Genomic DNA, 57,080 nt, shown 5'->3' with positions numbered 1-57,080 from the left:
TCTCGGTACAAATTTTAGTATTTGTGAAAAGATCGTATTATAATGTGACATGACCTGGTTTCCTATGCTGGTTCAACAAGTTATGAGAAAACTTATTATACCAATTCAGGGCAAATCAGGCCGCCTCTCAATTAGATGTTAACGGGACAGTAGTGAAAACATTTAGAAATTTGTTTTCTCAATTATTCAGTATCAAGTAAAGATCAGGATGAGAAGAAATGGTCTTCTTATTCTTCTAGATGTGTTTGATGTAAAAAAGGACTGGGTTCACTAACAAAACCTCTAAGCTCAAAAAATGTTAAGTTTTGGGTTTGTGGTATTGGTCACGATTTAAATGATCTTATATTGGAGTTAAATCTTGTAATTTACATAAAATACGCCAAACGTCCTTATAAAATGGATTGAATATAGAAGCATAGAGATCAATCCAGAAATTCAACACACAGGCAAAACTCACTTCGCGGCAAAAAACTTAAATACCACAATAACGCCAGTAATAGATAACCAGAAAACAAGCGCGTGGCGCCAACAACTCGCTTATAACCACAAATAGAAAAATAAACCTTTTTCACGTATAATTCGATCTTCAATGACCAAGGCATTGAATAGAGTAAGCCTCGGTTCTATTTTCTAGATTTTGTCAGCTTCCAAGGAGTTTTTTGTGTCACAACGACCGCATGCCATCCTCGCACTCGCTGATGGAACAATTTTTCGGGGCGTGTCTATTGGCGTTGACGGCATAAAAACAGGAGAAGTTGCTTTCAATACCGCAATGACCGGTTATCAGGAAATATTGACTGATCCGTCTTATTGTCAACAAATCATCACATTAACGTATCCGCATATCGGTAACACTGGAATCAATCCGGAAGATTTCGAATCCGGTAATATCAACAAAGTACATGTGGCGGGTTTGGTAATCCGCGATCTTCCGTTGATGGCAAGTAATTTCCGCAAAACCCACACCTTACCTGAGTTTCTCCAGGAACAAAAAGTCGTCGCCATCGCTGAAATCGATACTCGAAAGTTGACGCGCATTTTGCGTGAAAAGGGTGCGCAATCCGGCTGCATCATGGCGGGGGATGTCGATGAGGAAAAAGCATTACAAACCGCCCGAGGGTTTCCCGGATTGACCGGAATGGATCTCGCCAAAGTTGTCAGTTGTCGGCAATCGTATACCTGGACGGAGGGAGAGTGGTCATTGGAGTCCGGTTATCAGGCTCCAGAAAGTTTCAAGTTTAACGTCGCGGCTTATGATTTTGGCATTAAACGTACAATTTTGCGCAAACTGGCGCAACGTGGCTGCAGAGTGACAGTTTTTCCGGCACAAACATCGGCCGATGAGATTTTGGCAAGGCGGCCGGATGGAGTATTTCTTTCTAACGGCCCTGGGGATCCTGAATCCTGTGATTACGCCATTTCTGCAACCCAATCACTGCTGAACAGCAATATACCGCTATTCGGTATCTGCTTGGGCCACCAATTATTGGGATTGGCTAGCGGCGCGCACACCATCAAAATGAAATTTGGCCATCATGGCGCCAATCATCCGGTGCAGGATGTGGCCAGCGGAAAAGTTTTCATTACCAGTCAGAACCATGGGTTTGCAGTCGACGCCGATACATTGCCAGCCACAGCTCGTATCACGCATGTATCACTGTTCGATGGGAGTCTGCAGGGTTTCGAATTAACTGACAAGCCGGCGTTTTGTTTTCAAGGACACCCGGAAGCCAGCCCAGGTCCACACGAAGCTGATTATCTGTTTGATAAATTCATCAACATGATACAACGTTATAAAAATAATTCTCAATAACCACCGCATGATGCCACATTAAAAATGTATGCCTAAACGTTCCGACATTCAATCCATACTTATCATCGGTGCCGGCCCCATCGTTATCGGTCAAGCCTGCGAGTTTGATTATTCTGGCGTGCAAGCATGCAAGGCTCTGCGAGAAGAAGGTTATCGCATCATTCTGGTAAATTCCAATCCTGCCACCATCATGACTGATCCGGAAATGGCGGACGCAACCTATATCGAGCCGATTACCTGGACCATGATCGAAAAAATCATTGCGATTGAGCGGCCAGAAGCTTTGCTACCTACCATGGGTGGTCAAACTGCGTTGAATTGTGCACTGGATTTGGTCAAGCACGGCGTATTGGAAAAATATGGTGTCGAACTCATTGGCGCTTCGCGTGAAGCAATTGATATGGCGGAAGATCGCGAAAAATTCAAGCAAGCCATGACGCGCATCGGCTTAGACTCCGCCCGGTCTGCAGTAGCACACAGTATGGAAGAAGCGTTGCAAGTTCAAGCCATGCTGGGCTATCCAGTGATTATCCGTCCATCTTTTACCATGGGAGGCAGCGGCGGCGGCATTGCTTACAATCGCGAAGAATTTCTCGATATTTGCGAACGTGGATTGAAAACTTCTCCCACCAAAGAATTGTTGATCGAAGAGTCCGTAATCGGTTGGAAAGAATTCGAAATGGAAGTCGTACGGGATAAAAACGACAATTGCATTATTGTCTGCTCGATCGAAAACATCGATCCGATGGGCGTGCATACCGGTGATTCCATCACGGTTGCGCCCGCACAAACGTTGACGGACAAAGAGTATCAACTGATGCGCAATGCTTCGATTGCCGTGCTCCGTGAAATCGGCGTCGAAACAGGCGGCTCCAATGTACAATTTGCAATCAATCCTGACAACGGCCGCATGTTTGTGATTGAAATGAATCCGCGTGTTTCACGTTCTTCTGCCTTAGCTTCTAAAGCAACCGGGTTCCCGATTGCCAAAATTGCAGCTAAGCTTGCGGTTGGTTATACCCTGAACGAGCTGGGCAATGACATTACCGGCGGAATTACACCAGCCTCGTTTGAACCGACGATTGATTATGTTGTTACCAAAGTACCGCGCTTTGCTTTTGAAAAATTTCCACAAACCAATGATCGTCTAACGACACAAATGAAATCCGTCGGCGAAGTCATGGCAATCGGTCGCACGTTCCAGGAATCTCTGCAAAAAGCCTTACGTGGACTGGAAACCGGTGTAGATGGACTGGATGAAAAAACCGATAACCTGGAAACCATCCAAACTGAACTTGCCAACCCTGGTCCAGAGCGGATCTGGTATGTCGCCGATGCTTTCCGCTGCAATCTTTCGCTTGAAGAAATCCATCAGCTAACGCATATTGATACTTGGTTTCTGGCGCAAATCGAAGATCTGATTAGACAAGAACAAGCATTAACGAGGCTCAAGCTAGAAGGGCTGGATAAACAAGCATTGCGCAAGTTAAAGCGCAGCGGTTTTTCCGATCGGCGCTTGGCCAAACTACTCCGTACTGGTCAAACTGAAGTTCGTAAATACCGACATCAATTTGACTTGCGTCCAGTCTACAAACGCGTTGACACCTGCGCGGCCGAGTTCGCTACCAGCACAGCCTATATGTATTCGACCTACGAGGATGAATGTGAATCTTCTCCCACGAACAAAAAGAAAATTATGGTCTTGGGTGGTGGCCCAAATCGTATCGGCCAGGGAATCGAATTTGATTATTGTTGCGTTCACGCCGCCCTGGCGTTACGAGAAGACGGTTTTGAAACTATCATGGTTAACTGCAATCCTGAAACTGTCTCAACCGATTATGACACATCCGATCGATTATATTTTGAGCCATTGACATTAGAAGATGTGCTAGAAATCGTCGCCGTGGAGAAACCTGATGGCGTGATTGTGCAATATGGCGGACAAACACCCCTTAAACTCGCGCGCGACCTGGAAGCCAATGGTGTACCGATTATTGGCACCAGCCCAGATATGATCGATTGCGCTGAAGATCGTGAACGCTTTCAGAAAATGCTGCAACAGTTAGGTTTAATTCAACCGCCCAACCGCACTGTGCGCAATCCTGAGGCCGCCTTGATTGCTGCAGAAGAAATTGGTTACCCGCTGGTGGTACGACCCAGTTATGTATTGGGCGGACGCGCTATGGAAATAGTACATGAAAGAGCTGATCTGGAACGATACATGCGTGAAGCTGTCAAGGTATCCAATGATTCCCCGGTATTGTTGGATCATTTTCTCACCCATGCTACCGAAGTTGATGTCGATGCCATCTACGATGGAGAAACTGTTCTGATTGGCGGCATCATGGAACATATTGAGCAAGCGGGCGTACATTCCGGTGATTCTGCATGCTCGCTGCCAACCTTTAACTTGCAGCCTGAGATACTGGATGAGTTACGTCGGCAAACTGCCGAAATGGCGCGTGCTCTGAATGTCATCGGACTGATGAATGTACAGTTTGCTATTCAAGACGATACAGTTTATGTTCTTGAAGTCAATCCGAGGGCCTCTCGCACTGTACCTTTTATCTCCAAGGCTACCGGCCTTCAACTAGCCAAAATTTCGGCACGCTGCATGACAGGAAGATCCTTGATTGAGCAGGACGTTACCGAAGAAGTGATTCCAGAATATTATTCTGTCAAAGAAGCTGTTTTCCCCTTTATAAAACTCCCTGGTGTTGATACGATATTAGGTCCGGAAATGAAATCTACCGGAGAAGTTATGGGAATGGGTTCTACTTTTGCGGAAGCTTTTGTTAAATCTCAATTGGCAACCGATGTTCGCTTGCCGACTTCTGGTAAAATCTTTATTAGTGTGCGGCGATCAGATAAATTGCATGCAGTCGAAATCGCACGCAGTCTTGCAGAACTGGGCTTCACCCTTTATGCTACACGGGGAACTGCAGCTGCTATCACAGAAGCTGGGATAGAGGTTATTATCATCAATAAGGTAGCTGAGGGTCGGCCACATATTGTTGACATGATTAAAAATGGTGAAATCAGCTTAATCATTAACACCGTAAAAAATCAACGTAGTGCAATACGAGACTCCTATTCAATTCGCCATGCTGCGCTTCAAGCGAAAGTTACTTACTATACAACTTTAGCCGGTGCGCGCGCTGCCTGTGTGGGTATCACCAATAAACGTGAATTGCAGGTTTATAAATTGCAGAAATTACATAGAGAACTAAAAACATAGATAGAATTGAACTCTATCTGATTTTTGATACAGAATAAAAATGAAAGGCAAAAAATTATCATGAGTACTATCCCGTTAACCGTGACTGGAGCAGAAGCATTGCGTAAAGAATTGCATGAGATGAAAACAGTACATCGTCCTGCCGTCATTGCAGCTATTGCTGAGGCACGTGCTCACGGCGATCTTTCAGAAAATGCCGAATATGATGCCGCCAAGGAAAAACAAGGATTTATTGAAGGACGTATCGCCGAACTTGAAAGTAAGCTCTCGAGTGCACAAATCATCAACCCAACTCTCATTAATGCAGACGGTGCTTGTGTTTTTGGAGCTACCGTTGAATTGGAAGATTTACAAAGCAGCGAAGTTGTCACTTATCAAATTGTAGGGGATGATGAAGCCGACATTAAAGATGGAAAAATTTCCATCAGCTCTCCCATTTCACGTGCACTGATTGGTAAGTATGCAGGAGATATTGCAGAAGTCCATGCACCTAGCGGCATACGCGAGTACGAAATATTGAATGTCAAGTATATCTAAATATTGGTTTGGATTCAGTTCTGAAAACTCCGCTTGGTGCGGAAAGGGCCACTTGTCTTCTTTTTCGATGCCTGCACAACCTTTTTGTCAGCCTCTTCTGGTTTGGGTCGATAAATAACAAAAATCTTGCCTATATGCTGCACAGGCGCAGCGTTTAACTGCTGGCATATCTGCTCAAACAGCTCATTTCTGGCGATCCGATCATCTATCTGCACTTTAATCTTGATCAATTCATGGCTTGAAAGTCCACGATTCAATTCTTCAATAACGCTAGAAGATAATCCGGACTTTCCAATCATCACAACCGGATTTAACGCATGCGCTTGTGCCTTTAATTCACGCCGATGAGCTATAGTTAGTGTTAACATAAATTCTCTTCAAACGCATTATTCTACTTGATGAAACGGGCTAAAACCAGCAAAGCTTGGATGAAAGAGCATGTCAATGATTTTTTTGTCAAACAAGCAAGAAAAGAAGGTTATCGTTCACGTGCTGCGTATAAATTGCTTGAAATTGCCGAAAGAGAGCACATACTAAAATCAGGACTGATTGTCGTTGATTTAGGCGCAGCACCCGGCAGCTGGTCTCAAGTAGCCAGTCACAAAGTAGGCCACAATGGCAAAGTTATAGCGTTAGATATTCTTGAAATGGCACCATTGCCAAATGTAGAATTTATTCAAGGTGATTTTAGAGAAGAATATGCTGTAGCTGAATTAAAAAGATATTTGAGAGATCATCAACCTGATCTTGTCATTTCAGATATGGCGCCAAACATGAGTGGAATCGTTATCAGCGACCAAGCCAGAAGTATGAATTTAGCAGAACTAGCGCTGGCTTTCTCAATGGAGCAACTGAACTATGGTGGAAATTTTCTAGTCAAAGCTTTTCAAGGCAGGGATTTTGATCAATTTCTTTTCGATATGCGTGCTGGATTTAAAAAAGTGATAATACGAAAACCCAAGGCATCGCGCGATCGAAGCAATGAATTATATTTATTAGGATTAGGAAAAAAGTAATTATTGCAGTTGTTCATGAGTGAATGGATCTGTTCAGTGATTACAGTATAAATTAATAGCAGAATGAGAGTTTTATAGTACATTTATTAAAAACGAACTATTCTGTTATATTAAACAGAATAGAGTTAAAATGATTTATCAATGATTTTTAGGTGCAAATCGAGGAGCTATTTTGAATAACTTAATTAAAAACATGGCCATTTGGCTGGTAATTGCACTAGTGTTGATGACTGTATTTAATCAATTCAGCGTTCGTCAACCAGCGCAAGTACCTATGGAATACTCTCAATTCATCACTGAATTGAATCAGGGCAGAATCGCCAAAGTTGTTATTGAAGGACGAACACTTAAAGGCACGAAGTCTGATGGCCGGCGCTTCACAACATATGCACCATCTGATCCTTGGATGGTTAGCGATTTATTGAAAGCTGGTGTTATCGTTGAAGCAAAACCTGAAGAAGAACCGTCCATGCTGATGAGTATTTTCATTTCATGGTTCCCTATGCTTCTGCTGATTGGCGTATGGATTTTTTTCATGCGTCAAATGCAGGGTGGCGGACGCAATGGTGGCGCGTTCTCATTTGGTAAAAGTAAAGCACGCATGCTCGACAAATCAGCCAACACGGTAACCTTTAATGATGTTGCCGGTTGCGAGGAAGCCAAAGAGGAAGTTGCTGAACTGGTTGAATTTCTGCGAGACCCTACAAAATTCCAGAAATTAGGTGGACGCATCCCGCGCGGGGTTTTGATGGTAGGTAGTCCGGGAACAGGGAAAACGTTGCTTGCTCGGGCGATTGCTGGCGAAGCTCAAGTACCCTTCTTTAGTATTTCCGGCTCAGATTTCGTCGAAATGTTTGTTGGTGTAGGTGCATCCAGGGTTCGAGATATGTTTGAACAAGCAAAAAAACATGCGCCCTGCATCATTTTTATCGATGAAATTGATGCAGTAGGCCGTCAACGTGGCGCCGGCCTTGGCGGTGGCAACGATGAACGAGAACAAACACTTAATCAGTTACTGGTAGAAATGGATGGTTTTGAAGGTGCCATGGGTGTAATTGTGATCGCCGCAACCAATCGCCCTGATGTTTTGGATCCAGCGTTGTTACGCCCCGGTCGCTTTGATCGTCAAGTAACGGTACCATTACCTGACATACGTGGGCGCGAACAAATTCTTCATGTACATATGCGCAAAGTACCTTTATCGCCTGATGTAAAAGCGGATATTCTTGCGCGCGGCACACCTGGTATGTCAGGTGCCGATCTGGCCAACTTGGTTAACGAGGCGGCATTATTTGCGGCTCGTAGCAACAAACGCTTGGTGGACATGGATGATTTTGAACGTGCTAAAGACAAAATTTTCATGGGTGCAGAGAGGCGATCAATGGTTATGCCTGAGCATGAGCGTAGAAATACTGCTTATCATGAATCAGGGCACGCCGTAGTCGCTCAGTTGCTCCCAAAAACTGATCCAGTCCATAAAGTAACAATCATTCCTCGAGGTCGTGCCCTAGGCGTGACTATGCAATTGCCCACAGAAGATCGTTTCAGTATGGAACGTGAAGAAATACTACAAAGAATTGCGGTAATGTTCGGGGGGCGTATAGCTGAAGAAGTTTTTATGAAACAAATGACTACTGGCGCATCTAATGATTTTGAACGCGCCACGGATTTAGCACGACAAATGGTAACCCAGTGGGGGATGTCTGACAAACTTGGCCCAATGGTTTATGGTGAAAACGAAGGCGAGGTATTTCTTGGTCGCTCAGTAACCACTCATAAAAATATGAGTGAGGCAACCATGCAAAAAGTTGATGCAGAAGTTCGCCGCATAGTCGACGAGCAATATGCAATTGCACGCAAACTCATTGAAGCAAATAAAGACAAAATCGAAGCCATGACTAAGGCTTTGCTGGAATGGGAAACGATTGATAGCGACCAGATTAAGGATATTATGGATGGTCGTCCGCCACGCCCACCCAAACCCCCACAAATCATATCTTCAAGCGCAAGCGATGAGTCTTCAACAACAGAAACTGAAGAAGAACAAAGCGACTCTTCAGCACCACAAGAGGTTGCCAAATAAGCTGATTAATCATTGATAACTTAAAAACGGGATACGATTCTTTAAAATTGTATCCCGTTTTTGCTTGCTTAAATTTTTTGTACTGTGCATTCATTTCCATACGACTTTATCGCTTCATCCAACCAGCCATTGATAATGGGTATTATTAACGTAACCCCTGATTCCTTTTCAGATGGCGGACTTTATTTGTCAACACAACGAGCTATTGCACATGCAAGAGATCTCATTGACGAAGGCGCCGACATTCTTGATATTGGCGGAGAATCAACGCGCCCCGGAAGTCAATATGTTAATGTAGATGAAGAATTGAATCGCGTATTACCTGTGCTGGAAGCACTCGTTGATACCGGCATTCCAATTTCCATAGACACCTCCAAGCCTGAGGTGATGAAACATGCAATTGAAGCAGGTGCCTTCATGATTAACGATGTCAATGCATTGCGTAATCCCGGAACGCTGGAAGCTGTAGCACCGCATAAACATGTACAAATTTGTCTAATGCATATGCAAGGCACGCCACAAAGCATGCAAGCCAATCCCCAATACATAGATATCGTTTCCGAGGTAAAAGATTTTTTGCGACAGCGAATCCATGCAGTGAATACAGCAGGAATTGCATCAAACCGATTGGTTATCGATCCTGGTTTTGGATTTGGCAAGACACTGCAGCATAACCTTGCATTACTTAATCAGCTTAATGAATTCACTACCTTAGGCATTCCAATATTAGCAGGCTTATCCCGCAAATCCATGCTCGGTGCGATAACTGGCAACAATGTGAGCCAGCGGCTGCATGAGAGTGTTGCCGCAGCCTTGCTTGCTGCAGTTAAAGGTGCCAGAATTGTGCGTGTGCATGATGTCAAAGCAAGTAAAGCAGCACTTGCCATATACAATGCCACGCAAGAACTCGATAAATAATATATTACATGATCAATATATGGTGTTTTGATTATCAACAAATAATAAGGCTATGTAACAATTAGTTTTTGAATTTGACCATTAATATTTAATAAACACCTATTAATCATGTAGTTGAATGAATTCATAAGCGCTACAAACCATTCATATTGTAGAGATTTGCAAATTTCAACAGTTATTTGTTACATAGCTAATAATAACTTCACAAATTGACTAAAGAATATTTTGGAACAGATGGCATACAGGGCGAAGTCGGTAAATTTCCTATCACGCCTGATTTCATTAAGCACTTGGGTTACTCCGCCGGAAAAGCTCTGGCTGCAGCCGACTGGCATTTTATGGAAGGGAAACGCCCGACAGGTTTGATTGGTAAAGACACTCGGGTATCTGGCTTAATGCTGGATCCGCACTTGAAACCGGATTGTGTGCAGCGGGTGTGGATGTCCTCCTGTCCGGCCCAATGCCGGCCCAGCTGTTGCTTATCTGATTCGCGCATTGCGGCTGCAGAAAAAAACACTCACTGTAGGTGTCGTAGGCACCCTCATGACAAGTCTAGCCATGGAAGAGCAATTTAAGAAATTGCGCATTCCTTTTCTCCGAGCCAATATCGGTGACCGTTATGTACTAAAATTGCTACAAAAGAAAGGGTGGCAGCTTGGTGGTGAAAATACCGGACATATTATTTGCATGGATAAACATACAACGGGTGACGGAATAATATCTGCTTTGCAAGTTTTATATGCACTTCGCGATAGCCAAAAAACTTTGGCAGAATCTATGCGTGGTGTCCCTTAATATCCGCAGCGCCTGATGAATGTAAGAATACCCAAGCTATTTAATTTCAACACCAATAAATCGATCATTGCTGTGCGAAAGGAAACCAAGGCTGACTTGGACGGTAACGGACGTATATTAATCCGAGCTTCCGAACGGAGCCTCTTATCCGTATAATGGATGAGAGCAAACCCAAACAAAAAGCTAAATACTGGATCGAACGTATCGTTGAGGTTGTTCAAATTGCCAGCGCAGAATGAACGACTATTTTCTCGCGAACCCTCCCTATAGTATCTGGAAGCTATGCACGATCTGTATTCCATATTCCAAAGTCAGGAAAAATCAAACTTGGTAACAAAACATAAAAATTGTCATAATCCTGTAATAATTCTGCAATAAGATATCGTGTGATTATGACAAGAAGCTCATTCCTCTTATTTTATTTTTTTGGAGCACGTATAAACATGTTGAATTCGTTGGATTACAGGGCGATCATTGCAGTAGCCTCGCTAAGTGCATTCGTCTATACAAGCATGGCGAGTGCCACGCCAATCGTGAAAATTGATGGCTCAAGTACTGTTTTCCCTATCACTGAAGCCGTTGCAGAAGATTTCCAAATAGCCAAACGTGGCGCAATTCGGGTCACTGTCGGCATCTCTGGAACAGGTGGCGGATTCAAGAAATTCTGCCGTAATGAAATCGATATCGTGAATGCATCCCGTCCCATTACCGACCTGGAAATCGAGGCCTGTAAAAAAGAAGGAGTGCAGTTTATTGAAATGCCCATAGCTTTTGATGCCTTAACTGTGGTTGTTAATCCCAAGAATACGTGGAGCAATACCATCACTGTTGAAGAATTGCAGAAAATCTGGGAACCTGCAGCACAAGGCAAAATCACGCACTGGAATCAAATAAACTCAGCATGGCCAGACAAACGAATCAAACTGTATGGCCCGGGCGCCGATTCCGGTACCTTTGAATACTTTACTGAGGCTATTATTGGTAAAGCCAAATCAAGCCGCGGTGATTTTACCGCATCAGAGGATGACAACGTTCTGGTGCAAGGGGTTGCAAGTGATCTCTATGCATTAGGGTTCTTCGGCTTTGCCTATTACATAGAAAATAGTAAAAAAATCAATGCAGTAGCGATTGATAATGGTAATGGGGGAGTGCTTCCTTCCGCTACAACCGTAGAAAATAATAGTTATAGGCCATTATCGCGTCCGATATTTATTTACATTAATGCTAAGTCAGCAGATAAACCAGAAATAAATGAGTTTATTAATTTTTATATGCAGAATGCAACAGAACTGGTAACAGAGGTCAAATATTTCCCACTCTCAAAAAAAGTATATGATCTCAATCTCGAGCACCTGAGCAAGAAAAAAATCGGAACTGTGTTCAAAGGAACCGGAACCAACATAAAACTGGAAGATGTGCTCAAACTGGAATCCAGTTTATAAACCTCGCAACTAAACAGAAAATCCATTATACCTAGAAATACTTGTTATAAATAACAACACACAAGCAAGTGCTGGTTAACTCAGATGGTTCTGTTTTGGCTTAGAATTGATCAGCATTTCCTTTATCTTTACAGATAGATTAGGGTCGCGAAAGCAATGGATTTCCTGCCAATTTTTTTAAATATCAGAAATAAAGTCTGCTTGGTCGTAGGCGGCGGCGAAGTAGCTGCGCGCAAGGCTATGCTGCTGCTCCAAGCCGGTGCGCAAGTATCGGTAGTTGCACCGGAACTGGATAGCGCATTCAATGCGTACGTTGCTCGCGGCAAGATCAACTATTGTGCCGAATGTTTCCAGCTAGAGCATCTGCATAATATTATGCTAGTTATCGCCGCAACCAATGATCGTACTATAAATCAGCAAGTTTCAGAAGCAGCTCAACAACGACAAATTCCCGTTAATGTCGTGGATGATCCCAAACTATGCACTTTTATAATGCCATCCATTATCGATCGCTCACCGCTCTTAATTGCTGTATCGAGCGGCGGGCAATCCCCTGTTCTCGCAAGAATACTGCGCGCTCAACTGGAAGCCCTGATACCGGTTGCATACGCACGCGTCGCAAGCATTGCAGGTAAATTTCGTCAGCAGGTCAAACAACATTTCATTCACCCTGAAAAACGACGTCTTTTCTGGGAAAAAGTCTTGCAGGGCCCATTTACTGAAATGGTACTGGCCGGAAAAGATAAAACTGCTCAGGATTATTTGCTGCAATCCCTGCAACATGAAAAAGACGAGTCGCCGCAAGGTGAAGTCTATCTGGTTGGCGCAGGACCGGGAAATCCAGATTTACTCACTTTCCGTGCCATGCGCCTGATGCAGCAAGCCGATGTAGTCGTTTATGATCGCCTGGTTTCAGCTGCAATTCTTGACATGGTACGTCGTGATGCCACGCGCATTTATGCTGGAAAAGAACGTAATAAACACACGCTGGAACAGGAATCGATTAATCAACTGTTGGTGCGCCTGGCCCAGGAAGGTAAACGGGTATTGCGACTTAAAGGAGGCGATCCTTTTATATTTGGCCGCGGCGGTGAAGAAATTGAGACTTTGGCTTCACATCATATTCCCTTTCAAGTTGTGCCAGGCATTACTGCTGCTTCGGGAGTTGCAGCATATGCCGGTATCCCGCTGACACATCGTGATTACGCACAATCGTGCATTTTTGTCACCGGTCATCTCAAAAATAAAATGATTGATCTGGACTGGGCGCACCTCGCGCGACCTAACCAGACCATCGTGATCTATATGGGATTGCTGGGTCTCCCCGTGCTATGCCAGCAATTGATCGTTCACGGCTTGCCGAGCTCCACACCCGCGGCAATCATTCAGCAAGGCACAACGCAAAAACAAAAAATCGTGACCGGAACCCTGCAAACATTACCTAATTTGACCGCAGCGGTTAATCTGACGCCTCCTACACTAATCATTGTAGGAGAAGTTGTCAAACTGCACCAAAATCTCACATGGTTTGAACCCACATCTTAAAATTCTTGAAACAAGATCTTCAATATGCAATTAAATGCCTCAATGGCCAAAGATCGCCTAATTTATTATTATTTTACCTCGATTCTTTAAATCGCATCGACAAGTCAATCGCTTGAATATTTTTGGTTAAACCACCAATCGAGATTCTGTCAATTCCGGTTTCGGCCACCTGACGCACGTTATCCAGCGTTATGTTGCCAGAAGCCTCCAGTATTACCCGCTCTCCCGGTTGCTGATGAGTTAGAATGACTGCCTTCGACAACTGATTCAGCGCAAAATTATCCAACAGCACCATAGTAGCTCCTGCCGTAATGGCTTCCTGCAATTCCTGCAACGATTCTACTTCAATTTGGATAATCGTACCGGGAGGTGCGGTTGCCCGAACTTTGTTTAATGCGGCCTGAATGCCGCCAGCCGCAATGATATGATTTTCCTTGATCAGAATCCCGTCATACAGGCCCATGCGATGATTGATCCCACCGCCGCATGTCACAGCATATTTCTGTGCCAATCGCAATCCAGGAAGTGTTTTACGTGTATCCACAATAATAGCTCTAGTGCTCACAATTGCGTCGACAAAATGCTTTGTTTGCGTCGCTACGGCGGATAACATTTGCAAAAAATTCAGCGCAGAACGCTCTGCGGTTAGCAAATCACGGCAGCTTCCTTGAATCTCACAGAGCTTTTGCTCTGCGTGAACAAACTCCCCATCATTGGCAAACCATGTGATAATTGTTTCCGGCGCCAGTGTCAGAAAACAAGCTTCAAACCATTGAACTCCACACAAAACCGCATCTTCCTTACTGGTTACCACTGCGCTCAATTCTTTTCCCTCGGGAATCAATGATGCGGTCAAATCACCGGCACCAATATCTTCAAGCAGGGCGCGCGCGACATTGTCGCGAATTTCATCGTGTAGATTTCTCAATTCTTTTTTACCTTAAGCTTTATTTAACATAGAAAAAAGAGGCCGACATTGTCATTTTACGGTGTCGTGGCTGTTCACTTACGACGATTGAACAGATAGTATATAGGTTACCCAGCGATATAAGGAAACAGTATGTCCGGTGCGATTGATTTGATCATTTATAGTATTGCCACAATGCTGGGTGTTGCAGCTGTTGGCATGGTCATATTTTGGTTTATCGAAGATGTCACGCAGAAAAAACATTCTGTACTGCGCAATTATCCGGTTATTGGTCGATTGCGATACATTTTCGAACGACAGGGTAAATACTTCCGGCAATATTTCTTCGCTAATGATCGCGATGAGCTGCCGTTTAATCGTGCCACACGTGGTTGGATTTACAAAAATGCCAAGAATAAAGGCAGCCTGGTCGGTTTCGGCTCCACCAATGACTTGCGTCAACCGGGCTCGGTTATTTTTGTCAATGCCGCTTTCCCAATTCAAGAAGAAGATCAACTACCAACGCCCTCACTGCATATTGGAAAAGGTTATTGCGAGCATCCGTTCGAAGCTAAATCGATCATCAATATTAGTGGAATGAGCTACGGTGCCATTTCCAAACCAGCAGTACGCGCTTTATCACTAGGTGCCGCACAGGCAGGTTGCTGGTTAAATACCGGTGAAGGCGGGCTATCTCCATATCACCTCGAAGGTGGGTGTGATTTGATCATGCAAATCGGCACCGCCAAATATGGCATAAGAGACGGGCATGGTAATTTTTCACCGCTACGTGCAAAAGAATTAAGCAATGTCGTGAAAGCATTTGAAATTAAGCTATCACAAGGCGCCAAGCCCGGCAAAGGAGGATTACTGCCCGCCAATAAAGTGCATAGTGAGATTGCTGCAATCCGTGGCATTCCCGAATATCAGAATTCGATCAGTCCGAACCGCCACAAAGATATCAACAACATTGACGAGCTGCTTGATAAGATCCATTTTATCCGCGAACTGACTGGACGACCAGTGGGCATTAAAACCGCAATCGGCGGATGGAATTTCATCAATGAATTATGCGACAGTATTAACCGGCGCGGTTTGGAATACGCCCCGGATTTTCTCACTATTGACGGTGGCGAGGGAGGAAGCGGCGCAGCCCCACAAACACTGATGGATCACGTGAGCCTACCAATTTCGGAAGCATTACCGCGCGTAATAGATGCCTTGCTGCAATCCGGTCTGAAGAATCGTATTTATGTCGTAGCTGCCGGAAAACTTGTAACCTCTGCAGAGGGTGCATGGGCACTCTGTGCTGGTGCAGATTTTGTCAATACTGCACGTGGCTTTATGTTTTCGCTGGGTTGCATCCAAGCAATGCGCTGCCATCTCAATACTTGCCCTACCGGCATCACAACACATGATGAACGTTTGCAGAATGGATTGGTAGTGGAAGAAAAATATCTGCGTGTGGCGAATTATGCCAGGAACGTCAATAAGGAAATCAATATGATCGCCCATTCATGTGGTTTACATCACGCACGTCAGTTCAAACGCGAGCATGCACGCATCGTTGAAACTGCAGGCAAAAGCATTGCTCTAAACATTCTGTACCCCTATCCTGAGTTACTAAAGACACAAAATCAGGATTAATCCATTAGAATATTGCTCCACAGCAATCTATCAATTCTAACTTTTTTAGCTCAATAAGTGATCGGCAATAATCGACAATATTCTTATTATTCAATTCACTATTCTGAGAATTAAGTGATAAAAACCTCTTAGATATAGATATCAGCAAGGTACCCTATTGCCGATAATACAAAGACTACTGCACCCCCCGTTGGCGCGACAACCGACTAAAACAGTGACAAGTAAAAGACAGTTGGAGCAAGCACTGTATGTTCGGATTGACTTACTACGATTTTGTGGTTTGTCCTTGTCGGATGCGATACCGGACGAAACCACCCTGTGTCGGTTTCGCAACCCTTGGTGACCGGCGATCGGTTAGATGATCTGCTGGCCTTTATCAATGAACAGCTTCAATCACACGGATTGATGATCAAGGGCATTACGGGAGCGGTAATTGATGCCACGCTGATTGAGTCAGCGGCACGAATCTAAAAAAGCTGCCAACAAAATTTTTGTGGACAAGTCACAAGGGAGAGTACTCCGTCCAAATGCTGCATAAGGGGGGAAAACTCTCTTTAGAAAGAGGAAAAACTTCACTTTTTGCCAAAATGACACGCATAACAAATGTCATTTGGACAGGCAATCCCATTATCACGGCAAATTTATGCAGTTGTGCAGAGTTATTTAGAAGAACAACTAGATTTTCTGATCGCACAAAGGTGCGACCACTATCAAGACTATTATTTCCACAAATCAATTACTAGCTCTGAAATTGAACGTATGCAGATAAACACAGAAACTCATTCGAACAAAGTTCACGCTATCGCGTTCAGCATGGTAATCAGCTCTTGAAATTTCACACCTCTCCCCCACGTAGCCATCAATAATCTATGATGGGAGAATTTCATGCGCTTTGACAAACTGACCACTAAATTCCAACAAGCTCTTGCTGATGCACAAAGTGTCGCCGTCGGCCAGGATAACCCAACCATAGAGCCACAGCATCTGTTGCTGGCATTAATGCAACAAGAAGATGGCAGTACACTCTCACTATTGCAACGCTCCGGTGTCAACACTATCCCGTTTCTGGAAAGTATCAAGCAAAGTATTCACCGCTTACCGAAAGTTGAAAACTCGAGTGGTGAGATCACTATTTCCCGTAACTTAAATAATTTGCTTAATCTAGCTGATAAAGAAGCGCAAAAACGTAATGATCAGTTTATTGCCTCTGAGATGTTTCTTTTGGCAGTTTTGCAGGATAAAGGTGAAATGGGCGCATTGTTAAAACAGTATGGCGCCAACACTGCAGCCTTGGAAAAAGCGATTAATGCAGTACGAGGTGGCGAACAGATCAGTAGCTCTGAAGCCGAAGGTAGTCGTGAAGCATTGAAAAAATATACCTTGGATCTTACCGAACGTGCACGTCAGGGCAAGCTGGATCCAGTCATAGGGCGAGATGATGAGATTCGCCGAGCAATCCAGGTCTTGCAGCGTCGCACCAAAAATAATCCCGTGCTGATTGGCGAGCCAGGAGTGGGTAAAACGGCGATTGTTGAAGGCTTGGCTCAACGCATCGTCAATGGAGAAGTGCCTGAAAGTCTGAAAGACAAGCGTGTTCTCGTTCTTGATATGGCTGCATTACTGGCAGGTGCAAAATATCGTGGTGAATTTGAAGAGCGTCTCAAATCAGTACTGAAAGAACTCGCACAAGACGAAGGAAAAACTATCGTATTCATCGATGAGATGCATACCATGGTGGGCGCTGGCAAAGCAGAGGGTGCAATGGATGCAGGCAACATGTTGAAGCCGGCTTTGGCGCGTGGAGAATTACATTGCGTTGGAGCAACAACGCTTGATGAATACCGCAAGTTCATTGAAAAAGATGCCGCGCTAGAACGACGTTTTCAGAAAGTTTTGGTAGAGGAACCCACTGTCGAGGCCACTATAGCCATATTGCGCGGCTTACAGGAAAAATACGAAGTTCACCACGGTGTAGATATTACTGACCCCGCTATTGTTGCTGCAGCTGAATTATCCAATCGCTATATTACAGACCGTTTCCTACCTGACAAAGCCATTGATCTGATTGATGAAGCTGCGGCAAGAATTCGTATGGAAATTGATTCCAAACCTGAGGTATTGGATAAACTTGATCGACGTTTGATACAACTTAAAATTGAACGTGAAGCGATTAAAAGAGAAAAAGATGAAGCTTCACAAAAGCGTCTTCATTTGTTAGAAGAGGAAATCAAACAAAAGGAGCGCGAGTATACTGATTTAGCTGAAATCTGGAAAACTGAGAAATCCCAAGTACAAGGTTCGCAGCATATCAAGGAAACAATGGAAAAACTTAAACTGGAAATGGAAGCCGCTACCCGTAAAGGAGATTGGCAGAAAGTTTCAGAATTGCAATATGGCCGCCTTCCACAATTAGAAGCACAATTACAACAAGCAGCAGGAAATGAATCAAGTTCCGCGTCCACCCCTAAGTTGCTACGTACTCAGGTGGGCTCTGAAGAAATTGCAGAAGTGGTATCACGCGCAACCGGCATTCCTGTATCAAAAATGATGCAAGGTGAACGAGAAAAATTGCTCTTGATGGAACAAAAACTACATGACCGTGTAGTTGGTCAGGATGAAGCCGTACGGCTTGTTTCAGATGCGATCCGGCGTTCTCGAGCCGGACTGGCCGACCCCAATCGTCCTTATGGATCGTTCTTGTTCCTAGGGCCAACCGGTGTAGGAAAAACAGAACTATGCAAAGCACTGGCTGGTTTTCTTTTTGATTCCGAAGAACATTTAATCCGCGTCGATATGTCCGAATTTATGGAAAAACATTCGGTCGCACGACTGATTGGTGCTCCACCCGGTTATATCGGCTATGAAGAAGGTGGCTACTTAACCGAACTCGTACGCAGAAAGCCTTATGCGGTTATTTTGCTGGATGAAGTGGAAAAAGCACACCCGGATGTATTTAATGTGCTGCTGCAAGTTCTGGACGATGGGCGCATGACAGATGGTCAGGGACGCACTGTCGATTTCAAAAACACAGTAATTGTTATGACATCCAATTTGGGATCCCAGATGATTCAGGAAATGTCAGGAAGTGAGTACCAGACAATCAAACAGGCCGTCATGAATGAAGTAAAAATCCATTTCCGGCCTGAATTTATTAATCGCATTGATGAAGTGGTGGTGTTTCATGCTTTGGATGAGGAACACATTCAATCGATTGCTCGGATACAGTTGCATTATCTTGAAGCTAGATTGGCCAAACTGGAAATGAAACTTGAAATCAGTGAATCAGCGCTTATCGCTCTTTCGCAAGCGGGGTTCGATCCGGTATTTGGCGCACGTCCTTTAAAGCGAGCTATTCAAGCACAAATTGAGAACCCTCTCGCCAAAGAAATTCTGGAAGGTAAATTTGTTGCAAAAGATACGATTCATGTTGACTATAACGATGGCATTATCAGCTTTACCAAATACCAGGAATAAACTTTCATATGCCAAAATATTCAAACACAATTATGCATTGAAGCAAAGTTAAAATGTGCTGGAGCACATAGTGAAACTACTTAAACAATATCAGTTTAGGGTAAAATGGGTTTTTTTAATTGGATAGATTGTCATGTTTAAAGGTAGCATGGTTGCTATTGTCACTCCCATGGATGAGGAGGGCGGATTAGATTTGGATCGTTTTCGTGCGCTTCTCGATTTCCATATAAATCAGGGTACTGATGGAGTTGTGATAGTTGGCACTACAGGCGAGTCACCTACAGTGGATTTTGATGAGCACCATCTGTTAATGCGCACGGCAGTTGATCATATTGCAGGACGCATACCGGTAATTGCGGGTACTGGTGCAAACTCAACGCGCGAAGCTATAGATTTATCTATTTTTGCCAAGAATTCAGGTGTGGATGCATGCCTATCGGTAGCTCCATACTACAATAAACCCACCCAAGAAGGGTTATATCAGCACTTTAGAACAATTGCCGAAGCAGTCGATATTCCACATATTCTATATAATGTTCCTGGCAGGACTGTCGCTGACATTCATAACGATACTGCACTTCGATTAGCCCAGATTCCTAATATTATTGGCATTAAAGACGCGACTGGCAACATTGGACGAGGCTGTGATCTATTGTTGCGCGCGCCTTCAGAGTTTTTTGTCTATAGCGGAGATGATGTTACCGCAATAGCATTGTTGCTATTAGGAGGACACGGCGTTATTTCAGTTACCGCAAATGTAGCTCCTAAGATGATGCATGAAATGTGTATAGCTGCGCTTGCAGGTGATATAAACACGGCGAGGTTGTTAAATAATAAGCTTTTGCGTTTACATACGGATTTATTTATCGAAGCCAATCCCATTCCTGTGAAATGGGCTGTTGCACAAATGGGTTTGATAACCCCTGGAATCCGCTTACCACTTACACCACTATCCGCTCAACACCATCAACTCATTCGCGAAGCAATGCAACTGGCCGATATACACGACTTAAAGTAAAGAGATAAAATGTCAACCATGAAGTGGCGAAAAATAACCTTGCCGTGCCTGATGCTGATGCTTTCAATGACAAGCACTGGTTGCAAAATGATCGATTTGTTTCCTGACACTAAGAGTATTGAATACAAATCGGCCGGTAAAGCACCTGCACTGGATGTACCACCTGACCTGGTTCAGCCTGCAATTGATGAACGCTATTCCATTCCGGAACTCAGTTCACCCGGAAGCACAACGTTTTCCAGCTATAGTAATGAGCGGGGTGTGCAACAAAATACCAGTTCATCCTCTTTATTGCCATCATCTTTTCAGAATGTTCATATTGAACGCTCTGGAACGCAGCGCTGGTTAGTTATCCCTCAATCGCCTGAAGTTGTGTGGCCAGTAATTAAAGAATTCTGGCAGGAGCTTGGTTTCCTGATCAAAACAGAAGTTCCCGAGGCTGGAATCATGGAAACTGACTGGGCTGAGAATCGAGCCAAGATTCCACAAGATATTATACGCTCGGTACTTTCCACTGTTCTCGATAGCATTTATTCCACTGCTGAGCGCGATAAATTCCGTACCCGCCTGGAGCGTGATGAGTCTGGCAATACCGAAGTCTATATCAGCCATCGCGGTATGATTGAAGTACTGGAAGGGGGACCTCTCAATCGCACCATCTGGCAACCGCGCCCAGCAGATCCTGATCTGGAAGTTGAAATGCTCTCACGCTTAATGATGCGCTTTGGTGTTGAAGAGCAAAAGGCTAAACTGGAATTAACTACCAGTAAAAACAACACTTCTATTGAACGCGCTTACATCGACCAAGAAGGAACAGCTCTCGTTCTCAATGAAGCATTCGATCGATCCTGGCGACGTGTTGGCTTGGCCTTAGATCGAATCGGCTTTACTGTTGAAGATCGCAATCGCGAAGAAGGCATTTATTTTGTGCGTTATGTCGATCCCGATGTAGACAGCAAGAAGAAAGGTGACGATAAAGGCATTTTATCAAATATCATGTTCTGGCGTAGTGATGACAAGGATGATGCCAAAGCGGCAAAATTCCGTATACAGGTTCATAGCTCTGGCGCCAACACATGCAAAGTAACTTTCTTAAATGATGACAAATCAACAGTTAACCCAGCCACATCTAGCCGCATTTTAAAACTATTGTATGAGCAGTTAAAATAAAGACTCCTCTCACAAACGAGATGCACTTGTTGAGTGCATCTTACCAGTGTCTAGCGTTAACAGGCCGTTGAAAAACGTTTTCGAGGCAGCTGATACAAAGAAAAAAACAGGCGAAAAGCGCAGTTTATGTTTAATAAATGAGCATCTTTAGCCTGTTTTTAACACCGTAGCAGTAACGCAGATAGTTCTTCAACGGCCTGTTGAATAGTTACTCCAAATCGTATAATGAAAAATGCGTTGAAAGTCAAAAATATCTACCGCGCTCCACCTTGAAAATCTAAACACAATTTTATACGTTCCATTCGAAAACGAATAAAGCACCCCGCCGCAAGCAGCGGAGTATTAACTACGCTCTTCAATCTGCTGGTTTTCAACCAGCTTTCGCCCCAAGGGGCGGGGAATTAAACCCGGAAGAGATTAAACCGATGTCACCGTATCCAGTTTTGCTTCATCCAAGTCCGATCTCCGTACCTCGCATATTGAGCAATTCACAATATACAAGCCTCTCAGACTGATTTCATATCGGCAGAGACACTTGACAGCAACTCACATACAGTTAATTTATGCTGAAGCCTATGGAAAAAAACAAAATTAACTGCTATCTTACGAACATAAAAACAAATTTCCCTCATTTTTTACAGTTATAGAGGAAAGGGAGTGTCTCATGTCAAAAGTAAATTCAATTCCATATGCCAGAAATCAGAATCGTCGCCAGGATATGCCTTTCTTTTGTTCCTATCACTTAGGGATTAAAACAGGAAGAAGGATTGGCGAACGTAGAATCACTGAAAAAGGAAAGCCGGAGTATGTAGATCGCTATTCTGGACATTTGATGATTTGCACGGTAGCTATTTTACTATTAGGTGTACTAGACGCCTTTTTCACCCTGAATATTCTGGCTGAAGGCGGTGAAGAGCTTAATTGGGTCATGGCGCAATTGATTGAAGACAACACACAAAAATTTGTTATCTTTAAGTTGGCGCTTACATCAATGGCGCTGATGCTGCTAGTTATTCATCATAATGTACGCTTGACTGAGAAAATACGCGTTTGGCACATCAAGTATATGATTCTTTCTGGTTACGCGATCTTGATTGGTTATGAATTGTATTTATTGAATCTTGCAGGATTTTATTGATTAACATCAATTCTCATTGAGAAAATTGACAAAATATAAATTAAAAGATAAGAATCAGTAGCGGAACTTCATATTCGTTTTCACTGCCGAGCAATATGCAGGCAAAAACTCTTAAATCCCCTAAGCGAAAATTGCCAAATATATAAAAATTGGCGACTACAAATACAAAAACTTAACAGTCAATTAAGTCGATGATTAATTAGAGTACGATGTGAAGTAGCTGGCTACCTTTCTCAAATCATCAAATGCTAATGTGCCGGCTGCTAGCTGGAGTCGAAGATAAGAGAGCAAGTAGTTATATCTTGCTTGAGCGAGATCACGTCGGGCTGTATGTAATTGCTCCTGTGCGTCTAAAAGATTCAAATTTATGCGAATACCGCCGCGAATACTTTTTTGTGTGGCTTCCACAAGCAGTTCTGCTGATTTTACAGCCAGCTCTAAAGATTCAATCCTTTTGACGCTGCTGCTTAACAAATTGTATTGCTTGCGTAGCTCGATTAGCACTTTGTCGGTTGCCGCATCCAACTCAGCTTCAGCGCGAGCATGGTTTGCAACTGCTTGTGTTGTGAGAGCGTTTACTCGCCCTCCTGAATATATAGGCATATTAACTTCAATACCAACCGTTCCAAATTCTGCATCCAAACCTTGTGTAACAAAAGAGCCTCTCTTATTCTTTTGCAAACTGGCAACCAAATCAACACGTGGTAAGTGACCAGCCTGGTTTTTTTTAACTTCTTCTTTACCTGAAACAACATTATGACGTTGCGTAACCAATTCAGCATTTTGTTCAAGCGCCATAGCTTGCCACGTATCATAGCCATCTGGAAGCTGGATTGCATGAGAATTAAAAGTATCATCTAATCGGACCAGCCTTGTTATTTTCTGCCCTATGAGCGCTTCCAACTTTAGTTGTGAAATTTCTAACTCATCTTTTGCTTCGATTATTTTTGCTTGAGCCAAAGCGTATTTAGATTGTGTTTCTAGAACATCAGTAGTAGTCCCTTCCCCTTTTTGCAACATGCGTTCATTGACACGCTTGAGTTCTTCTATGGAATCAAGCTGTGTCTCAGCAATACTTACAAGATCTTGTGCTAATAAAGTTTCAACATAAGCTTCCACGACTCGAACTAGAAGCTGCTGACCATGCCCAAAAAATTTTGCTCGACTAGAATCGGCTCTGGCTTTCCCTTGCTGATAACCTGCTATTGCTTCCAGATTGAATAAAGGTTGGCGTAGTGTTAACGAACTGACTTGTCCATCAAAATTTAGCGGTCGTGTACCAGCTCCTGTGTCTAATGTACCTGAATTCTTATTTTGGGCGTGCGTTACAGTTAAGCTTGGCAATAGGCTGGCACGACCTATAATTTCTGCTTGCTGTCCTGCTTCATTTTCGTGCAAGGCGGAGCGATAGATTGGATCATGCTGCAATGCCGCTTCATAAGCATCCATGAGGTTCAGAGCATGAGCAAAATTAAATGCACCGCTGAATAACACAGAAGCAACTATTAAAATCTTACGATAACAAGCAATCATCGCGACTACTCTTCACTTAGGGATGAATGAACGCGATCAAAAATCGGTTTAAACAGATAATTCATAAGTGAACGCTCACCCGTTTTAATAAATATTTCAACTGGCATACCTGCGCGTATTTGTTCAGCGGCCAATTGTTTCATACCTTCTGGTGTTACTTTAGCTTTAATATTATAAAATGGAAATCCGCTACGCTCCTCAACCAGGCGATCTGCTGATACCTGGGTAACGGTACCAGGAATATTGGGTGTTTTCTTTTGGTTGAGAGCCGAAAAAATTAGATCTACTGGAAGGCCAACATGAACCTTGTCAATTAAATGAACTGGCACCTGGCCTGTAATAATCAGCAAATCCTCGCTTGGAACGATATCCATCAACTTAAATCCAGGACTGATTACACCACTCTCAGTAAAGACATTCATGCCGACAACAATGCCGTCAACGGGAGCCTTAACTTCTACATTTGCCAATTCAAAGTCCTGTCCAATCAAGCGACTGCTTAAACCCTCAACCTCACGCCGTACATCAGAAAGCTGTTGACGTACTTCTTTCTGATATTCCTGCAATCGATGGATACGGCGCTGTTCAAGCTCTGTAATCTGGCGTTGTGTACGTCCGATATCTCCAGTATCGGAAGACATTTCTCCTGTGAGTTGTGTATAGCTTCGCTCAAGCTCCAAAACACGATTACGAGGAACAAAGCCATCCAATGCCAGGTCGCGTAAATTAAAGAGTTGTTCTTCAAGAAATTTGAGTTGCTGATTTTTACTGACTCTTGATGATTCCAATCCTCGCAGCTGTAATTTTAAACCTGCAATGCTCTCATCAATTGCAGCAATTTCATGTTGTAGAGCAAGTTTACGTGATGAGAATAATTGGGTTTGAATGAAGATGTTGCTAGCAATACGTGAATCATCTTGTGACGAAAAAAATTCATTCGGGAATGTGATTTCATTGGCACCATCGCGTTCCGCCAATAGCCTTGCTTCAATTGCACGTGCAGCATAGAGTTGGCTGCGGGTTATTTCGGCTTGTGCTTTGATCTGAACGTCATTCATGCGTACCAGGATCTGCCCCTGTTTTACGTGATCACCTTCGCTAACCAGAATCTTATCAATAATACCGCCAGTTTGATGCTGTACTGCCTGAAGATTGCTCGCTACCGTGACTGTACCCATTACAGGAACACCTTTATCCAGAGGAGCGATAGATGACCATAGCACAAATCCACAAAATCCTGCCAAAACAATCCACCACCCCAGTTTGGTATAAGCTGTTTCATCGGTTTTAACCTGGGCAGACAGATCAATCACTGGAGTATTCTCAACAATTGATTCTTTTTCTTCAGCTACAAGCTTCATCATTATTCCTATTCGTCGATCGAAATACTCTCATGTGATAAAACGGAGCGACATCAGTCAGTTTAGCTAGATTTCCCTGTCAGCGACATCAGCAGTCTGAGATGCTTGACTCGCGACCTGATTTTCTGCTTTCTTTTGTGCAAGTAATACTTGCTGAGTTTGCTGCTGTTTTGTCAAGGCCTCGATCACATCTTTTGTAGGTCCAAACATTTTTACCATACCATCATGCAATAGTAATAATTTACTGGTTGCACCAAGAATACTGGTTCGGTGTGTAATCAAAACAATAGTTTTCCCCCGTTTACGTAGATCTATAATGGCAGCCAAAAGCGCTTGCTCACCTACATCATCCAGATTTGAATTTGGCTCATCCAGAACGATCAATGATGGATCATCATACATTGCGCGCGCTAAACCAATACGTTGTTTTTGTCCGCCGGAGAGTCCCGAGCCACCACCGCCGAGTACTGTATCGTAGCCTTCTGGCATATTTAAAATCATTTCATGAACACCTGCTCGTTTAGCTGCAAGAATAACCTTCTCCGCGTTAATATCTCCAAAGCGCGCAATATTTTCTGAAACCGTACCTGCAAATAGTTCAATGTCTTGAGGTAAATATCCAATATGCGGACCCAGTTCATCTTTGTTCCAAAGATAAACATCCGCACCATCCAATCTTACCTTCCCTGAAGCAGCCGGCCACACACCTACCAATAAGCGTGCCAGTGTGGATTTTCCTGATCCACTGGGGCCAATAATACCCAGAACTTCGCCGGCGCTAAGCGAGAATGCAAGCCCCTTAATAACAGGAATCTTGCCACCAGGCGGGGCTGCTGTAACATTTTCGACGTTAATCACACCTGTTGGCTTCGGCAATGCCATCCCAGCTTCACGTGCCGGATTATGTTCCAGTAACTGGGTTAAACGCTCATATGCACTGCGCGTACTTCCAATTTGTTTCCACACACTGATTAATAATTGAACTGGTGCAATGGCTCGACCTAGTAGTATCGAACCAGCAATCATCATTCCTGGAGTAATGCTATTTTCTAAAACTAATAACGCACCCAAACCCAGCATGAGCGACTGCAATGCTACCGTAAAGGATTTTGATAATGCGGTCATGACACCAGCTTTTTCACTGGCTTCAGCTTGCAGGTTAAGAAAACGACTATGTAATTTATACCAGCGAGATTGTATATTAGGCAACATACCCATAGCTTCAATTACTTCAGCATTACGCAAGTTATTTGATGCTACATTGGTAGAAGCGACAGCCATCGAATTGGCTTCGGCCAAAGGCTTGTGCGATATCTTTTCATTGATGTATGCCAGTGTGATTAAAATGGCAGTACCACATAATGCAAAAACACCCAAACCGGGATGAAACATAAATATTACAAGTAAATAAATCGGAAACCACGGCGCATCAAAAAAAGCAAATAAGGCATTGCCAGTTAAAAATTGCCGTAAATTTGTCAGATCTTTTAAGGCTTGCCCAGCGTTGCCATCACCTTGCTTCAGGCTTTCTTCAAAGGCGGCAGTATAGACACGCTTATTTAATTTCATGTCAAGTTGTGCGCCTACGCGGATTAATACAAAGCTACGTATGTATTCTAATGCACCCATAAAAATATAAGCGCCCAACATAATCAACGTTAACATTAACAAAGTTGTTTCGTTGCGACTGGTAAGAACGCTGTCATAAAGCTGCAACATGTAAATTGCTGGCATAAGCATAAGCATATTAATGACTGCACTGAAAACCCCAATATTTCTAAAGGCTTTTTTAAAACTAACCAATACCTGTGCAACCTCATTCTGAGGAGCCCGAAATTTGAATTTCATTTATATAACGCCGTGATTAAGTATTGCTCGATTACAAATATGTAATTTATTGAATCAATTATAGTTGCTGATTGTCATTTTTGGCCAGGTAAATCTATTGCACTCAACTCGAATGCCCTAGGAAAAAAATTGAGATCCTGCTGCAAATCTGAGCCATCAAAATTTAAATCCTGATTCATTCTTTCTGCCATCGCTGTTGTCCAATATCGATAACGAGGTAGCCATCGAATTCCCCATATGACGATCTGAAAAAACCAACGTGGTATGGTCAATATGCGCGGCGACTGATGCAATGCAGCAAACACGCGATAAACCATTGCACGGTACGTTAAAGTTTCTCCTCCCACTAAATTATAGGAACGATTAACCAAATTTAAAGCGTGAAGTACCTTATAACATGCGACCGCAACATCTTCAGCATGAATGGGTTGCCGCAAACCCAGAGCTGGCCCAAAGACCGGAAAGAATCCAAACCGACGAATAAAACGCATCATTTCAGCAATATTTTTATCTCGCCCAAGCCCGTAGATCATTGTGGGTCGCAAGATTATCCATTCTATTTTATGCGCAGTCATCCAAACTTGTACCCTCTCTTCGCTTTTGATCAATTGCATCGCAATTTCTCGCTCTTTAGGATCAGTGGATGAGTTTTTAGTGAATCGACTGGTGGAAGATAATACAACAATTCGACGAGCGCCATAAGCCGATAAAAGATCAAAATGCTCTGGTAATATCCAGATAGGAATTGTACATAGCCAGAGAGGAATAGTTTTGTTTTCTTTGGGACTGCTGAAATAACCGCGCTTATCAACCTGCTGCCAAATAATTTGCGGATTATTTTCTTTGAACAAACGGCGCGAAAAAGCAGTAACGTGATATCGGTTTTGTAATAATTGATTTAATAAGTATTGGCCAACCAGACTGGTTGCACCCAGTAATCCGACATGCTGTTCATTCATATTCTTATTTTCAATAATCTATAACAGTATTGTACGGAAAGATACATTACGGTAAGGCCAAAACGGCCCCATACCGCCAAAGCAACTAATCCCATCAGCACCTTTGGATATTGCCGCTGAAAAAATTTCCTATAAAAACGAAACATCCCCTTATGTTTATGCCATGTAACGAAAAACGGACGGGAATGGCTGCAAGTTCCTTGAAAATGGACAACCGGAGCGTCTGGTATAAAAATAATTTTCCATTTTTTCTGCTTGAATCGGACGCAAAGATCTAAATCCTCGCAGTGTAAAAAATAATTTTCGTCCCACAGACCCACTTCATCAATCGCTTCGCGCTTTACTAACATCAATGCGCCGGAAATTGCTTCGACTTCAATGGGTGCAGGTGGTAATGGCTTGGAATTAAGGTGAAAATCAAAAAATAACTGAGGCCAGAGTTTCTCTAGGCGATGCAAACCGAAAGCACGTACAAAAGCACGCCATGGAGTAGGTATAGATCTTCGTCCTCCTCCTTGCTCGGAACCATCAGGATTAACCAGAAAGCCCCCGACCATGCCGATCTGAGTATCAGACTCTATTATTTTAACCATGCGCTGCAATGAATTTTCCTGCAAGATACAATCAGGATTCAGGAAAAGGATAAGTGGCTGAGTGGACAAATTAAGACCTGTATTGCAACCTGCGGCAAACCCCACATTGTTATGGAGACGGACAATTTGTAGTAGCTTTGATGGAAGCTCATTTTCCAGCTCTGTCAGACTTGTATCAGAAGACGCATTATCAACCACTATAACTTGCCGAGCCTGTTGTAATGCAGCATGGACACAACTGGCCAGCAGTGAGCCACTATTATAATTGACAATGACCACTGTTACTGGTTTGCTATGGATAAAATTCAATTTGCTTTAACTCTAGTCTTATCCAAGGTTTTTGACAAAAAAATCCAGTGAGCTTGTGACTGAGTAGTCTTTTCTGAAGTCATTTTTTATATATGGATGCTGCTGAAGGCCTGATATCATTTTACCGCCTACAGCTACAACTTGGCAGCATAATATTTTTGCTTCATGAGAAAAATGAATGGACGAACCCTGAGCTCTTGATCAAAATACCCGCTTTCGTTCACATGCACTCCAACCATTCGTCCAGCCTTGACACTTTGCTTAACATTCCGGTAGTACCGGAAATCTGGATGTAACCATTTCATTTCTTTGACATAGGTATGCCGCTGTTGGAATACCATGGCCTTTAGCAAAAAAGGCCATGCGCCGTTAAACTCATCTCAGGTCATCGCTGATGCAAATTTCAGAAATTATTTATTTACTATCAGACTCCTGCACGCACTTCAATGCCGACTAGATAGGCTTAATAAGCTGTCTTCCAAACATAATGACAATTACACCAATCATACAAACACCTACGCCAATCCAATCAGTAATGGTTGGACGAATTGCATCTATCACCCACAACCACATCAATGCCATACAAATATAGACGCCGCCATACGCAGCATAAACACGTCCTGCAGCCTGAGGATGGAGTGTAAGTAACCACACAAATAATGCTAAGCTAATAACCGCGGGAAAGAGCAGCCAAAGCGACTTACCTTCTTTCAGGCAGAGATAAGGCAAATAACAACCAATTATCTCTGCCAATGCAGTAACTACAAATAAACTCAAAGTTTTTAGGATTTCCATACACTGCACAGACTCAAAGAAGATGCAGAATCAATTCCGTGATGCGATGAACAGAAAGAATTGTAATTAGATAACAAAGATCTCGTCACGAATCAAATGGAACACCGTAATGCCACAGATAGTAACGTTTTTATCTGTAAAATAAATCAGAATTTAGTATTTATGCTGGAAGTGTTCCGGAAAATCACTTGTATTGCCTTTACATTAGCATGGCAGTGAAGTCTCGTGAATTAATTAGCCATCATGCACAACTCAATAACTAATTACAAGCCAATCTGACAAATGTCCACATCACCTGGGTAACTGTGAATCAATCAGCATACTTTAGTATGTATAAGTTTAATTATGGTATGACTTATCTTTAGCGGAACCTAATTGCTGAAAATGTCGTTTGGCATACATGAAAAGGCTAAATCTATTATTTATGCTTAATTTTCTAAAAATTGCAGATAAGTGATTCCTTAATGTATATTCGCTCATTTGTAATTGAATTGCTATCTGTTTATTTTGCTCGCTACCACTACCTTTAGAAAACGCTTCAAGAATTACGCATTCCTTACGTGTGAGTAAATTGATCTTTCTAGAATTTACAGTTGAAGAAACCACCTTTCTCATACGAAAATTTTGCAGAAAAACGCGGCTAGTTGTTTCTCGATCAAACCACAATTCTCCGTCAGAAACTTTCTCAATCACTTTCAATATCGTTGGTATGGACTCTTTCTGATATACGACGCCTCGAGCCCCTAAAATAACTGCTTGATCAATAACTTCCTGATCTCGTATTCTACAAAATATTACGACTCGTGTATCCCCATTATTGGCAAATTCAGAAATATAATTCACACAATTGATATCGCCTAAAAAAACGTTGAGTATCAAGATATCCGGCCGTTTTTCCATAACCAACCGTTTAGCAGTAAAAATATCCGATGCGGTTCCAACCACCTCCATTTGCGGTTTCTGATCATTGATCAATTTCTCCAACCCCCAGAGTACTATTTGCTGATCATCAACTATTAATACTCGAATAGGATTTGGACAAAATTGTTTTGCCGGACTTATTGCTTTGTCAACACTATTATCAGGTTGATTAATGTCCAATTCAATATCATGGTGAACCTTCTCACTGTCACATTCGTTAGTTCTGCTGCTCAAAGCAGAAACCAATTTTGCGGTGTGTTGTACGATTGATTCAGTGGCATAGGATGTAAAATATATACGAAGATTGGAATTTTCAATTGACAGACTCAACTGATGAGTTAAATAAATATTGTTACAATGATCTAGCTTCATATCGGTCAATATAAGATCTGGTTTATCTATTTTTACCCTAAATGAAGCTACTTTATTCGAATTGTAAATGCCAGTGATATCGTATTCCCAGCTATTGATTATATTTTCCAAATCCCCACCGGGGATATATTTTTGAACCAGAATTAATACCCGTGCAACTGCTATTCTGCCAAGAGAAATTTTCTCCAGTGCCAGTTCTGTTTTTTTAGTCATTGATCTTTACCTTTAAAGAATTCCACGACACTTCAATTTTTGTTTTGTAATGACGGCATATGTGCATGTATGCGTAAATGAAGATGAAATGCCTATATCATTCTATCGGTCAAAATATTATGCGCATCAGATACAACCATGTTAATTCCATTTGCTAGTACAAAAGTTTACGTGGCGAACAAATAAATTGATTTCGATCTATTACTATCCCTTCTTATATGTCTTAGCGCACATCGACAGCCCTGAAGACACTCAGAGGGGATAATAATGCCTTAGGACTGTCTTTCTTACTCATTATGCCTGAACGCGAATTCCTGCTACTCAGGACAGACTTATATGCGAACAATTCTCACATGCATTTGCACTATACGTGGGAAAATATCCCATGTCAATGGTTTTGTAAGAATTCTCTGATGAATTTATTTAAATAACCATGATGGCAAGTTACATTACTATTCTTCCAAAGTATGTGCGATGAGACACAAAGTAATACAGAAAATTGGGCAATGCGTGTTTCTCCAGGAAATGCTGCAGGGAACCCTGAATCCGTTATTTGCTACTTTTATTATAAAAAACATGTATCTTGAAAGCTGATAGCAATGCATATCGTTTAGTCTCTGTTTTTTTAGCCCAAGTCACAAAAAGCTTCTACTTATCGAAACTGGGACGATCATCCGAATAATTGATTAAAATACTCCCCTGCAAGATCTCAGGGAGAATCCCAAACTGAGTATTTAACATTCATATTTCAACAGACCTGTTGAATGTAATTTTGCAACAAAATTAGCTAAAACGTAATTATTTCCCCGACCTCTTATTCTATAAGCTAATATTAAGAAAATCTGATTATGTTCCGTCACGAGCATTGCAAGGTAATTCATTATTCATTGGTTACGTTTACGCCCAGGGTGTGCAATCATGAAAATAATCTGCTCAAGGCTCACTTAAACACCTAAACGACTAAATCCTAAGACACGACAACATCTATGAACAGTAACTCAGCTTCGCAAACGCCTTATTATCTTGCGATTATGTCGAGTATTTTGTGCTTTTTTAACACCGCCAGAAGGATTGATAACAATGACTGAAGATACAATTTCGTGTGAACTTCATGATTTCGTGGAAGTTGCTTGTATGTATCACTATCAACTCAAACTGATTTTAAAAAATGAACAGATGATCGAAGGTACAGCAATTGATATTGTCAACACCCCAGAAATGCAGGAATGCTTGATTATCGATAATGACTCACGAATACAAATCGAGTTAACGCAGCTCGTCAGAATGGAGGTGCTGACACCTAATGCCAAGTTTCGTGAAGTTATCTTCGAATAGAAATTTGCGAAGTAAATCTGCATTCTATTATTCCTAACACTAGGATTTATAAAAATAATTATCTATCATCATGCCAATCTTCGCAAAACGATTAATTATCTGGCATAAACTACATGGTCGTCACCATTTGCCGTGGCAAAAGAATCGTGATCCTTATGCCATCTGGTTAGCAGAAATCATGCTACAGCAAACTCAAGTTAATACAGTCATCCCTTACTATTCACGATTCATGCGGGAATTCCCCACGATTAGCAGTCTCGCACAAGCCCCGCTTGATGCCGTGCTAAGTCTCTGGAGTGGTCTTGGTTATTACTCACGCGCACGCAATTTACACGCAACAGCCCATAGAGTAGTACATCACAATCAGGGACAATTTCCCTATTCTCGGGAAGCCATTCAACATTTACCGGGCATTGGACGCTCCACAGCCGCCGCCATCGCAGTGTTTGCCTTTGGTCAACGCGAAGCAATTCTGGATGGCAATGTTAAACGCATCTTTACACGTTATTTTGGAATTTCAGGTTACCCTGGAGATAGCAAAACTCAGCATTTGTTATGGGAGAAAGCCGACGAATCGCTACCAGTCCATTATCGCAACGGCAACATTGAAACTTATACTCAAGCGTTGATGGACTTGGGCGCTACTGTTTGTACTCGCCATGCTCCGCTGTGCAAAATTTGCCCACTGCAACCAGAGTGTATTGCGCTGAAAGAAAATCGTATAAATCAACTTCCCGCCACAAGACCTCGCAAGCCATTACCACAAAGGGAAACTGTCTTTTTGTTCTTGATGCAACAGCAAAAATTATTGTTGGGACAAAAGCCTGCTCCAGGCATCTGGGGAGAATTATGGTGCCCACCTGAGATTGAAGTCGGAATGGATGCCATAACTTATTGTAAACGCAATTTAGGCATTGAGGTGCAAAAACCAATGGAGCTGCCAACACTAGACCATCAATTCACACATTTCAAATTACGCATACACCCACAGCTACTGCATGTCGCTCCGGACTTTCAGATTACACTACCCAAGTTTATTTGGATCAAGCCGGTCGATGCACTTGCAAGAGGCATTCCAGCACCAGTTCGAAAATTGCTAAAGCAATTATTGCTGCTCGATCAAACTCTGCTTAAGATTTAAATGGGTGGTCATGAACAATTTATCTGAATGGAAAAAAAGTCAGCGCAAACAATTGATCTCGGCTCGCGAAAACATTCCAGAGAAAACACATTGGGAATGGAGTCAAGCGATTTCAGGTTTTCTAAGACAAGAATTGCTTAAACCGCAGAAAATGATTATTGGGATATATTGTCCAATTCGTGGAGAATATGATCCACGACCCATAGCTCAACATCTTATCCAACACGGTGCCACGCTTGCACTACCGGAGATTATTGATAAGGATACACCATTATGCTTCCGCGAATGGTTACCGGGCACAGCGATGAGAAATGCTGCTTACGGTATCCCGATCCCTGTAGGTACCAGAATTGTCAGGCTTGATGCAGTGATTATTCCAATGGTGGGATTTGATCATCAGGGTTATCGGTTAGGTTATGGAAGCGGTTATTTTGATCGCACGCTGGCCAGTTACCAGCGGCAACCTCTCAGCCTTGGCGTGGCTTTTGAAATACAACGATTAAAAAATGTTTATCCTCAACCGCATGATATTGCCATGCATCATGTCATTACAGAAGCAGGCATCTTTCAAACTAAGAGTTATTAACAATAATTAGCTGCAGCTTTTCAAAAACACAAACAGATACATGCATAAAGTTGTTAAAATTTTAATTTTCAACTCCCCAGCGAGTAATAAGGGTATGTTTGACCCCCAGGTGGTCGAGAATTCGCGCAACAACAAAATCCACCATATCCTGTATCGTTTGCGGGTGATGATAAAAACCTGGATTGGCCGGAAGAATTACTGCGCCGCTACGCGCCAATTTGAGCATATTTTCTAGATGAATGACTGAAAACGGCATTTCCCTGGGGACGATAATGAGCTGCCGGTTCTCCTTTAACGTAACATCGGCTGCGCGTTCAATCAAGCTTTGACTCGTGCCTGCAGCTATTGCTGCCAAGGTTCCCATGGTGCATGGGCAGACCACCATTGCATCAGCCGGATTTGATCCCGATGCAACCGGCGCAAACCATTCTTCACGCCCAAAAACACGCAACTGCCCCTCTTGAGTATGGAATTGTCTGCAAAAGAAAGCTTCCGCTTCTTTGGCACTACCCGGCAGCGTAAAGCTCATTTCCTGCTGCGCCACAATCTGCGCCACTTTTGAATACAGCAGATAAACTTGTTTACCATTTTGCAACAACATCTCGAGCAGCCGAATACCATAAGGCATTCCAGATGCACCGGTCAATGCCAAAGTAATCGTACGAGGATTTTCCATCGAAATTACCTTAATTTAAGAAATTGCACTCAAGATCAATTACAACAAATCAAAGAAATAACTATCCTAGCCTAATGCATCCTTATCCACTACTTGATGATTCATTTCACGTTCATGGCGCTCGATAAATTCTTTCGTACCATCTATACCACGCAACTGCAAGACATAATTTCTCACCGCCGCCTCTACCAGAACAGCCAAATTACGGCCAGCAGCGACAGGAATAATCACTTTACGAATATCGACGCTCATAATACTTTCAGTAAGGTCACTAATTGGCAATCGCTCCAATAAACCAGCACCAGCTCCTCCGCTATTTTGCAAGTGCACAATCAGTTTCATATTTTTGCGGCGACGAACTGCAGTTTCGCCAAAAATTGTACGAATATTCAGCATACCTAGGCCACGCACTTCCAAATAATCTCTCAACATTGGAGGACAAAGGCCTTCTAGTGTTTCTGGGGCAATGCGTCGTAATTCGACGACATCATCTGCTACCAGACCATGTCCCCGGCTAATCAATTCCAGAGCCAACTCGCTTTTACCGACACCGCTTTCACCCGTTATCAGCACTCCCACTCCCAATACATCCAATAGCACACCATGCAAACTACAAGAAGGTGCTAATACGCTACTCAAATAAGTGCGTATTAACCATATCACTTCCAGACCGGGATAAGGAGAATGAAGCAGAGGAATATTGAATGTGCTGGCCATGTTGAAAATAGGTGCTGGCACTTCAGCATTATCCGCGACAATAATACAAGCCAAGTTACTTTGCTGAGTAAGCTGATTGATCTTTTTCTCCAGTGCAGCAGCTTCCAGTTTTTTTAGATAATGAATCTCGTCGATGCTAATTACCTGAATCCAATCCGGATGAATAAAATTCAAATGGCCAATTATACCCTCACCCGATTGCGCAATCTTGTCATCACTTAATTCAATAGCCCCTCCACTTTGTCCCGCAATCCAGGTAAGCTTTAGTTTCTCCTTCTTATCTTCAAAGAGTTGAGTAATACTAATTCGCGACATCTGGTTTCCAGTCAGTAATGAGCTTATGAATCGCAGCCGCGTCTTTGCAATGCAAGATACTGTCACGAAATGATTTATTACTAAACATTTGCGCAAGTTCACTTAAAATTTGCAAGTGCTTGTCAGTTGCTCTTTCCGGAACCAATAAAATACACGCAATATTGACCGGCTGACCATCAGGTGCATCAAAGGGTATTCCTTCTTTCATTGTCACCAATGCAGCCACTGCTTCACGCAATCCCTTTATACGTCCATGAGGAATAGCTACACCTTGCCCCAAGCCTGTTGAGCCAAGTTTTTCACGCGCAAACAGACTATCAAATACCTGGCTGCGAGCAATCTGATTCGTATTTTCAAACAATAATCCAGCTTGTTCAAAAACACGTTTCTTGCTAGTAACATCTAGGTCTACAATAACATTCGAAACGGGTAACAGTTGTGAAATTTGATTCATGAGAATTGGATTATTTCATTCAAACGATAGTACAGAATGCAATATTTTGAGCGCCATTAAACAGCGTTCATGGGAATACATTTTGTTGTCGGAAACTGGATGGCTTATAAACTAGAATTATTCGAAGTTTTGATCTTTCAATGAACCATGATTCCGGCGCTCAAGATTTTTTTCCTTGTGCTTGAGTATCTGTCGGTCCAATTTATCCACCAAGCTATCTATAGATGCATACATATCCTCACTGTCGGTTTCGACGAAAATATCTTTACCGCGCACATGTACATTTGCTTCAGCTTTTTGTTTAAGCTTTTCTACCGATAAAATTACGCTGACATCAATCACATGATCAAAATGACGTGTAACTTTGCTGATTTTTGAGGTCACATAATCTCGCATTGCATCAGTAATTTCTACATGGTTACCAGTAAGTTTAAGATTCATATTCTTCCTTTGTTCTAATTAAATTGATTTGCGATGATTAGCTGCAGGAATCTGTAGCGATTCTCGGTACTTCGCAATGGTGCGACGCGCAACAACGATACCCTGCTGTTCAAGAATATTTGAAATTTTATTATCGCTGAGTGGTTTCTTTGAATTCTCTTCCTGTATCAATTGCTTGATTAGTGCACGAATAGCTGTGGCTGAACATGCTCCGCCCGAATCTGTAGATACATGGCTACCGAAAAAAAATTTAAGCTCAAAAATACCCCGCGGAGTATACATAAATTTTTGTGTTGTCACCCGGGATACTGTCGATTCATGCAGATTTAAAGTTTCTGCAATTTCTCGAAGCACTAGCGGACGCATCGCAACTTCTCCATGTTCAAAAAATTGCTGCTGACGTTCAACAATCACGCCAGCCACTCTAAGGATAGTACTTGAGCGTTGCTGAATATTTTTAATCAGCCATTTTGCCTCAGTTAACTGACTTATTAAACCGCGCGCAGAATGATGTTCCTGTTTCAATATGTTAGCATATAGATGATTAATATTGAGCCGTGGAATTGCACTCATATTAAGATTTGCTATCCAAACTCCATTTTTTTTTACAACTGTAATATCAGGAACAATATAGCGTTCACTCTGAGAATTAAACTGAATACCAGGCTTAGGATTCAGATGGATAATTAGTTTCCGGATAGCTCTTAAAGCTTGATCATCACACCCCAATAGCTTTTTGACTTGCCCAAAATCATGTGCTGCAAAAATCTCCAAGTATTCTTGAACAATTTTTAAAGCTTGTGCGCGATAGGTTACTTCGCCCGATAATGCTTGCAACTGCAACACTAAACACTCCTTTAGATTGCGCGCCCCCACACCGGGCGGATCATATTGCTGCAGATACATGAGTGCACCTTCCAAATCCTGCAACTCAATCCCTAATTCTACAGGCAGCAACTCCACCAACTCACCCAAATCTTGCAATAGATAACCATCATCATCCAAGCTATCAATCAACAGGCCAATGATTTTACGCTCGCGCTCAGAAATTTGACTTAGGGATGTTTGAAAATTCAAATGTTCACGCAAACTTAATGGTTTATCAGGAATTTGCGGCGATTCACGATCATCATCTTCAAAAGTGTTATAAGAAGATATGTTTTCTTTCAACCATTCAGCATCATGTTCAAAATTTTCTTCCGATGTAATTACGGCTTCAGATTCTGATACTTCGACTGAGTCACTATCAGAATCCGCAGAACTGGAAGATTCAATAACCTCAGGTGTACTATCCATCTCAGACAAATTCCAATCATCACGCAATTCCAACAATGGATTCTCCTGCACAATCCTCTCGATTTCCTGATTAAGTTCAAGCGTCGACAATTGCAACAGTCGGATAGATTGCTGCAGTTGAGGTGTAAGTTTCAGTTGCTGAGTTAACTTGAGCTGGAGTGTTGGCTTCATGATCCTGAAATAACAACAATTACTAAACGATTCAGCTTGAATTCATTCTTTTTCTTACAATCGAAAATGCTCTCCCAAATAAACTTCTCTGACTTTTTCATTATCTATAATTTCTTCCGATCGACCTTTTGCAAGCACATGGCCTTCACTAATGATATAAGCTCGATCGCAAATCCCTAATGTTTCCCGGACATTATGATCGGTTATCAGAACGCCGATTTCTCGTTCCTTAAGAAAAGCAATCACTTTCTGTATATCAAGGACCGCAATTGGATCAACTCCTGCAAAAGGCTCATCCAATAAAATAAAACGGGGTTGCGATGCCAATGCACGAGCTATTTCGACTCGGCGACGCTCGCCTCCCGATAAACTAATAGCAGGATTATCACGTAAATGACTGATATGCAAATCGTGTAATAAGTCGTCTAAATACCGCTGTTTTGTGTCTTCATCTAGATTCTGCAACTCTAATACTGCAAGAATATTTTCTTCAACTGTCAAACGTCGAAAAATGGATGCTTCCTGTGGTAGATAACTTAATCCAAGCTTTGCCCGTTGGTGAATTTGCAGCAGGCCTAGATCTTGATCATCCAAATAAATTCCACCGCCATCCAGTGGCAACAGGCCAACAATCATGTAAAAACAAGTCGTCTTTCCAGCACCATTGGGCCCAAGCAAACCAATCACCTCACCGCTACTGAGCGAAATAGAAACATCCTCCACTACCGTCCGCGACTTATACCGCTTTTTTAAATTATTAGCCTTTAACTCACTCATGCTATGCAATTACATCCGTTTCTAACAGGGTAGTTTAAATTTATTCTGATTTGTTTTTAGGTTGAATTGTTATCCGTACTCGCTTGTCCGGGCCTGTTTCGACGCCACGTTCTTTACTGCTAATTACCTCGAAAAACTCGCTGTTCATATCATAGGAAATATAATCACCAAGCACCTCATCCTCACCTCGAATTAGCCGAGCCTGACGGAATAATTCGATTTTTTCTGTTTTACTATCGTATTCAGCCCGCTGGCTCCAACCTTCCACATATTCATCCATTCGATCCCGTTTCTGACGAAAACTGACAAGATTCCCAGTCGCGGTTGCATGCCTGAATCCCAACGAATCTTCTTTCATAATTACTTTATCGGCCTTAATGCGCAAGGTTCCTTGTGTGAAAATGACATTTCCGGTAAAAATACTGATCCGACTACCCTCTTTGCGATTCACATCTTCTACAGTCGCACGGTCCGCCTCCAAATGGATGGGCTTTTCACGATCAGCTCGCTCAGCCTCGGCATTTGAAATAAAGAATAAACCCACAAAACTTATAATTATCAGCAGCTTCATATCTTCATCAATTAGTTATTAATGGCACTCACTTTCGACATAAGTTGGATCATTCCAACGCGATTGTTGAACTCTAAACCAGTCGCATGAATTGTTGTATTTAATCTTGTAATGATCACAGCTTGATCTGTCTTTACTAAATTTTCATCCGGAATAAGGTGTAAATAATCAGTCTTCAAAGTTAATTTATTTTTCTCATCATCAGTGCCTCTGACTGCAAACACATTTCCAGTCAAGTATATATCTTCCCCTTTATTTTTTATTTCAGCTTGATCAGCTTGCAAACGTAGGAGAGGATTTTCCGGATCAATATTTGTAAAACTTGCCTGTGCTAAGTGAGTTACCTTGTCACCCAGATAATGAACGAGTTTTTGTGCTGAAAATTTACGTTGAATGTCTTGCTCATGATCCACACGAATACCGGATAAATCTTCTACAATGTAGTCTGGATTAGGATACACATTATCATTTTTATTTTGTTCAGACGGCCGGGTTAATAGATCCAACCAAAAAGTCAACAAAACCAAAATAATGAGGAAAATTAGTGGTGAACTAAAATATGCACGCCCGCTCATTCAAAATTACTCGTTTTCTGTTCCATGATTTTGGACTTGAGTTGTCTCTATCATTAATCTTAATAATGTACTTTTGCAAAGTATATCAGAACACTAGTTTTCATTTAATGTATCGACTTTAGCAACTTTCTCGGAGAAGACCCTCTAATTTGATAGATGATTCCATTTATTAAATTAGAATACTGTACATTACTTAATAAACCTTTAGGAAGAATACAATGACAATGCCCAAAAAAGCTTTTGAATTTGAGCAATACGACCAATTACAGGATGATGCCTGTGCACAGCGCATTATCGCTGCTAAGCAAATTCTAGGAAAACGTGTCGCTATCTTGGCTCATCATTACCAACGTGCGGATGTATACCGACATGCGGATCTGACTGGAGACTCCTTAAAACTGTCCTTCCTGGCCGCTCAGACCGATGCTGATTATCTGGTATTTTGCGGGGTTCATTTTATGGCTGAAGTTGCAGATATACTCTCAAGTCCTGATCAAATTGCAATTTTACCCGACATGGCAGCCGGCTGCTCTATGGCTGACATGGCCAGTCTCTCCAATGTCGAACGAGCATGGCGTGAAATCTCTGAAATTCTGAATCCCGATGAAACCATCACCCCCGTCACTTATATCAATTCCGCCGCTGATCTTAAAGCTTTCTGTGGTGAACACAATGGCATTGTGTGCACATCCAGCAACGCTGGTAAAGTACTGCAATGGTCTTTCAAACAGAGGGAGAAGGTGTTGTTTTTTCCTGATCAGCATCTTGGTCGCTGGAGTGGGCATCAACTGGATATTCCGTTAGAAGAAATGCCCGTGTGGAATTTTGATGAACCCATGGGAGGATTAACACCGGAGCAAATCAACAAAGCAAAGATTCTTCTATGGAAAGGACATTGTTCCGTCCACCAAATGTTTCAGCCACAACATATTATCCGTTTTCGCAATCAATACCCAGACGGTTTTGTCATTTCACATCCCGAATGCAATTATGAAGTTTGCAAAGCATCGGATTATGTCGGATCAACTGAATATATTATTAATACCATTGCTGCAGCAGAAAGCGGAACGCGCTGGCTGGTCGGCACCGAATTGAATTTGGTCAGCCGGATTACGGAAGAATTTAAGTCTCAAGGCAAGATTGTTCAATTTATGTCGCCCATGGTATGCATGTGTTCGACTATGGCACGAATTGACCCACAGCATTTGGCTTGGGCATTGGAAAATTTAGTCAATGGCAATATTGTGAATCAAATCAAAGTACCTATTGAAGAAGCAAAGCTAGCAAGATTAGCATTGGACAGAATGTTGAAGATTTCATAATCACGCTTGCCAATAACAGAATTTAAATCGGCAGACCTGATTACAGCATTTACAGCGAAATTTATCCATTAATGAAGAATTTTCATTTTGTTGAAGGCAACCTTATCTCGCTCTTGCACAATGGTGAAGAATATTTCCCGGAACTAGAGGCAGCAATAGAAAGGGCACAATTTGAAATACACATCGAAACGTATATTTTTGAATACGATGCCATTGGCAGAAAAATCATTGCGGCTCTACAACGTGCAGCACAACGCGGCGTTTTTGTACACCTGTTACTTGACGGATTTGGTTCACAAAATTTCCCCACGGCAATAATAAACTCTATGCTGCAAACAAATATAAAGGTACTCATATTTCGCCCAGAATTTATATTTTCTATGCCGCGTCGCTACCGTTTACGTCGAATGCACCGCAAATTGGTCCTTATCGATGCTCACATCGCTTACATTGGTGGAATTAATATCATTGACGATCAGGATAACCCCGAAAAATTAACACCGCGCTTCGACTATGCTGTTGTTATTAAAGGCCCACTATTGATTCAGATACATAAGGCTGTCAAACATTTATGGATGTTAGTTGCGTGGGTGCATTTTAAAAAACGCTGGATTGCTCCCGACACTATAAAACCGACAAATAATCCTTACGGAAATCAGAAGGCTGCATTTGTTATTCGCGATAATTGGCGTCATCGTCATGACATTGAGCACGCCTACCTGGAAGCTATCAAACAAGCACAAACCGAAATTATTATTGCCAATGCCTATTTCCTGCCAGGAAGAAAATTCAGTAGTGCATTGAAAAATGCTGCTCAACGAGGTGTCAGCGTAGAACTCTTATTGCAAGGTAAAATTGAGTACCTTCTGCAGCACCATGCGACTCAGGCGCTATACGAAAATCTATTACAAGCCGGCATAAAAATTTATGAATATAATCGCAGCTATCTTCATGCCAAAGTAGCAGTTATTGATCAATACTGGGCAACCGTAGGTTCATCTAATATTGATCCTTTCAGTTTGCTTCTGGCACGTGAGGCCAATGTATTCATTGCAGACCCTCAGTTCGCGAGCGAACTGAGGGTGAGTTTAAAAAAAGCGATTTCACAGGAATCCACCCCAGTCACATCAACAGATAAAGGCTTTTCTTCCTGGCGTAGCTGCGCAATGAATTGGTTATGTTTTTATATCGTACGTTTGTTGCAAGGTGTGCTAGGTTATGATTGGCATGACAGCCAATCATAATTCCTTATCAATCGCAATAAATTACATTTGAATTTAACATTCAAATTATACAAATGGAACAGACAGAGCACGCATTAACACAATCAGGCTTATCATCAGTTCAATTGGATCAGATTATTACAGCTGCTCAAATTTTGAGCGCAGGTGGTACAGTAGCTTTTCCAACTGAAACGGTGTACGGACTTGGTGCCGATGTTACAAATCCAACTGCTATTGATAAGATCTACAGTATAAAACAGCGGCCCACTCATCATCCGCTGATCGTTCATATTGGCAATATTTCCCATATGCACTATTGGACTCGAGACATACCGGAAGCTGCTTGGACATTGGCCAATCACTTTTGGCCCGGTCCTTTAACATTAATTCTCCCGCGCAGCTATCATATTCCTGATTGTGTGACCGGCGGACAGGATACTGTTGGGATACGGCTTCCAGCGCACCCAGTTGCTTTGGCTTTGCTTAGTGCGCTAGGGCCAGAAAAAGCACTGGCTGCACCCTCGGCTAACCGCTTTGGGCGCATCAGCCCAACCTTGGCAACGCATGTACATCAGGAATTAGGTAAAAATGTCGACATGATCCTTGAGGGCGGAGCCTGTGAAGTAGGCCTGGAAAGCACCATCGTCAGTTTTCACGATAATACAATCCAAATACTGCGGCCAGGCAGCATTACGTTATCTGAGCTTGAAACAGCATTGAATAAGCCCGTTATTCTTGCACACAATATCAATCAAGCAATCCGAACCTCTGGATCATTACCAGCACATTATGCACCCACGACACCACTAAGATTATATCGGGGTACACAAATATGGCAGCATGCCCTGGCACTCGCCGCACAAAATTTACGCGTTCTGGTCATAACCTGGTCGAATACCGCCAAACCACAACTCTCAGATCAATTGATCGAACAATTCTCCATGCCTGTAGATCCAGTCGCTTATGGTAAACAACTGTATGCTAAATTACGCCAGTTTGATCAAGCAGCATTTGATTATATGCTGATAGAATCACCTCCTGATCATCCTAGCTGGTTAGCCATTGCAGATCGCCTGCAACGCGCTAGCTATCATTTACCTAATAACCACTAAAATTAACCAGAAAAATGAAGAAACAAAACAAATTGCAAGCTGTGCTGTTTGATGTTGACGGCACACTTGCCGATACCGAGCAAGATGGCCATCGCATTGCTTTCAATGCTGCTTTCAAACAATTCAATCTCGACTGGAATTGGGACATTGATCTTTATGGTGAGCTACTACAGATTACTGGCGGGAAAGAGCGAATTCGCTTCTACATGGAAAATTATGCTCCTACCATGCTCAATAAAAACGATCTAAAGGATTGGATTGTCAGCTTACACAAAGCCAAAACCAAATACTTTGAATCTCAGATGGAAACCGGCAGTATCCCATTGCGCCCCGGTGTTGCAAGGTTAATTCAAGAATTGCGGCAAGAAAAAGTAAAGCTTGCAATCGCAACCACAACAACGATGGAAAATGTCATATCTCTACTTAAATCCACATTAGGCGCAGAATCAATTGACTGGTTTGATGTCATTGGCGCTGGTGACATTGTTCCTTTGAAGAAACCAGCGCCTGATATATACCATTGGGTACTCAATCAACTCAATTTATCCGCGCAGCAATGCATTGCAATAGAAGATTCAGAAAATGGACTACAGTCGGCCCGAGCTGCTCTGCTCTCGACTTTAATCACAGTGAGCGGCTACACAAGTCTACAAAACTTTGACGGCGCAGTTGCAGTTCTGTCTGATCTGGGCGAGCCTTCCAAACCCTTCACTCACATACAAGGTGCAGCATTTGCAAAAGAATGGGTAGATTATGAAGCACTCAACAGTTTAATTAAAAAATGAATGAAAATTATTATTCAGTTAATGCATTTGTTATTTCTAGTTGTTATTTATAGTAATAGGAAAACTCAGACTTTTCATGCTATACAAGAAATAAATCTTACTTATATCAAGCTATGCTATAGCGAGAATCTGATTTTTGTTATGCTATATAGCACTCCAAATGACAAGGCATATACACCTTCAGAAATGGATATTTTTTATCAATTGACATTTAGGCAACATTATGGGAATTAATCAACCGAAAATTATTATCACTGTTTTGAGTACACTGACGTTCTTTTTTAGCTCCCTAGTTGCCACTGCATCAAATGATAATTACCATACAGCAGAGGCTATAAAACATGCTGAAACGGCACAAATACACGGTAAAGCAGGACACGTAAAAACCTTACTGGAATATGCACAGCAAAGTCTTATCCATGCAAAAGCTGCGGAAAATGAGTTAGCTGGGTCACACCAACGTATCACAGATTCAATCAAACATCTGGAAGAAGCGATTGCTCACGCTAGACAAGAGGATTCTGAAGCAGCTACCAGACACACCTCACAAGCTCTGGAGTATATGCGGCATCCGATTGTAGAATAAGGGTTTAATTGCATAGCAAAAAAGATTACTACTCAATATTTACTGATATGGCATTTATCTTACTTTCGATTAGGATTCATTAGGTAAGTATTTTAGTGGATCTACGGGCTTTCCATGTTTACGTATCTCAAAATGTAACTGAGTCGTATCTGTATCAGTCTTACCCATTTCTGCAATTTTCTGCCCTCTAGTCACCGATTCACCCTCTTTAACCAGCAGTCTACTATTATGCGCATAAGCACTTAAAAATATGTTGCTATGCTTGATAATGATCAAATTTCCATAACCACGAAGGCCATGCCCACTGTAAACCACCTCACCTGCGGCCGATGCCAATATCGGCTGCCCTGCCTGTCCTGATATCTTCACACCCTTAGAATTCTTGGAAAAAGATGAAAGTAATTTTCCTGTCGTTGGCCAGATCCACTCAGCAACAGAATCACTAGCAGATCTATCCGATCGTAATGCCACGGGTTGAGGAGCAGTTTCAATTTTAGTATTTGCTGTTGTAGCTGAAAAAGCCCGAGTTGCGGAAGGTGAATTACTCTTAGTTGGATTTTGTAATCTAGCCACATTCTGTTCTGAGAAAGGCAGCTTAAGAGCTTTTGGATTCGTTTTTAACTTATCGACATTAGCGCTATTATTACTTTCTACGGTAGTTGCAAGATCTGAAGAATCAACGCTTGGGTCAATAGCTGTTGTTATCGGTTGTTGAGGTAAAGCAAACAACGTAGGCTGCGAATCTCTTATCGGCATAAACAAACTAATTTTCTGCCCTGGTTCGATAGAGTTCGAATCGGTAATCTCATTCCACTCCGCCAATTTTTTGTAATCAATATTATTTTTCCGTGCGATACCATATAGGGTATCGCCTTGCTGCACGATATAATATTGACCATCCAGATTATTGGATTCATTTGACCTAGCTGGTACTGAAGAGTCGACTTTCGCGCGATCAACCACTGGCACAGGTGGCTGTGTTGTGCTACATCCCAACAGAAACAGATAGGTAGCAAGCAGCAAATAAAAATTGCATGTCAATGGCTTTAGTTTTCTTGCAATAAAAATAAATAGCTTAACGATACAATTACAGCTATCAATATTGATCAATCTAATCATTGCAAGATTTGTCATTTTATGTTCCCTGCACTACTATTTTTTTATAACACCTGCCAGCATAGGCACAAAATTCACCTCTTCCAGCACAGTTTCGGTATAACCTTGGGAATTACGCTCAATAACACACAAATTCTGTTTCTGAGTTCCTTTCGGAAAAACCATTCTGCCACCAACAACTATTTGCTCCAATAATGTAGTTGGAACATGAGTGGTTACTGCTGTCATGATAATACCATCAAATGGCCCAGCCTCTGCAAGCCCAAGCAAACCATCTGCATGTTTTAAATAAATATTCCTAATTTGCAACTCTTGCAATCGAACCCGGGTACGTGTTAATAAAGGCCCGATGCGCTCTATCGAATAGACTTTCTGCGCAATCTTTGCCAATACAGCAGTTTGATATCCGCACCCAGTACCAATTTCCAGTACTTTTTCTAAATTAGAAGTTACATGCAATAATTCACTCATGCGCGCAACAATCCATGGACTTGATATGGTTTGTCCGTAATTTATAGGTAAAGCAACATCTTCGTATGCTCTACTTGCAAGGGCCTCTTCAACAAAAATATGACGAGGAATTGTACCCATCGCCGACAAAATCACTTCATCAGCAATCCCTTGTGCACGCAGCCGCTCAATCATGCGCATACGCGTACGCTGAGAAGTCATGCCAATTCCAGAATGACGCACATTCACCAATCAGTACCCATAAAAATTTATATCACTTAAACATAACAGGCATTTAATTATCAAGCCATCTTACTATGAGATCCAATTGATCATATCGGGTTAAATCAATCTGCAGCGGAGTCACTGATACCCGGTCATTTTGGATTGCATAAAAATCTGTACCTTTACCCGCATCCTGTGCAGGACCTGCAGCCCCTACCCAATACATAACTTCACCACGGGGGCTTTGTGATTTGATCACAGGTTCAGCCTTATGGCGTCGTCCCAGACGAGTAACTTCAAATCCTTTAAGTTGCTGATATTCAATATCCGGCACATTAATATTTAACAAAACCGGGCTCTGAATTTCATTTTCTCTGAACCGCTTTACCATATCAGCTGCAACACGCGCGGCCGTTAAGTAGTTTCCATTGGATGCATCAACCAATGAAACAGCTAATGAAGGTATTCCCAACAAAAATCCTTCCGTAGCAGCAGCAACAGTGCCTGAATAAATCGTATCGTCTCCCATATTAGCGCCATGATTTATGCCGGAAATGATCATATCCGGCATTACATCAAGCATACCTGTGACTGCCAGATGAACACAATCAGTTGGTGTTCCATTGACATAATAAAAACCATTATGTGATTTTTGTAAGCTGAGTGGACGATCCAATGTTAATGAATTACTGGATCCACTTCTATCTCTTTCAGGAGCAACTACTATGATATCTGCCATTTTCGAGAGAAAATCAGCAAGACAGGCAAGACCAGGCGCAAAATAGCCATCATCGTTACTGAGCAATATGCGCATTTTTATAAGTTACTTTTTATCACTAGATAGCAAAACAGACGATCCAAAAAATTCCACGTCAATCATATTTTATAGGTATATCTCATTCAAATGGTCGGGGCGAGAGGATTCGAACCTCCGACCACTTGCACCCCATGCAAGTACGCTACCAGGCTGCGCTACGCCCCGAGTGTTGAATTATAGCAAATAAAACACTCAAACTTCTGAAGCTATCACTGAAATACTACTTTATGAAAGTAACTGTGACACAATACTTTTGATTTCACACCGGATATATCCTAAATCCACCTTTGAAGAGTGTAAATTAATATTGATTCCATCACATGCATCTGATTTTGCACTGATACATTCCAATTGATTTCGTGCGCCGTTAATTGTAAAGCCTTGATCGTAAAGCAACTCTCTAATACGACGCACCAATAAAACTTCTTGCTGTTGGTAATAGCGACGATTTCCACGACGCTTGACTGGTCTTAATTGTGGAAATTCCTGTTCCCAATAACGTAACACATGCGGCTTAACATCACAAAGCACACCAACCTCTCCAATTGTAAAATAACGTTTAGCAGGAATTGGCATCAAAGTATTATTTATTTTATTTGCTTTTTTGTTTTCCATGATAATTTTTTTCAACTAAGGCTTTTAACTTCTGACTAGCATGAAATGTCACTACACGACGTGCAGTAATCGGAATTTCTTCACCTGTTTTTGGGTTTCTGCCCGGACGTTGTGGTTTTGAGCGCAACTGAAAATTACCAAAGCCAGACAATTTAACACCCTCACCATTTTGTAAAGCGGTACGCACTTCTTCATAAAAAGACTCAACCATGTCTTTTGCTTCGCGTTTATTTAGTCCGACATTCTCAAATAATAGATCAGCTAATTCAGCTTTTGTTAACGCCATGCTTTACTCCTTTTAGTTATAATTTTTTGTAAATATTAACTCAACATATGACATGATGCATATAATAGTAGCGCTTTTAGAAAAAAACAGATTAACAATCTATCACATACAATTAATCTGCGAAGTTAATTCAAGTATAAAGTTAGCAAGTATTAATTACGCAATTCGGCACCAAACTTATTTTTCAATATTTTTATTAGACTTGTTATTGCAAATTCCGCCTGTTCATCTGTCAATGTTTTCTCAGTATCTTGTAACAAGATACGGAATGCAAGACTTTTTTTGTTACTTTCCATACCCTTACCGCGATAAATATCAAATAATGATATATCCGATATAATCGCCGATTTGACTTCCTGCATACAATATATTAATGAGTATGTACTAATATCATTATCGACAATAATTGCAATATCTCGTCTGACAGGTGGAAATTTAGAAATTTCTTTAACAAGCGGCAAAAATCTTAATTTCAAGATATCTAAGTCAAGCTCAAAAAGTATCGTACTTTTTTGCAAACCATATTTCTTCTGCCAACGTGGATGCAATTCTCCCATCCATCCAATCATTCTGTCCTCGAAACAAATTTCTGCCGATTTTCCGGGATGTAATGCCGGGTGAAAGAATTTGTTGAAACAAACGGATTTGCCTCGACACAAAACTTCCACATCTGCTTTAATATCGTAAAAATCTACGTTTCTTGCTTGTATTCCCCATTGCTCAGAAGAAAAATCTCCATAACTAAGTCCAGCAATTTTTTCTGTCTGTTTACAATCATTCTCATGATCACGTATAAAGCAACAGCCAATCTCAAACAAGCGCACTCTAGTTTGCTTACGATTTAGATTAAACTGTAAATTGGAAATTAAACCACCTATTAACGTACTGCGCATGACATTCATCTGACTTGCAATCGGATTCAGTAACGTAACTGGCTTATGATTATCTACAAAATCAGCTTCCCAATCAGCATCCACAAATGCATAATTAATAACCTCTTGATAATCACGATCTATTAGCTTTTGCTTGATTTCCATCGTGGAATATTGTGATTCAGATTCCGGTAACATCGCCATATTGGCATGCGGATAGTGGATCGGAATATGATCATAACCATGGATGCGTGCCAATTCCTCAATAAAATCTTCTTCTATCGCCAGATCAAAACGATAAGCAGGCGATACCACATTAAAGAAATCATCCTTTTCTGAAAATTCAAATTCTAATCGCTTAAAATAATCACCTATTTGCTCCTTATTGATGTCAATACCCAATATCCTTTTAACTCGCTCAGTTCGCACATTGATAGGGGATCGTTGAGGTAATTTGTGTTTTATTTCAATTACTGGACCTGTTTGACCGCCACAAATAGTAAGAATCAGGTATGAAGCGCGTTCAAGTGCGCTTCTAGTTGCAGAGAAATCTACTCCGCGCTCAAAACGATAAGCCGAATCCGAGCTAAATCCCAGATGAAATGTCTTACCGCTAATTACATCCGGGCTAAAGAATGCGCTTTCTAAAAAAATATCCGTCGTACCATACGTTACGCCACTTTCCAAACCACCCATAATGCCGGCTAATGCGAGCGGTTTATGCTCATCTGATATTAAAAGCATTTCCGGCGTCAAGTTTATTTGATTACCGTTCAGCAATTGAATTTTTTCATGTGGCAATGCATATCGTATCTGTATAGAGCCAGCTATCTTAGCCAGATTAAAGGCATGCATAGGCTGACCTGTTTCCAGCATTACATAATTAGTAATATCGACTATTGAATTAATGGATCTTAGACCACTCCGCTCCAATCTCTGGATCATCCATAATGGCGTTGGCACACTGAGGTTGATGTTCCGTAGTACCCGTCCACAATATAGCGGACAAGCATCCGAAGCAATCACTTGCACATTAAGCGCATCATCAATTTCATTCGGTACAATTCTTATTTCTATCGGATGGATTTCAGCGTTCGTTATGGCCGAAACCTCGCGTGCCACACCTGTTACCCCCAAACAATCAGCCCGATTAGGCGTCAAACTCAATGTAAAAATGCTATCCTCAAGGCCATAATAATTACGAAAATCCGTACCTACTGGCGCATCACTGGGAAGTAATAACAATCCATCAACAACTGCATTAATACCTAGCTCTTTCGCTGAACACAACATCCCAGCAGAATCCAAGCCTCGTAGCTTCGTTTTCTTTATTACAAAACCTGGTAAGGTTGCTCCGACCAATGCGCAAGGTACCTTCATTCCAGCACTTACATTGGGTGCACCACAAACAATCTGCAATAATTCTTTATCTGAATTTCCTGTCCTGACCTTACAAACTGACAGCCGATCTGCCGTAGGGTGTTTCTCCACTGACAGAATTTCTGCAACAACAACATTATTAAACACGGAAGCTACTGGTTCCACGCTTTCAACTTCAATGCCAGCCATCGTTAACGCATGCGCAAGCTCGTCACTAGAACAAGCAGGATTAACAAAGCTTCGCAGCCATATTTCAGAAAATTTCATGAGAATTTATAACTAATACAGTAAGTAAGTGCATTTTTATGATTTAATTAAACTGTCTAAGAAAGCGCAAATCATTTTCAAAAAATAATCTCAAGTCATTGACTCCATACCTGAGCATCGTCAAACGTTCCACACCCAAACCGAAAGCGAATCCTATATATTGCTCGCTATCAATTGCAACGTGCTTTAATACATTGGGATGAACCATTCCACATCCAAGCACTTCCAACCAACCAGTATGACTGCAAATTCGACAACCCTTTCCATTACACATTACACAACCAATATCCATTTCAGCAGAAGGTTCAGTAAATGGAAAAAATGATGGCCTAAATCTCACCGGCAAATCATTACGTTCAAAAAATTGCGCCATGAAATCGGCTAGAATGCCTTTCAAAGCAGAAAAATTGGCATTCTCATCGATCCATAAACCTTCTACCTGATGAAACATTGGTGTATGGGTCACATCAGAATCACATCGATATACACGGCCAGGCGCAATTATCTTTATTGGTGGCTTGTTGTACTCCATATAGCGAATTTGGACTGGTGATGTGTGTGTTCGTAGCAAATTACCATTATCAATATAAAATGTATCATGCATGGCCCGAGCCGGATGATCTTCTGGAATATTCAAAGCGGTAAAATTGTAAAAATCAGTTTCTATTTCAGGTCCTGAAACCACATTGAAACCAATTGAATGGAATAGTGCTTCGATACGTTGCAATGCTTGTGTTATCGGATGTAGGCCGCCGACGCCATGTCCTCTGCCTGGCAAGGTAACATCTAACGCTTCTTCAGTCAGTTTTGCTTCCAGCTCTTTGGCTTGAATTGCACTTCGTCTATTTTTAAGCGTCGCCTCTAATTGCATCTTTGCTTCATTGATTTGACTACCGATAACAGGGCGTTCTTCAACAGGAAGCTTTCCTAATCCTTTGAGTAATTCGGTAAGAATACCGTTCTTACCGAGATAGCGCGCTTTAACGTTTTCCAATTCTGTAGCGTCATCGATGTCACTCATCAAACTCTCGGCTTCAGAGATAATTTCTTTCAGATTTTCCATGCCAATTCAGCGTTGAGGATTAATAATTACTTTTCACACTATTTTTATTTATCATAAGAAAAAGGGAGGCTCAGGTTCTACCCGACCTCCCATCAACGTTTTATTACTATTAATTATGTCGCCAAACCAGCTTTAGCTTGTTCTACAATTTTCTCAAAAGCACATTTATCAAATACAGCCAAGTCAGCCAAAACCTTTCTATCCACTTCGATACTAGATTTTTTAAGACCATTCATAAACACACTATACGATAATCCACACTCACGAGCAGCTGCATTAATGCGCGCAATCCATAACGCTCTAAATTGTCTTTTACGTTGGCGACGATCACGATATGCATACTGACCAGCCTTCATAACAGCTTGCTTCGCTATTCGATATACATTCTTTCTACGTCCTCGATAGCCTTTAGCTAAATCTAATATTTTTTTATGTCGCGCATGAGCGGTTACACCACGTTTTACTCTAGGCATTATTATTCCTTTATGCGTATGGCATCATAGAGCGAACAGAGGCTTCATTGGTAAAATGAACTTCCGTTACACCTCTTAATTGGCGTTTATTTTTTGTTGTTTTTTTTGTCAATATATGGCGCTTGAAAGCTTGCGAACGCTTAATACTTCCACTCGCTCTAAACTTGAAGCGCTTTGCTGCTCCACTTTTAGTTTTCATTTTAGGCATTAAATTCTCCTCATTTAATATGAAATCAGGTGTTTCCATGACAGAAAACTTTACAGACCTGAAAATCACTTATTTTTACACTACAGCAGTTTATATAACTTCAAGAAAACCATTTATGTTGATGTCGACGAGTCTTCCATAGATGCCTTAGATTTATCGGCCTTTACATCTTTTCTTTTAGGAGATAGCACCATAACCATCTGCCGTCCTTCCATTTTAGGAAATTGCTCCACTATCGCAAAAGTCTCTAAATCACCTCTCACACGTTCAAGTAAGCGCATACCAAATTCTTGATGTGCCATTTCACGTCCACGAAAACGCAATGTCACTTTAACTTTATCGCCTTCATCTAAGAAGCCTATCAGGTTTCTTAGCTTTATATTATAGTCTCCTTCATCCGTATTCGGTCTGAATTTAATTTCTTTAATCTGAACTTGTTTCTGCTTTAATTTCGCATCATGCTTTTTCTTGCTTTCTTGATAACGAAACTTACCATAATCCATCAATCGGCAAACTGGTGGCTGTGCCGTTGGCGCAATCTCAACCAAATCAACTCCCGCTTCCTCCGCCAAGGCATTTGCATCTGCAAGTAAAACAATGCCAACCTGCTCCCCATTCACGCCGATCAGACGCACTTCCGACGCATCAATCTCTTCATTGATGCGCACTGATTTATCCTGAACTATGGCAAATTCTCCAAAAATAGTTAAAAAAAGAAATTACACTTTTAACGAAAGCTCTTCGTTAAGTCGCATAAGGAATTCTGGCAATGTCATTTGCCCCAAATTCTCACCCGACCGATTACGAACAGCGATTTTATTTGCTCGCACCTCTTCATCACCAACGATAATTTGATACGGCAGTTTTTGCAAGCTATGCTCACGAATTTTATAGGTTATCTTCTCATTTCTCAAGTCTAAACTAACTCTGATTCCATTGTGTTTGAGCTGTGCTGCCACTTCCTGCGCATAATTACTCTGTGTACGAGAGATATTTAATACAACAACTTGTTCGGGTGATAGCCACAAAGGTAAGGCACCCGCATAATTTTCTATCAATATCCCGATGAATCTTTCCATAGAACCAAGAATGGCCCTATGCAACATAACCGGTATCTGGCGTGAATTATCTTCTGCCACATATTCTGCGCCCAAACGATCTGGCATTGAAAAATCTAATTGCAATGTACCACATTGCCAAACACGTCCAATACAATCCTTTAATGAGAATTCAATTTTGGGTCCATAAAACGCACCTTCGCCAGGTTGTTGCTCCCATTCCAATTTAACTTCATTGAGGGCTGCTTCCAGTGCGGCTTCTGATTTATCCCACTGCGCATCTGATCCGACACGCTTTTGGGGGCGAGTTGAAAGTTTGACCAAAATCTCTTGAAAACCAAAATCCGCATAAACCACCTTCAGCAAATCGACAAATCCGACAACTTCTTCTTGTATTTGATCTTCAGTACAAAAAATATGTGCGTCGTCTTGTGTAAAAGCACGCACTCGCATGATTCCATGCAACGCACCGGATGCTTCATTACGATGACACGAACCAAATTCCGCAAACCGAATTGGTAGCTCGCGATAACTTCGCAAGCCTTGATTAAATATTTGCACATGTCCCGGACAGTTCATTGGCTTGATGGCAAAATCGCGCTCATCTGAATGAGTAGTAAACATATTCTCTCGAAAATTCTCCCAGTGCCCGGAACGCACCCACAAATCTTTATCCAGAACTTGGGGCGTCCGTATTTCTTGATAGCCATTCTGATTCAGAATATCTCTCATATACTGTTCTATTTGCTGCCATAATGCCCATCCCTTGGGATGCCAAAATACCATGCCTGGTGCTTCATCTTGCGTATGAAACAAATTCAGCTGCTTTCCGATCTTACGGTGATCTCTTTTCTCAGCTTCCTCTAATCGATGTAAATATTCTTTCTGGTCATCCTTATTAGTCCAAGCAGTTCCGTATATGCGCTGTAACATTTCATTGTTTGAATCACCACGCCAATAAGCTCCTGCAACTTTCATAAGCTTAAAAACTTTTATCCTTGAAGTTGCGGGAACATGCGGTCCACGACAAAGATCTGTGAAATTGCCCTGTGAATAAAGTGACAAATCCTCATCACCAGGTATCGATTCTATTATTTGAGCTTTGTATTTCTCGCCTTGCTGCTTAAAAAATTCGATTGCTTTAGTTCGTTCCAGTATTTTTCGTTCTATCTTCAAATCTCGTTTACTGATTTCGATCATGCGCCTCTCAATTGCAGCTAAATCTTCAGGTGTAAATGAGCGCTTGTACGAAAAGTCATAATAAAATCCATCATCGATTACAGGTCCAATGGTCACCTGCGCATCTGGAAATAGCTCTTTTACAGCATGTGCTAACAAATGAGCGCAAGAATGCCTGATTATCTCTAACCCTTCATTATCTTTTTCAGTAATGATTGCCAAATCACTATCATGATCAATAGGGCAATTTAAATCGACTAACTTGCCATTGATTTTTCCAGCGATTGCCGCACGCGCAAGACCTGGTCCAATCGTCGCAGCAACATCCATTACACTAACAGGATGATCGAAAATACGTTCAGATCCATCCGGCAAACGAACAACGGTCACAGATATTCCTTCTAATAATTCACGTTTAACAAAAATAACACTTCAAAATTTTTTAACGGTACAGTGAAATTTTATTCGAGCATAGAGTTATTTATCAAGTGATGTTTTATACCAGTTATTCATTTTTTGCAAACCATTTAAAACCTTCGGTGCAAAACCTATAGCTACCGCATCAACCAAACAATACCAAGCCGCAACACCACTGGGAGGGTTTCCCTGAGTCCAATTGAAAACTGGTTCAATAGATGCCCATTTCCATGTACCTGCTGCCGTTCCTATAATTTCAAGCCATGTACAAATAAAAAAAGCTCCCAAATAAACCATCGGTGACCGCCCTTTAAATAAGCAAAAAACAAAAATGCAAAATAAAAAAGCACCCACTTGATCACCCTGCTCAGGTATCCCACTAATGCCCCAGAGAGACCATACACCACCCGTCGCAATAACAAAAATCGCCAATTTCCTTGCATTCATCAAAAAAAACCTTGAACGGGAAAGCGCTACCGCTGTCAGATACACCATTCCATGCCCTGGCGGAATATACAATGGAACATTCTCAAATCGATAGGTATAACCTTCCATATAAATGGAAGCAAAATGTTCGCCTGCTGTAGCAAATGCTACTGCAATCATTACTTGCATACGAACTTCCCTATTCTCACCAATTAGCAATCCAAACAAAAAAAACCAGGCTATAACTCCCAGTAAATTTTGAACTTCATAACTTGCACTACCGTCTATTACTAAACTCACAGCCACACAAAAGAAAGTAAAGCCGGCTATAAAGTAATCTCTATTTGTATGTGGATAATCAATACACGGCTTGGGAAAATGATTCAGCATGCAAAACCTCAACGAATAAAAAGCCCGCCATAGGCGGGCCATTTAAGCATGTCTATTATTTCAATACCTAATAAAAGACATTTTAAAAATTTTTTATTTAACAGAACTAC

Annotated in this window: 53 protein-coding genes, 1 tRNA gene and 1 pseudogene; 24 read left to right on the top strand and 31 right to left on the bottom strand. The window is 41.8% G+C overall.

Features of this window, described 5'->3' with window-relative positions; genetic code table 11:
• Positions 1-661: 661 nt before the first annotated feature.
• Genes carA through greA form a run of 3 tightly spaced genes read left to right on the top strand, consistent with a single transcriptional unit; the run spans position 662 to position 5,588 of the window.
• Entirely contained in the window at positions 662-1,813 is a 1,152-nt protein-coding gene (gene carA / locus C7H79_RS08480) for a glutamine-hydrolyzing carbamoyl-phosphate synthase small subunit (protein ID WP_106706852.1), read from the top strand.
• 28 nt (positions 1,814-1,841) lie between these two features.
• The gene (carB, locus tag C7H79_RS08475) at positions 1,842-5,051 is read left to right on the top strand and encodes a carbamoyl-phosphate synthase large subunit (RefSeq protein WP_106706851.1); all 3,210 of its coding nucleotides are present in this window, start codon (positions 1,842-1,844) and stop codon (positions 5,049-5,051) included.
• Positions 5,052-5,111: 60 nt separating this feature from the next.
• Positions 5,112-5,588 (top strand): transcription elongation factor GreA, encoded by a 477-nt coding sequence (gene greA, locus C7H79_RS08470; protein WP_106706850.1) that lies wholly within the window; start codon positions 5,112-5,114, stop codon positions 5,586-5,588.
• A gap of 14 nt (positions 5,589-5,602) precedes the next feature.
• Here the strand turns inward: greA and yhbY are convergent, their stop codons facing one another.
• Positions 5,603-5,956, bottom strand: coding sequence for a ribosome assembly RNA-binding protein YhbY (gene yhbY, locus C7H79_RS08465; protein WP_106706849.1), 354 nt, complete (start codon positions 5,954-5,956; stop codon positions 5,603-5,605).
• 30 nt (positions 5,957-5,986) lie between these two features.
• On the opposite strand from yhbY, the gene C7H79_RS08460 reads away from it, so the two are divergent.
• The 6 genes and pseudogenes from C7H79_RS08460 (at position 5,987) to cysG (ending at position 13,387) form a co-directional block, all read left to right on the top strand.
• A complete protein-coding gene (locus tag C7H79_RS08460; protein ID WP_106706848.1) occupies positions 5,987-6,604 on the top strand; it encodes an RlmE family RNA methyltransferase in 618 nt (205 codons plus the stop codon).
• 172 nt (positions 6,605-6,776) lie between these two features.
• A complete protein-coding gene (gene ftsH, locus C7H79_RS08455) occupies positions 6,777-8,687 on the top strand; it encodes an ATP-dependent zinc metalloprotease FtsH (protein WP_106706847.1) in 1,911 nt (636 codons plus the stop codon).
• Between the two features lie 135 nt (positions 8,688-8,822).
• Positions 8,823-9,605 carry a dihydropteroate synthase gene (folP, locus tag C7H79_RS08450; protein ID WP_106706846.1) on the top strand — a complete coding sequence of 261 codons (783 nt, stop codon included), beginning with the start codon at positions 8,823-8,825 and terminating at the stop codon, positions 9,603-9,605.
• A gap of 209 nt (positions 9,606-9,814) precedes the next feature.
• Positions 9,815-10,639: pseudogene (locus tag C7H79_RS08445) on the top strand (phosphohexomutase domain-containing protein).
• Positions 10,640-10,843: 204 nt separating this feature from the next.
• Positions 10,844-11,842, top strand: a complete 999-nt coding sequence (locus C7H79_RS08440; protein WP_106706845.1) for a PstS family phosphate ABC transporter substrate-binding protein — start codon at positions 10,844-10,846, stop codon at positions 11,840-11,842.
• 156 nt (positions 11,843-11,998) lie between these two features.
• A complete protein-coding gene (cysG, locus tag C7H79_RS08435; protein ID WP_106706844.1) occupies positions 11,999-13,387 on the top strand; it encodes a siroheme synthase CysG in 1,389 nt (462 codons plus the stop codon).
• A gap of 73 nt (positions 13,388-13,460) precedes the next feature.
• Here cysG and nadC read toward each other — a convergent pair whose 3' ends face one another.
• Positions 13,461-14,315 carry a carboxylating nicotinate-nucleotide diphosphorylase gene (nadC, locus tag C7H79_RS08430; RefSeq protein ID WP_106706843.1) on the bottom strand — a complete coding sequence of 285 codons (855 nt, stop codon included), beginning with the start codon at positions 14,313-14,315 and terminating at the stop codon, positions 13,461-13,463.
• Between the two features lie 132 nt (positions 14,316-14,447).
• On the opposite strand from nadC, the gene C7H79_RS08425 reads away from it, so the two are divergent.
• The 7 genes from C7H79_RS08425 (at position 14,448) to C7H79_RS08400 (ending at position 22,741) form a co-directional block, all read left to right on the top strand.
• On the top strand, positions 14,448-15,941 hold the full coding sequence (locus C7H79_RS08425) for an FMN-binding glutamate synthase family protein (protein ID WP_106706842.1): 1,494 nt from the start codon (positions 14,448-14,450) through the stop codon (positions 15,939-15,941).
• 214 nt (positions 15,942-16,155) lie between these two features.
• Positions 16,156-16,284 (top strand): transposase, encoded by a 129-nt coding sequence (locus tag C7H79_RS18855; RefSeq protein ID WP_242447213.1) that lies wholly within the window; start codon positions 16,156-16,158, stop codon positions 16,282-16,284.
• The gene (locus C7H79_RS18850) at positions 16,260-16,412 is read left to right on the top strand and encodes a hypothetical protein (RefSeq protein ID WP_242447211.1); all 153 of its coding nucleotides are present in this window, start codon (positions 16,260-16,262) and stop codon (positions 16,410-16,412) included. The genes C7H79_RS18855 and C7H79_RS18850 overlap by 25 nt, the downstream gene beginning before the upstream one ends.
• Positions 16,413-16,826: 414 nt before the next feature.
• Complete coding sequence (gene clpB / locus C7H79_RS08415) at positions 16,827-19,415, top strand: ATP-dependent chaperone ClpB (protein ID WP_106706841.1); 2,589 nt, start codon at positions 16,827-16,829, stop codon at positions 19,413-19,415.
• A gap of 133 nt (positions 19,416-19,548) precedes the next feature.
• Positions 19,549-20,433, top strand: coding sequence for a 4-hydroxy-tetrahydrodipicolinate synthase (gene dapA, locus C7H79_RS08410; protein ID WP_106706840.1), 885 nt, complete (start codon positions 19,549-19,551; stop codon positions 20,431-20,433).
• 18 nt (positions 20,434-20,451) lie between these two features.
• A complete protein-coding gene (gene bamC, locus C7H79_RS08405; RefSeq protein ID WP_106706855.1) occupies positions 20,452-21,603 on the top strand; it encodes an NlpB/DapX family lipoprotein in 1,152 nt (383 codons plus the stop codon).
• Positions 21,604-22,267: 664 nt separating this feature from the next.
• Positions 22,268-22,741: a DUF5658 family protein gene (locus tag C7H79_RS08400; protein ID WP_106706839.1), complete on the top strand. Its 474-nt coding sequence runs from the start codon at positions 22,268-22,270 to the stop codon at positions 22,739-22,741.
• 195 nt (positions 22,742-22,936) lie between these two features.
• Here C7H79_RS08400 and C7H79_RS08395 read toward each other — a convergent pair whose 3' ends face one another.
• The 8 genes from C7H79_RS08395 to C7H79_RS08360 form a co-directional block, all read right to left on the bottom strand.
• A complete protein-coding gene (locus C7H79_RS08395) occupies positions 22,937-24,274 on the bottom strand; it encodes a TolC family outer membrane protein (protein ID WP_106706838.1) in 1,338 nt (445 codons plus the stop codon).
• 5 nt (positions 24,275-24,279) lie between these two features.
• Positions 24,280-25,638 carry an HlyD family type I secretion periplasmic adaptor subunit gene (locus tag C7H79_RS08390; RefSeq protein WP_242447210.1) on the bottom strand — a complete coding sequence of 453 codons (1,359 nt, stop codon included), beginning with the start codon at positions 25,636-25,638 and terminating at the stop codon, positions 24,280-24,282.
• Between the two features lie 63 nt (positions 25,639-25,701).
• Complete coding sequence (locus tag C7H79_RS08385; protein WP_106706836.1) at positions 25,702-27,483, bottom strand: type I secretion system permease/ATPase; 1,782 nt, start codon at positions 27,481-27,483, stop codon at positions 25,702-25,704.
• A 74-nt stretch (positions 27,484-27,557) separates the two neighbouring features.
• Positions 27,558-28,442: an NAD-dependent epimerase/dehydratase family protein gene (locus C7H79_RS08380; RefSeq protein ID WP_106706835.1), complete on the bottom strand. Its 885-nt coding sequence runs from the start codon at positions 28,440-28,442 to the stop codon at positions 27,558-27,560.
• Positions 28,439-29,344: a glycosyltransferase family 2 protein gene (locus C7H79_RS08375; protein WP_106706834.1), complete on the bottom strand. Its 906-nt coding sequence runs from the start codon at positions 29,342-29,344 to the stop codon at positions 28,439-28,441. Before C7H79_RS08375 ends, C7H79_RS08380 begins: the two co-directional genes overlap by 4 nt.
• A 134-nt stretch (positions 29,345-29,478) precedes the next feature.
• On the bottom strand, positions 29,479-29,685 hold the full coding sequence (locus C7H79_RS08370) for a hypothetical protein (RefSeq protein ID WP_106706833.1): 207 nt from the start codon (positions 29,683-29,685) through the stop codon (positions 29,479-29,481).
• 112 nt (positions 29,686-29,797) lie between these two features.
• Complete coding sequence (locus C7H79_RS08365) at positions 29,798-30,139, bottom strand: YnfA family protein (RefSeq protein ID WP_106706832.1); 342 nt, start codon at positions 30,137-30,139, stop codon at positions 29,798-29,800.
• A 339-nt stretch (positions 30,140-30,478) separates the two neighbouring features.
• On the bottom strand, positions 30,479-31,645 hold the full coding sequence (locus C7H79_RS08360) for a response regulator transcription factor (protein ID WP_106706831.1): 1,167 nt from the start codon (positions 31,643-31,645) through the stop codon (positions 30,479-30,481).
• A 1,080-nt stretch (positions 31,646-32,725) separates the two neighbouring features.
• On the opposite strand from C7H79_RS08360, the gene C7H79_RS08355 reads away from it, so the two are divergent.
• The 3 genes from C7H79_RS08355 (at position 32,726) to C7H79_RS08345 (ending at position 34,707) form a co-directional block, all read left to right on the top strand.
• Positions 32,726-32,980 (top strand): Rho-binding antiterminator, encoded by a 255-nt coding sequence (locus tag C7H79_RS08355; protein ID WP_106706830.1) that lies wholly within the window; start codon positions 32,726-32,728, stop codon positions 32,978-32,980.
• Between the two features lie 70 nt (positions 32,981-33,050).
• On the top strand, positions 33,051-34,121 hold the full coding sequence (mutY, locus tag C7H79_RS08350) for an A/G-specific adenine glycosylase (RefSeq protein ID WP_106706829.1): 1,071 nt from the start codon (positions 33,051-33,053) through the stop codon (positions 34,119-34,121).
• Positions 34,122-34,131: 10 nt separating this feature from the next.
• The gene (locus tag C7H79_RS08345) at positions 34,132-34,707 is read left to right on the top strand and encodes a 5-formyltetrahydrofolate cyclo-ligase (RefSeq protein WP_106706828.1); all 576 of its coding nucleotides are present in this window, start codon (positions 34,132-34,134) and stop codon (positions 34,705-34,707) included.
• A gap of 61 nt (positions 34,708-34,768) precedes the next feature.
• Here C7H79_RS08345 and C7H79_RS08340 read toward each other — a convergent pair whose 3' ends face one another.
• The 8 genes from C7H79_RS08340 to lptC all read right to left on the bottom strand — a co-directional run bounded on the left by C7H79_RS08340 (position 34,769) and on the right by lptC (position 40,700).
• The gene (locus C7H79_RS08340; protein ID WP_106706827.1) at positions 34,769-35,383 is read right to left on the bottom strand and encodes a flavin prenyltransferase UbiX; all 615 of its coding nucleotides are present in this window, start codon (positions 35,381-35,383) and stop codon (positions 34,769-34,771) included.
• A 66-nt stretch (positions 35,384-35,449) separates the two neighbouring features.
• Positions 35,450-36,415, bottom strand: a complete 966-nt coding sequence (hprK, locus tag C7H79_RS08335) for an HPr(Ser) kinase/phosphatase (RefSeq protein ID WP_106706826.1) — start codon at positions 36,413-36,415, stop codon at positions 35,450-35,452.
• Complete coding sequence (locus C7H79_RS08330; protein WP_106706825.1) at positions 36,402-36,869, bottom strand: PTS sugar transporter subunit IIA; 468 nt, start codon at positions 36,867-36,869, stop codon at positions 36,402-36,404. Before C7H79_RS08330 ends, hprK begins: the two co-directional genes overlap by 14 nt.
• A gap of 117 nt (positions 36,870-36,986) precedes the next feature.
• Entirely contained in the window at positions 36,987-37,310 is a 324-nt protein-coding gene (gene hpf / locus C7H79_RS08325) for a ribosome hibernation-promoting factor, HPF/YfiA family (RefSeq protein WP_106706824.1), read from the bottom strand.
• An 18-nt stretch (positions 37,311-37,328) separates the two neighbouring features.
• Complete coding sequence (locus C7H79_RS08320) at positions 37,329-38,777, bottom strand: RNA polymerase factor sigma-54 (protein WP_106706823.1); 1,449 nt, start codon at positions 38,775-38,777, stop codon at positions 37,329-37,331.
• A gap of 54 nt (positions 38,778-38,831) precedes the next feature.
• On the bottom strand, positions 38,832-39,554 hold the full coding sequence (gene lptB, locus C7H79_RS08315; RefSeq protein WP_106706822.1) for an LPS export ABC transporter ATP-binding protein: 723 nt from the start codon (positions 39,552-39,554) through the stop codon (positions 38,832-38,834).
• A gap of 40 nt (positions 39,555-39,594) precedes the next feature.
• Positions 39,595-40,125: a lipopolysaccharide transport periplasmic protein LptA gene (lptA, locus tag C7H79_RS08310; protein ID WP_106706821.1), complete on the bottom strand. Its 531-nt coding sequence runs from the start codon at positions 40,123-40,125 to the stop codon at positions 39,595-39,597.
• Between the two features lie 11 nt (positions 40,126-40,136).
• The gene (lptC, locus tag C7H79_RS08305; RefSeq protein ID WP_106706820.1) at positions 40,137-40,700 is read right to left on the bottom strand and encodes an LPS export ABC transporter periplasmic protein LptC; all 564 of its coding nucleotides are present in this window, start codon (positions 40,698-40,700) and stop codon (positions 40,137-40,139) included.
• A 218-nt stretch (positions 40,701-40,918) separates the two neighbouring features.
• Between lptC and nadA the strand changes: the two genes are divergently transcribed.
• From nadA to smbP, 5 genes are all read left to right on the top strand, one after another.
• Complete coding sequence (gene nadA, locus C7H79_RS08300; RefSeq protein ID WP_374058003.1) at positions 40,919-42,022, top strand: quinolinate synthase NadA; 1,104 nt, start codon at positions 40,919-40,921, stop codon at positions 42,020-42,022.
• A 71-nt stretch (positions 42,023-42,093) separates the two neighbouring features.
• Positions 42,094-43,266 (top strand): cardiolipin synthase ClsB, encoded by a 1,173-nt coding sequence (clsB, locus tag C7H79_RS08295; protein WP_106706819.1) that lies wholly within the window; start codon positions 42,094-42,096, stop codon positions 43,264-43,266.
• Positions 43,267-43,319: 53 nt separating this feature from the next.
• Complete coding sequence (locus C7H79_RS08290; RefSeq protein WP_106706818.1) at positions 43,320-44,357, top strand: L-threonylcarbamoyladenylate synthase; 1,038 nt, start codon at positions 43,320-43,322, stop codon at positions 44,355-44,357.
• Between the two features lie 14 nt (positions 44,358-44,371).
• Complete coding sequence (locus C7H79_RS08285) at positions 44,372-45,142, top strand: HAD family hydrolase (RefSeq protein WP_106706817.1); 771 nt, start codon at positions 44,372-44,374, stop codon at positions 45,140-45,142.
• Positions 45,143-45,365: 223 nt separating this feature from the next.
• Positions 45,366-45,728 (top strand): small metal-binding protein SmbP, encoded by a 363-nt coding sequence (gene smbP, locus C7H79_RS08275; RefSeq protein ID WP_106706815.1) that lies wholly within the window; start codon positions 45,366-45,368, stop codon positions 45,726-45,728.
• A 69-nt stretch (positions 45,729-45,797) separates the two neighbouring features.
• Here smbP and C7H79_RS08270 read toward each other — a convergent pair whose 3' ends face one another.
• The 13 genes from C7H79_RS08270 to C7H79_RS08210 form a co-directional block, all read right to left on the bottom strand.
• On the bottom strand, positions 45,798-46,862 hold the full coding sequence (locus C7H79_RS08270; RefSeq protein ID WP_106706814.1) for a peptidoglycan DD-metalloendopeptidase family protein: 1,065 nt from the start codon (positions 46,860-46,862) through the stop codon (positions 45,798-45,800).
• A gap of 18 nt (positions 46,863-46,880) precedes the next feature.
• Positions 46,881-47,543 (bottom strand): protein-L-isoaspartate(D-aspartate) O-methyltransferase, encoded by a 663-nt coding sequence (locus C7H79_RS08265; RefSeq protein ID WP_106706853.1) that lies wholly within the window; start codon positions 47,541-47,543, stop codon positions 46,881-46,883.
• Between the two features lie 46 nt (positions 47,544-47,589).
• The gene (surE, locus tag C7H79_RS08260) at positions 47,590-48,333 is read right to left on the bottom strand and encodes a 5'/3'-nucleotidase SurE (protein ID WP_106706813.1); all 744 of its coding nucleotides are present in this window, start codon (positions 48,331-48,333) and stop codon (positions 47,590-47,592) included.
• A gap of 91 nt (positions 48,334-48,424) precedes the next feature.
• Positions 48,425-48,501, bottom strand: a tRNA-Pro gene (locus C7H79_RS08255).
• A gap of 60 nt (positions 48,502-48,561) precedes the next feature.
• Positions 48,562-48,951 carry a MerR family transcriptional regulator gene (locus tag C7H79_RS08250; protein ID WP_106706812.1) on the bottom strand — a complete coding sequence of 130 codons (390 nt, stop codon included), beginning with the start codon at positions 48,949-48,951 and terminating at the stop codon, positions 48,562-48,564.
• A complete protein-coding gene (locus C7H79_RS08245) occupies positions 48,929-49,237 on the bottom strand; it encodes an integration host factor subunit alpha (protein ID WP_106706811.1) in 309 nt (102 codons plus the stop codon). The genes C7H79_RS08250 and C7H79_RS08245 overlap by 23 nt, the downstream gene beginning before the upstream one ends.
• Positions 49,238-49,389: 152 nt before the next feature.
• Positions 49,390-51,756 carry a phenylalanine--tRNA ligase subunit beta gene (pheT, locus tag C7H79_RS08240; protein WP_106706810.1) on the bottom strand — a complete coding sequence of 789 codons (2,367 nt, stop codon included), beginning with the start codon at positions 51,754-51,756 and terminating at the stop codon, positions 49,390-49,392.
• A gap of 43 nt (positions 51,757-51,799) precedes the next feature.
• Positions 51,800-52,819 (bottom strand): phenylalanine--tRNA ligase subunit alpha, encoded by a 1,020-nt coding sequence (gene pheS / locus C7H79_RS08235; RefSeq protein WP_106706809.1) that lies wholly within the window; start codon positions 52,817-52,819, stop codon positions 51,800-51,802.
• Between the two features lie 113 nt (positions 52,820-52,932).
• On the bottom strand, positions 52,933-53,292 hold the full coding sequence (gene rplT, locus C7H79_RS08230; RefSeq protein WP_106706808.1) for a 50S ribosomal protein L20: 360 nt from the start codon (positions 53,290-53,292) through the stop codon (positions 52,933-52,935).
• 10 nt (positions 53,293-53,302) lie between these two features.
• Entirely contained in the window at positions 53,303-53,500 is a 198-nt protein-coding gene (rpmI, locus tag C7H79_RS08225; RefSeq protein ID WP_106706807.1) for a 50S ribosomal protein L35, read from the bottom strand.
• Between the two features lie 113 nt (positions 53,501-53,613).
• Entirely contained in the window at positions 53,614-54,168 is a 555-nt protein-coding gene (infC, locus tag C7H79_RS08220) for a translation initiation factor IF-3 (protein WP_197714611.1), read from the bottom strand.
• 51 nt (positions 54,169-54,219) lie between these two features.
• Positions 54,220-56,127: a threonine--tRNA ligase gene (thrS, locus tag C7H79_RS08215; protein WP_106706805.1), complete on the bottom strand. Its 1,908-nt coding sequence runs from the start codon at positions 56,125-56,127 to the stop codon at positions 54,220-54,222.
• A gap of 87 nt (positions 56,128-56,214) precedes the next feature.
• Positions 56,215-56,970: a hypothetical protein gene (locus C7H79_RS08210; protein ID WP_106706804.1), complete on the bottom strand. Its 756-nt coding sequence runs from the start codon at positions 56,968-56,970 to the stop codon at positions 56,215-56,217.
• Positions 56,971-57,080 lie beyond the last annotated feature (110 nt).

The organism is Nitrosomonas supralitoralis (genome assembly GCF_003011925.2).
Classification (GTDB): Bacteria; Pseudomonadota; Gammaproteobacteria; order Burkholderiales; family Nitrosomonadaceae; genus Nitrosomonas; species Nitrosomonas supralitoralis.
Note: the sequence above shows the minus strand (reverse complement) of the source record. Positions and strands in the feature narration are given on the sequence as shown.

Excerpts from the sequence above, each read along its gene's own strand:
- carB (WP_106706851.1), top strand. The coding sequence starts at position 1,842 with ATGCCTAAACGTTCCGACATTCAATCCATACTTATCATCGGTGCCGGC.
- greA (WP_106706850.1), top strand. The coding sequence starts at position 5,112 with ATGAGTACTATCCCGTTAACCGTGACTGGAGCAGAAGCATTGCGTAAA.
- yhbY (WP_106706849.1), bottom strand. The coding sequence starts at position 5,956 with ATGTTAACACTAACTATAGCTCATCGGCGTGAATTAAAGGCACAAGCG.
- C7H79_RS08460 (WP_106706848.1), top strand. The coding sequence starts at position 5,987 with ATGAAACGGGCTAAAACCAGCAAAGCTTGGATGAAAGAGCATGTCAAT.
- folP (WP_106706846.1), top strand. The coding sequence starts at position 8,823 with ATGGGTATTATTAACGTAACCCCTGATTCCTTTTCAGATGGCGGACTT.
- C7H79_RS08440 (WP_106706845.1), top strand. The coding sequence starts at position 10,844 with ATGTTGAATTCGTTGGATTACAGGGCGATCATTGCAGTAGCCTCGCTA.
- cysG (WP_106706844.1), top strand. The coding sequence starts at position 11,999 with ATGGATTTCCTGCCAATTTTTTTAAATATCAGAAATAAAGTCTGCTTG.
- C7H79_RS08425 (WP_106706842.1), top strand. The coding sequence starts at position 14,448 with ATGTCCGGTGCGATTGATTTGATCATTTATAGTATTGCCACAATGCTG.
- clpB (WP_106706841.1), top strand. The coding sequence starts at position 16,827 with ATGCGCTTTGACAAACTGACCACTAAATTCCAACAAGCTCTTGCTGAT.
- dapA (WP_106706840.1), top strand. The coding sequence starts at position 19,549 with ATGTTTAAAGGTAGCATGGTTGCTATTGTCACTCCCATGGATGAGGAG.
- bamC (WP_106706855.1), top strand. The coding sequence starts at position 20,452 with ATGAAGTGGCGAAAAATAACCTTGCCGTGCCTGATGCTGATGCTTTCA.
- C7H79_RS08400 (WP_106706839.1), top strand. The coding sequence starts at position 22,268 with ATGTCAAAAGTAAATTCAATTCCATATGCCAGAAATCAGAATCGTCGC.
- C7H79_RS08395 (WP_106706838.1), bottom strand. The coding sequence starts at position 24,274 with ATGATTGCTTGTTATCGTAAGATTTTAATAGTTGCTTCTGTGTTATTC.
- C7H79_RS08390 (WP_242447210.1), bottom strand. The coding sequence starts at position 25,638 with ATGATGAAGCTTGTAGCTGAAGAAAAAGAATCAATTGTTGAGAATACT.
- C7H79_RS08385 (WP_106706836.1), bottom strand. The coding sequence starts at position 27,483 with ATGAAATTCAAATTTCGGGCTCCTCAGAATGAGGTTGCACAGGTATTG.
- C7H79_RS08380 (WP_106706835.1), bottom strand. The coding sequence starts at position 28,442 with ATGAATGAACAGCATGTCGGATTACTGGGTGCAACCAGTCTGGTTGGC.
- C7H79_RS08370 (WP_106706833.1), bottom strand. The coding sequence starts at position 29,685 with ATGGTATTCCAACAGCGGCATACCTATGTCAAAGAAATGAAATGGTTA.
- C7H79_RS08365 (WP_106706832.1), bottom strand. The coding sequence starts at position 30,139 with ATGGAAATCCTAAAAACTTTGAGTTTATTTGTAGTTACTGCATTGGCA.
- C7H79_RS08360 (WP_106706831.1), bottom strand. The coding sequence starts at position 31,645 with ATGACTAAAAAAACAGAACTGGCACTGGAGAAAATTTCTCTTGGCAGA.
- C7H79_RS08355 (WP_106706830.1), top strand. The coding sequence starts at position 32,726 with ATGACTGAAGATACAATTTCGTGTGAACTTCATGATTTCGTGGAAGTT.
- mutY (WP_106706829.1), top strand. The coding sequence starts at position 33,051 with ATGCCAATCTTCGCAAAACGATTAATTATCTGGCATAAACTACATGGT.
- C7H79_RS08345 (WP_106706828.1), top strand. The coding sequence starts at position 34,132 with ATGAACAATTTATCTGAATGGAAAAAAAGTCAGCGCAAACAATTGATC.
- C7H79_RS08340 (WP_106706827.1), bottom strand. The coding sequence starts at position 35,383 with ATGGAAAATCCTCGTACGATTACTTTGGCATTGACCGGTGCATCTGGA.
- hprK (WP_106706826.1), bottom strand. The coding sequence starts at position 36,415 with ATGTCGCGAATTAGTATTACTCAACTCTTTGAAGATAAGAAGGAGAAA.
- C7H79_RS08330 (WP_106706825.1), bottom strand. The coding sequence starts at position 36,869 with ATGAATCAAATTTCACAACTGTTACCCGTTTCGAATGTTATTGTAGAC.
- hpf (WP_106706824.1), bottom strand. The coding sequence starts at position 37,310 with ATGAATCTTAAACTTACTGGTAACCATGTAGAAATTACTGATGCAATG.
- C7H79_RS08320 (WP_106706823.1), bottom strand. The coding sequence starts at position 38,777 with ATGAAGCCAACACTCCAGCTCAAGTTAACTCAGCAACTGAAACTTACA.
- lptB (WP_106706822.1), bottom strand. The coding sequence starts at position 39,554 with ATGAGTGAGTTAAAGGCTAATAATTTAAAAAAGCGGTATAAGTCGCGG.
- lptA (WP_106706821.1), bottom strand. The coding sequence starts at position 40,125 with ATGAAGCTGCTGATAATTATAAGTTTTGTGGGTTTATTCTTTATTTCA.
- lptC (WP_106706820.1), bottom strand. The coding sequence starts at position 40,700 with ATGAGCGGGCGTGCATATTTTAGTTCACCACTAATTTTCCTCATTATT.
- nadA (WP_374058003.1), top strand. The coding sequence starts at position 40,919 with ATGACAATGCCCAAAAAAGCTTTTGAATTTGAGCAATACGACCAATTA.
- clsB (WP_106706819.1), top strand. The coding sequence starts at position 42,094 with ATGAAGAATTTTCATTTTGTTGAAGGCAACCTTATCTCGCTCTTGCAC.
- C7H79_RS08290 (WP_106706818.1), top strand. The coding sequence starts at position 43,320 with ATGGAACAGACAGAGCACGCATTAACACAATCAGGCTTATCATCAGTT.
- C7H79_RS08285 (WP_106706817.1), top strand. The coding sequence starts at position 44,372 with ATGAAGAAACAAAACAAATTGCAAGCTGTGCTGTTTGATGTTGACGGC.
- smbP (WP_106706815.1), top strand. The coding sequence starts at position 45,366 with ATGGGAATTAATCAACCGAAAATTATTATCACTGTTTTGAGTACACTG.
- C7H79_RS08270 (WP_106706814.1), bottom strand. The coding sequence starts at position 46,862 with ATGACAAATCTTGCAATGATTAGATTGATCAATATTGATAGCTGTAAT.
- surE (WP_106706813.1), bottom strand. The coding sequence starts at position 48,333 with ATGCGCATATTGCTCAGTAACGATGATGGCTATTTTGCGCCTGGTCTT.
- C7H79_RS08250 (WP_106706812.1), bottom strand. The coding sequence starts at position 48,951 with ATGGAAAACAAAAAAGCAAATAAAATAAATAATACTTTGATGCCAATT.
- C7H79_RS08245 (WP_106706811.1), bottom strand. The coding sequence starts at position 49,237 with ATGGCGTTAACAAAAGCTGAATTAGCTGATCTATTATTTGAGAATGTC.
- pheT (WP_106706810.1), bottom strand. The coding sequence starts at position 51,756 with ATGAAATTTTCTGAAATATGGCTGCGAAGCTTTGTTAATCCTGCTTGT.
- pheS (WP_106706809.1), bottom strand. The coding sequence starts at position 52,819 with ATGGAAAATCTGAAAGAAATTATCTCTGAAGCCGAGAGTTTGATGAGT.
- rplT (WP_106706808.1), bottom strand. The coding sequence starts at position 53,292 with ATGCCTAGAGTAAAACGTGGTGTAACCGCTCATGCGCGACATAAAAAA.
- rpmI (WP_106706807.1), bottom strand. The coding sequence starts at position 53,500 with ATGCCTAAAATGAAAACTAAAAGTGGAGCAGCAAAGCGCTTCAAGTTT.
- C7H79_RS08210 (WP_106706804.1), bottom strand. The coding sequence starts at position 56,970 with ATGCTGAATCATTTTCCCAAGCCGTGTATTGATTATCCACATACAAAT.